45 protein-coding genes and 3 pseudogenes (1 of these 48 running past the window's edge) are annotated in these 57,671 nt (G+C 62.3%); 19 read left to right on the top strand and 29 right to left on the bottom strand.

Annotated elements, in window-relative coordinates; translation table 11 throughout:
- The 4 genes from RJ1_RS25045 to RJ1_RS25030 all read left to right on the top strand — a co-directional run.
- Positions 1–348, top strand: the 3' portion of a protein-coding gene (locus RJ1_RS25045; RefSeq protein ID WP_073364905.1) for an FAD binding domain-containing protein. 528 nt of this gene lie to the left of the window's left edge; the window shows 348 of its 876 coding nt (coding positions 529–876); its start codon lies beyond the left edge, outside the window; the stop codon is at positions 346–348.
- Positions 345–848 carry a (2Fe-2S)-binding protein gene (locus RJ1_RS25040; RefSeq protein WP_073364903.1) on the top strand — a complete coding sequence of 168 codons (504 nt, stop codon included), beginning with the start codon at positions 345–347 and terminating at the stop codon, positions 846–848. Before RJ1_RS25045 ends, RJ1_RS25040 begins: the two co-directional genes overlap by 4 nt.
- Complete coding sequence (locus RJ1_RS25035) at positions 848–3,196, top strand: xanthine dehydrogenase family protein molybdopterin-binding subunit (RefSeq protein WP_073364901.1); 2,349 nt, start codon at positions 848–850, stop codon at positions 3,194–3,196. The genes RJ1_RS25040 and RJ1_RS25035 overlap by 1 nt, the downstream gene beginning before the upstream one ends.
- A gap of 127 nt (positions 3,197–3,323) precedes the next feature.
- Positions 3,324–4,640: an MFS transporter gene (locus RJ1_RS25030; RefSeq protein WP_143048837.1), complete on the top strand. Its 1,317-nt coding sequence runs from the start codon at positions 3,324–3,326 to the stop codon at positions 4,638–4,640.
- A 362-nt stretch (positions 4,641–5,002) separates the two neighbouring features.
- Here the strand turns inward: RJ1_RS25030 and RJ1_RS25025 are convergent, their stop codons facing one another.
- The 17 genes and pseudogenes from RJ1_RS25025 to RJ1_RS24940 all read right to left on the bottom strand — a co-directional run bounded on the left by RJ1_RS25025 (position 5,003) and on the right by RJ1_RS24940 (position 21,853).
- Positions 5,003–6,127 (bottom strand): XdhC family protein, encoded by a 1,125-nt coding sequence (locus tag RJ1_RS25025; RefSeq protein WP_073364897.1) that lies wholly within the window; start codon positions 6,125–6,127, stop codon positions 5,003–5,005.
- Positions 6,120–7,217, bottom strand: coding sequence for a vWA domain-containing protein (locus tag RJ1_RS25020; protein ID WP_073364895.1), 1,098 nt, complete (start codon positions 7,215–7,217; stop codon positions 6,120–6,122). Before RJ1_RS25020 ends, RJ1_RS25025 begins: the two co-directional genes overlap by 8 nt.
- A 3-nt stretch (positions 7,218–7,220) precedes the next feature.
- On the bottom strand, positions 7,221–8,105 hold the full coding sequence (locus tag RJ1_RS25015; protein ID WP_073364893.1) for an AAA family ATPase: 885 nt from the start codon (positions 8,103–8,105) through the stop codon (positions 7,221–7,223).
- Between the two features lie 264 nt (positions 8,106–8,369).
- The gene (locus tag RJ1_RS25010) at positions 8,370–9,350 is read right to left on the bottom strand and encodes a LysR substrate-binding domain-containing protein (protein WP_073364891.1); all 981 of its coding nucleotides are present in this window, start codon (positions 9,348–9,350) and stop codon (positions 8,370–8,372) included.
- 244 nt (positions 9,351–9,594) lie between these two features.
- Positions 9,595–9,861 carry a DUF3263 domain-containing protein gene (locus RJ1_RS49335; RefSeq protein ID WP_073364889.1) on the bottom strand — a complete coding sequence of 89 codons (267 nt, stop codon included), beginning with the start codon at positions 9,859–9,861 and terminating at the stop codon, positions 9,595–9,597.
- A gap of 254 nt (positions 9,862–10,115) precedes the next feature.
- Positions 10,116–10,258 (bottom strand): annotated as a pseudogene (locus tag RJ1_RS46035) (GTP 3',8-cyclase MoaA); the annotation flags it as partial.
- 91 nt (positions 10,259–10,349) lie between these two features.
- Positions 10,350–11,270 carry an SDR family NAD(P)-dependent oxidoreductase gene (locus tag RJ1_RS25000; protein WP_073364887.1) on the bottom strand — a complete coding sequence of 307 codons (921 nt, stop codon included), beginning with the start codon at positions 11,268–11,270 and terminating at the stop codon, positions 10,350–10,352.
- Between the two features lie 456 nt (positions 11,271–11,726).
- Positions 11,727–12,929, bottom strand: a complete 1,203-nt coding sequence (locus RJ1_RS24995) for an acetyl-CoA C-acyltransferase (protein WP_073364885.1) — start codon at positions 12,927–12,929, stop codon at positions 11,727–11,729.
- 72 nt (positions 12,930–13,001) lie between these two features.
- Positions 13,002–14,297, bottom strand: a complete 1,296-nt coding sequence (locus RJ1_RS24990) for an NAD(P)/FAD-dependent oxidoreductase (protein ID WP_073364883.1) — start codon at positions 14,295–14,297, stop codon at positions 13,002–13,004.
- A 53-nt stretch (positions 14,298–14,350) separates the two neighbouring features.
- Positions 14,351–15,730: an amidase gene (locus RJ1_RS24985; protein WP_218026509.1), complete on the bottom strand. Its 1,380-nt coding sequence runs from the start codon at positions 15,728–15,730 to the stop codon at positions 14,351–14,353.
- A 34-nt stretch (positions 15,731–15,764) separates the two neighbouring features.
- A complete protein-coding gene (gene rutA / locus RJ1_RS24980; protein WP_073364879.1) occupies positions 15,765–16,865 on the bottom strand; it encodes a pyrimidine utilization protein A in 1,101 nt (366 codons plus the stop codon).
- Positions 16,866–16,987: 122 nt separating this feature from the next.
- The gene (locus RJ1_RS24975; RefSeq protein ID WP_073364877.1) at positions 16,988–17,554 is read right to left on the bottom strand and encodes an NADPH-dependent FMN reductase; all 567 of its coding nucleotides are present in this window, start codon (positions 17,552–17,554) and stop codon (positions 16,988–16,990) included.
- Positions 17,555–18,184: 630 nt separating this feature from the next.
- Positions 18,185–18,507 (bottom strand): annotated as a pseudogene (locus RJ1_RS49330) (biotin carboxylase N-terminal domain-containing protein); the annotation flags it as partial.
- Positions 18,508–18,595: 88 nt separating this feature from the next.
- On the bottom strand, positions 18,596–20,275 hold the full coding sequence (locus RJ1_RS24955) for an FAD-dependent oxidoreductase (RefSeq protein WP_073364869.1): 1,680 nt from the start codon (positions 20,273–20,275) through the stop codon (positions 18,596–18,598).
- 98 nt (positions 20,276–20,373) lie between these two features.
- Positions 20,374–20,580 (bottom strand): ferredoxin, encoded by a 207-nt coding sequence (locus RJ1_RS24950; RefSeq protein ID WP_083400368.1) that lies wholly within the window; start codon positions 20,578–20,580, stop codon positions 20,374–20,376.
- Positions 20,581–20,661: 81 nt separating this feature from the next.
- Positions 20,662–21,072 (bottom strand): carboxymuconolactone decarboxylase family protein, encoded by a 411-nt coding sequence (locus RJ1_RS24945; protein ID WP_143048833.1) that lies wholly within the window; start codon positions 21,070–21,072, stop codon positions 20,662–20,664.
- Positions 21,073–21,358: 286 nt separating this feature from the next.
- Positions 21,359–21,853 carry a VOC family protein gene (locus tag RJ1_RS24940; RefSeq protein WP_073364865.1) on the bottom strand — a complete coding sequence of 165 codons (495 nt, stop codon included), beginning with the start codon at positions 21,851–21,853 and terminating at the stop codon, positions 21,359–21,361.
- A 351-nt stretch (positions 21,854–22,204) separates the two neighbouring features.
- Between RJ1_RS24940 and RJ1_RS24935 the strand changes: the two genes are divergently transcribed.
- Both RJ1_RS24935 and RJ1_RS24930 read left to right on the top strand, forming a co-directional pair.
- Entirely contained in the window at positions 22,205–24,304 is a 2,100-nt protein-coding gene (locus RJ1_RS24935; protein ID WP_073364863.1) for an oxidoreductase, read from the top strand.
- Positions 24,305–24,528: 224 nt separating this feature from the next.
- Positions 24,529–26,850, top strand: coding sequence for an ATP-binding protein (locus RJ1_RS24930; protein ID WP_073364861.1), 2,322 nt, complete (start codon positions 24,529–24,531; stop codon positions 26,848–26,850).
- Between the two features lie 6 nt (positions 26,851–26,856).
- Here the strand turns inward: RJ1_RS24930 and RJ1_RS24925 are convergent, their stop codons facing one another.
- Both RJ1_RS24925 and RJ1_RS24920 read right to left on the bottom strand, forming a co-directional pair.
- Positions 26,857–28,401, bottom strand: coding sequence for a class I adenylate-forming enzyme family protein (locus RJ1_RS24925; protein ID WP_240319630.1), 1,545 nt, complete (start codon positions 28,399–28,401; stop codon positions 26,857–26,859).
- A gap of 75 nt (positions 28,402–28,476) precedes the next feature.
- The gene (locus RJ1_RS24920) at positions 28,477–29,250 is read right to left on the bottom strand and encodes an enoyl-CoA hydratase/isomerase family protein (RefSeq protein ID WP_073364857.1); all 774 of its coding nucleotides are present in this window, start codon (positions 29,248–29,250) and stop codon (positions 28,477–28,479) included.
- Between the two features lie 943 nt (positions 29,251–30,193).
- Between RJ1_RS24920 and RJ1_RS24915 the strand changes: the two are divergent.
- A pseudogene (locus RJ1_RS24915) lies at positions 30,194–30,807 on the top strand (superoxide dismutase).
- Between the two features lie 589 nt (positions 30,808–31,396).
- Here the strand turns inward: RJ1_RS24915 and RJ1_RS24910 are convergent.
- Positions 31,397–32,563: an acyl-CoA dehydrogenase family protein gene (locus RJ1_RS24910; protein ID WP_073364855.1), complete on the bottom strand. Its 1,167-nt coding sequence runs from the start codon at positions 32,561–32,563 to the stop codon at positions 31,397–31,399.
- A 177-nt stretch (positions 32,564–32,740) separates the two neighbouring features.
- Here RJ1_RS24910 and RJ1_RS24905 point away from each other — a divergent pair, with 177 nt between their 5' ends.
- The 4 genes from RJ1_RS24905 (at position 32,741) to RJ1_RS24890 (ending at position 36,677) form a co-directional block, all read left to right on the top strand.
- On the top strand, positions 32,741–33,892 hold the full coding sequence (locus tag RJ1_RS24905; RefSeq protein ID WP_205415342.1) for an MFS transporter: 1,152 nt from the start codon (positions 32,741–32,743) through the stop codon (positions 33,890–33,892).
- Between the two features lie 141 nt (positions 33,893–34,033).
- On the top strand, positions 34,034–34,768 hold the full coding sequence (locus RJ1_RS24900; protein ID WP_073364851.1) for an SDR family NAD(P)-dependent oxidoreductase: 735 nt from the start codon (positions 34,034–34,036) through the stop codon (positions 34,766–34,768).
- Between the two features lie 95 nt (positions 34,769–34,863).
- Positions 34,864–35,223 (top strand): RedY/HapK family protein, encoded by a 360-nt coding sequence (locus RJ1_RS24895; RefSeq protein WP_143048834.1) that lies wholly within the window; start codon positions 34,864–34,866, stop codon positions 35,221–35,223.
- Between the two features lie 239 nt (positions 35,224–35,462).
- Complete coding sequence (locus RJ1_RS24890) at positions 35,463–36,677, top strand: acyl-CoA dehydrogenase family protein (RefSeq protein ID WP_073364952.1); 1,215 nt, start codon at positions 35,463–35,465, stop codon at positions 36,675–36,677.
- 111 nt (positions 36,678–36,788) lie between these two features.
- Here the strand turns inward: RJ1_RS24890 and RJ1_RS24885 are convergent, their stop codons facing one another.
- From RJ1_RS24885 to RJ1_RS24870, 4 genes are all read right to left on the bottom strand, one after another.
- Positions 36,789–37,613 carry a mycofactocin-coupled SDR family oxidoreductase gene (locus tag RJ1_RS24885; protein WP_073364848.1) on the bottom strand — a complete coding sequence of 275 codons (825 nt, stop codon included), beginning with the start codon at positions 37,611–37,613 and terminating at the stop codon, positions 36,789–36,791.
- 46 nt (positions 37,614–37,659) lie between these two features.
- Positions 37,660–38,502, bottom strand: a complete 843-nt coding sequence (locus tag RJ1_RS24880; RefSeq protein WP_073364846.1) for an SDR family NAD(P)-dependent oxidoreductase — start codon at positions 38,500–38,502, stop codon at positions 37,660–37,662.
- Between the two features lie 139 nt (positions 38,503–38,641).
- A complete protein-coding gene (locus RJ1_RS24875) occupies positions 38,642–38,836 on the bottom strand; it encodes a ferredoxin (protein ID WP_073364845.1) in 195 nt (64 codons plus the stop codon).
- On the bottom strand, positions 38,833–40,116 hold the full coding sequence (locus RJ1_RS24870; RefSeq protein WP_240319622.1) for a cytochrome P450: 1,284 nt from the start codon (positions 40,114–40,116) through the stop codon (positions 38,833–38,835). Before RJ1_RS24870 ends, RJ1_RS24875 begins: the two co-directional genes overlap by 4 nt.
- A 348-nt stretch (positions 40,117–40,464) precedes the next feature.
- On the opposite strand from RJ1_RS24870, the gene RJ1_RS24865 reads away from it, so the two are divergent.
- The 5 genes from RJ1_RS24865 (at position 40,465) to RJ1_RS24845 (ending at position 46,111) form a co-directional block, all read left to right on the top strand.
- The gene (locus RJ1_RS24865; RefSeq protein ID WP_255284901.1) at positions 40,465–41,865 is read left to right on the top strand and encodes a bifunctional 3,4-dihydroxy-2-butanone-4-phosphate synthase/GTP cyclohydrolase II; all 1,401 of its coding nucleotides are present in this window, start codon (positions 40,465–40,467) and stop codon (positions 41,863–41,865) included.
- Positions 41,862–42,374: a flavin reductase family protein gene (locus RJ1_RS24860; protein WP_073364844.1), complete on the top strand. Its 513-nt coding sequence runs from the start codon at positions 41,862–41,864 to the stop codon at positions 42,372–42,374. The genes RJ1_RS24865 and RJ1_RS24860 overlap by 4 nt, the downstream gene beginning before the upstream one ends.
- Entirely contained in the window at positions 42,371–44,245 is a 1,875-nt protein-coding gene (locus RJ1_RS24855) for a 2-oxoacid:acceptor oxidoreductase subunit alpha (RefSeq protein ID WP_073364842.1), read from the top strand. The genes RJ1_RS24860 and RJ1_RS24855 overlap by 4 nt, the downstream gene beginning before the upstream one ends.
- A complete protein-coding gene (locus tag RJ1_RS24850) occupies positions 44,236–45,330 on the top strand; it encodes a 2-oxoacid:ferredoxin oxidoreductase subunit beta (protein ID WP_205415343.1) in 1,095 nt (364 codons plus the stop codon). The genes RJ1_RS24855 and RJ1_RS24850 overlap by 10 nt, the downstream gene beginning before the upstream one ends.
- A 124-nt stretch (positions 45,331–45,454) precedes the next feature.
- Positions 45,455–46,111, top strand: a complete 657-nt coding sequence (locus RJ1_RS24845) for a TetR/AcrR family transcriptional regulator (RefSeq protein WP_240319633.1) — start codon at positions 45,455–45,457, stop codon at positions 46,109–46,111.
- Positions 46,112–46,147: 36 nt separating this feature from the next.
- Here RJ1_RS24845 and RJ1_RS24840 read toward each other — a convergent pair whose 3' ends face one another.
- Both RJ1_RS24840 and RJ1_RS24835 read right to left on the bottom strand, forming a co-directional pair.
- On the bottom strand, positions 46,148–47,302 hold the full coding sequence (locus RJ1_RS24840) for a uroporphyrinogen-III synthase (RefSeq protein ID WP_073364946.1): 1,155 nt from the start codon (positions 47,300–47,302) through the stop codon (positions 46,148–46,150).
- Positions 47,303–47,389: 87 nt separating this feature from the next.
- Positions 47,390–48,601 (bottom strand): cytochrome P450, encoded by a 1,212-nt coding sequence (locus RJ1_RS24835; RefSeq protein ID WP_162850282.1) that lies wholly within the window; start codon positions 48,599–48,601, stop codon positions 47,390–47,392.
- A gap of 343 nt (positions 48,602–48,944) precedes the next feature.
- Here RJ1_RS24835 and fdxA point away from each other — a divergent pair, with 343 nt between their 5' ends.
- Positions 48,945–49,268 (top strand): ferredoxin, encoded by a 324-nt coding sequence (gene fdxA / locus RJ1_RS24830; RefSeq protein ID WP_073364835.1) that lies wholly within the window; start codon positions 48,945–48,947, stop codon positions 49,266–49,268.
- Positions 49,269–51,013: 1,745 nt separating this feature from the next.
- Here fdxA and RJ1_RS24820 read toward each other — a convergent pair.
- Entirely contained in the window at positions 51,014–51,382 is a 369-nt protein-coding gene (locus RJ1_RS24820) for a RedY/HapK family protein (protein WP_073364833.1), read from the bottom strand.
- Between the two features lie 210 nt (positions 51,383–51,592).
- Between RJ1_RS24820 and RJ1_RS24815 the strand changes: the two genes are divergently transcribed.
- The gene (locus RJ1_RS24815; protein WP_073364831.1) at positions 51,593–52,351 is read left to right on the top strand and encodes an SDR family oxidoreductase; all 759 of its coding nucleotides are present in this window, start codon (positions 51,593–51,595) and stop codon (positions 52,349–52,351) included.
- 733 nt (positions 52,352–53,084) lie between these two features.
- Here RJ1_RS24815 and RJ1_RS24810 read toward each other — a convergent pair.
- Positions 53,085–54,701, bottom strand: coding sequence for a hypothetical protein (locus RJ1_RS24810; protein ID WP_073364829.1), 1,617 nt, complete (start codon positions 54,699–54,701; stop codon positions 53,085–53,087).
- Positions 54,702–54,952: 251 nt separating this feature from the next.
- Between RJ1_RS24810 and RJ1_RS24805 the strand changes: the two genes are divergently transcribed.
- Complete coding sequence (locus tag RJ1_RS24805; protein WP_420820334.1) at positions 54,953–56,092, top strand: IS701 family transposase; 1,140 nt, start codon at positions 54,953–54,955, stop codon at positions 56,090–56,092.
- Between the two features lie 467 nt (positions 56,093–56,559).
- On the opposite strand, the gene RJ1_RS24800 is transcribed toward RJ1_RS24805, so the two are convergent.
- Positions 56,560–57,671, bottom strand: a 1,112-nt coding sequence (locus RJ1_RS24800) for an NAD(P)(+) transhydrogenase (Re/Si-specific) subunit beta (RefSeq protein ID WP_073364826.1), incomplete at its 5' end; no start/stop codon positions are given.

Raw genomic sequence — 57,671 nt, 5'->3', positions numbered from 1 at the left:
GCATCGGGCACCGGCGCGGCCTACGAGGAGCTATCCCGTAAGCATGTCGGCTTCGCGATGGCGGGCGTCGCCGCAGTCGTACGTCTCGACGGTGACACGGTCGCCGAGGCCCGGGTCGCGGTGTCCGGGGTGGGTACCACCCCCGTTCGGGCGAACAGGGCCGAGGCCGCCCTCGCCGGACAGGCCCCCGTCGAGAAAGCCATTGCCGACGCAGCAGCCGCCGCGCTCGAGGGCATCAGCCCCACGTCCGACCTGCACGCCTCGGCCGCCTACCGCCGCCACGTCGCCGGCGTGCTCATTCGCCGTGCCCTGACCTCCGCCACCACACACGCCCGGGAGAACCGATGACCACACGTGAGATCACAGTGACGGTGAACGGCAGAAACCGTACCGCCACCGTCGAGGCCCGGCGCACGCTCGCCGACTTTCTCCGGGAAGATCTCGGGCTGACCGGAACCCATCTCGGATGCGAACACGGCGTATGCGGCGCGTGCACCGTGATGCTCGATGGCGAGGCTGCGCGTTCCTGTTTGCAGCTCGCAGTGCAGGTCGACGGCCACGAGATCACGACAGTCGAGGGGCTGGCAAAGGACGGCGTGCTACACCCCGTGCAGCAGGCCCTGCGCGAGAGTAACGCGTTCCAATGCGGGTTCTGCACCCCCGGTTTCGTCATGTCCATTTGCTCCATGATCGCCGAGGGCACCCGTCCCGAATCCCGCGCACAGATCCGGAGGGAGCTCTCTGGTAATACGTGCCGCTGCACGGGATACCAGCAAATCATCGACGGCGTTGAGCGGGCACTGGCAGCGGGGACCGCCGCCGCTGGCGCCACGGAGACGGAACACTGATGGCTGGCGTAATCTCAGGTCTGGTCGGCGCACGGATCGGACGCAAGGAAGACGTCCGCCTCCTCACCGGGGCGGGCCGCTACGTCAGCGACGTGCAGGACCGCTCGATGCTGCATTGCTACTTCCTGCGCAGCTCGGTGGCGCACGCCCGGATCACCAGCATCGATGTCACCGCGGCGCGCGAACTCGAGGGTGTGGTGCATATCTTCACGGGCGCCGACATGAGCGCAATCACCAACGACCTCAACTTTGCGCTGCCCATCCCCGGCCTGCACTGCCCGTCCTATCCGGCGATCGCGCGTGACGTAGTCCGATTTGTCGGCGAGCCTGTCGCCCTGGTCGTGGCCGAGAACCGCTATTTGGCCGAGGACGCGGCTGGGCTGATCACGGTGGAATATGAGGTCCTCGAGCCGGTGATGAGCACGACCGCCGGGCTCGCCGATGGCGCGCCGCAGCTCTTCGATGATGTGCCGGGCAACATTATCCACTCCGACGACCAACTCTTCGGCGACATCGAGGCCGCGTTCTCCATGGCAGACCATGTGGTCACCGAGAGCTTCTCGCAGCACCGCTGGGCGCCGGTGCCGATGGAGGGGCGCGGTGGCGTCGCCACCTTCGACCGTGGAACAGGCCAGCTCACCTACGAGGCCTCCACCCAGACCAGCCACACCCTGCGGTTCGTCCTGGCGGAGTTGATCAACCACCCAATCCACCAGATCCGGGTGACCGCCAACGACATCGGCGGCTCCTTCGGCCTCAAGTTCTCGGTCTATCGTGAGGACGTCGCCCTGTGCGCTGCGGCGAAGCATCTCGGCGCGGTGCTCAAGTGGGTCGAAGACCGCCATGAGAATCTCACCGCCGCTGGCGGAGCCCGCGAGGAGCAGGTCAACATCGAGGCGGCGGTAACGTCCAACGGCACCCTGCTAGGTCTGCGCGTGGCGGTGCTGCTCGACCACGGCGCCTACCCGATCAACTTACCGAGCACCCTCTTCCCCGGACTCATGCGCATGTGCCTCCCCGGGCCGTACCGCCTGCCCGCCTATCAGTTCAGTCACAAAATCGTGGCCACCAACAAGGCGAGCTACGTCTCCCTGAGGGGACCCGGTGCCGTCGAAACGATCGTGCGCGAGCGAATGCTCGACAAGATCGCTCAGGAGGTTGGCATCTCGCCAGTGGAGGTGCGCAGGCGCAACATGCTGACGCTCGACGACCAGCCAACCAAGATGATCACCAATGTCACGCTCGAGAATTGCACGGCCGCCGAAACACTCGAAACGCTCATCGAGCGGATCGACCTGGACGCAATCGCGCGCGATCAGGAGCAAGCCCGTGCCGAAGGCAGGCTGATCGGATTCGGGCTCAGCACCCATATCAACCCCGAGCCGGGCACTCCCGACTTCTGGGCTGGCGCCGGTTTCCCCTTCTGCGCAGAGCCCGCCCGGATGCGGATCGAGATCGACGGCAAAGTTACGGTCTTCACCCCGCAGGTACCGCACGGCCAGGGCCACGAGACCACCTTCGCCCAGCTGATCGGTGACGAACTCGGTGTGGCATTCGAGGACGTCCGCGTTGTCTGGGGCGACACCGACGCAACGCCGTTTGGGATGATTGGCACCGGCGCTAGCCGCGCCGGGACCATGGCCAGCGGCGCGATCGTTCTCGCCTCCCGCGAGCTGAAACGGCGGATCCTCGACATCGCGTCAGCCATGCTCGAGGCGAACGTGGACGACCTGCAGATCGAGAACGGCATCGTCGCAGTGAAAGGCGCGCCCGGGGCTTCGGTGCCCATGGCGCAAATCGCCATGGGGTGCTACCTCGCCCCCGAACAGATGCCGCCAGGCGCGAACACGAACCTTGAGTACGTCGCCAGCTACGACGGCGAGAATGGCGGCTTCTCACAGGCCAGCCACGCATGCTGGGTGGAGATCGACCAGGAGACGGGCATGGTCGAGATCATCCGATTCCTCGTCGTCGAAGACTGCGGGCGGGTCATAAACCCGGCCGTCGTCGACGGCCAGGTCATCGGCGGTATCGCCATGGGAATCGGTGGGATGATGTACGAGCACTCCGCCTACGGCGATGACGGGCAGCACTTGTCGTCGACGTTCATGGACTACCTAATGCCCTCGGCGGCGGATGTTCCCGAGATCGAGATCGAACACCTGGAGTTCGAGACAGACAAGATGATCGGCTCTCGCGGCGTGGGCGAAGGTGGCACGGTGCTCGCTCCGGCCGCGCTGCTTTGCGCGATCGATGACGCACTCGCGCAGGTTGGACGGGGCCGGGTGGCCGAGACGCCCCTCACTCCTACGCGGATCCTGGAGCTGCTCGGAGTGCTGGACGGCTGAGTTCGCCTGCAGCGTCTCGTCCCGTGCGGCTACATGACCCGACAACAGTCGGAATCCGACATCGTCAATCGTGTTGCCACACGCGACACTAACTAAGCTAAGGACACCGATGTTTGGAAAAGACGCCATGCCCCCAGCCGCGGGCATCGCCGATACGGCACTGACAGAGCCGCAGCGCCAGTCGCCCGTCAAGGTCATCCGGGCGGCCATGGTGGGCACTGTTGTCGAGTACTATGACTTCGCCATCTACGGCTATATGGCGACCATCATCGCCTCGCTGTTCTTCGTCTCGGAGAATGACACCGCTGCACTGCTTGGCACATTCGCTACCTTCGCTGTTGCTTTCTTCCTTCGCATCCCCGGCGGTATCTTCTTCGGCCACATCGGTGACAAGTACGGCCGCAAGAACGCTCTCTCGTGGACGATCCTTCTCATGGCGCTCGCCACGGCGGCGATTGGCTTCATGCCCACATATGTCACCCTTGGCGTGTGGGCCACGTTAACAATCGTGCTCGCGCGTTGCTTGCAGGGCTTCGCTGCGGGTGGCGAGATCGGCGGCGCCAACGCATTCGTCTCTGAATCGGCGCCCGCGCGTTGGCGCGCCACCCAAACGTCGATGGTCAATTCAGGGGCCTACCTGGGTTCACTGGTGGCCTCGCTGGTCGCGCTCGCTTTGACCTCGATCTTCACCCACGAGCAGATCCTCCATTGGGCGTGGCGTGTGCCGTTCCTGTTGAGCCTGATGATGGGTGTCGTCGGTATCTGGATCCGGAACTCCATGGAGGACACTCCGCAGTTCCAGGAGTTGGCGGATAAGGGCGAGACGAAGAAGATTCCCGTGAAGGAGCTCTTGAGCACCTCTGGCATGAGCCTTCTGAAGATCGTTTTTCTCGGTGCCCTCATCGTGGGTGGGTACTACATTGCCTCGGTGTACGCGGCGACCTACCTACAGACCCAAGGGGGGTACTCCTCGTCGATGGCGTTCCTGTCCACCTCGCTGGCGCTGGTTCTGGGTGTGATCACGCTTCCGATCTCGGGTTATCTCGCGGACAAGTACGGCCGCAAGCCGGTGCTCTTCGCCGGCAGCGCGGCGTCTGTGGTGCTGGGCATTCCGATGTTCATGCTGATGGCAGGCGGCAGTGTCTGGCAGGCGGTCGTGGGCCAGTCGGTACTATTCGTCGCAGTGTCGGTCGTCAACGGCGCCACATATGTGACCTACGCCGAGATGCTTAAGGCCTCGGTGCGCTACAGCGGGCTCGCGCTCGGGAACAACATCACGACCATGTTCCTCGGCGGCACAGCACCGTTCATCGCGACCTGGCTGATCGACGCCACCGGAAACTCGCTCGCACCCGCAGGGTACTTCGTATTCTGTGCAGTCCTCACCCTCGTGACAGTCTTCTCCGTAAAGGAGACCAAAGGTATTGAGCTGCAGTCTGATTAGCAATGATCCGAATCCGGCGGTGAGGAAAGTATAACCGCGTGTCGATGAGCTGGAAATCACAGTAGTCATGTATCGCCGCGCGAGCCGCATCTCGAGGTCGCCCTGCCCAGTGACGGGGATCGCCGCTCTCCGAGTTTGGATCAATAGCATCCGGGACGCACGGCTCTGTCGCCGATCACCTCGCCTGCACCGAGGGGTCTCGGTGGCGAAGCCAGAGCCTCCCGGGGCAAACGGATTCGGTATCAGTCGCGAAACCGTCTAGCGGTACTTCACTTCCACGGCGACACCCATATTAAGTAATCTGGACGGGCCACGGCCACCACACACTGATACCAATTTGTACACAAATTGCCGGGGAACGGTCACCGTACGACCGCGCTGTCGCGGTGGATAGGGCCCTGTAGCGCGGAAAGACGCACACCCTGGCCGCCCCAGCGCAGGGAAATGATTTCCGCGGCGATCGACACCGCAGTCTCCTCAGGGGTGCGCGCGCCGAGATCGAGGCCTATGGGCGAGGACAGGCGTTCCAGCTCTGCTGAGCTGAACCCCTGCTCGCGCAGGCGATTTATCCGGTCTGCGTGAGTTTTCCGGGAACCCATCGCGCCCACGTAGCCAAGGTCGGCACGCAACGCGACGGACAACAGCGGAATGTCGAACTTCAGGTCATGGGTCAGCACCGTGACCACGGTGCGCCGATCCAACCTGCCCGCCTGGAGCTCCTTCTCCAGGTATCGGTGTGGCCAGTCGACGATCACCTCGTCCGCCTCTGGAAACCGGCTCGCGGTGGCGAACACCGGCCGTGCATCGCATACGGTCACCCGGTAGCCGAGGAACGAGCCCAGCCGCGCCAGCGCGGCTGCGAAGTCGATCGCGCCGAACACCAGCATCCGCGGTTGCGGCTCGTACGACGAGACGAACACCGTCATGCCCTCGCCGCGGCGCTGGCCGGCCGGACCATAATGCAGCGAGACGCTACGCCCGGTTGCCAGCACCCCCCGCACGTCATCGGTGACCGCCTCGTCGGCGCTCTCCGAGCCGAGGGAACCCCACCGCTCGTCCGGCCACACCAGCAGGTGAGCACCGCGCACCGCCCGATCGGGATGTTCTATCACCGTGGCCAACGCGACCGGCCGTTCGGCGGCAACCGAATCGCCGAGTAGCCGGAGCCATGGTGCATCGACGATCTTCTCCACGAACACGTCTAGGATCCCGCCGCAGGTGAGCCCGACAGAGAACGCGTCCTCGTCGGTGACACCGTAACGCTGCAGCACCGGAACCTCGTGGTTGACGACCTCGCTGGCCAGGTCGTAGACGGCACCCTCGACACATCCGCCAGAGACGCTGCCGCTCACGGTGCCATCCGCGGCGACCAGCATCGCCGCACCGGGCTCACGCGGGGCCGAGTGGAAGGTGGCCACGACGGTGGCGAGCCCGAGGGTCTCGCCGCGAGAGGTCCGACGCAGCACTTCATCCAAGAGTTCACGCATCGCGCACCTTCTTCAACAGTAGTTCCAATGTGTAAAGACTGTGCCCGGCAAGCAAGGCATGCACATGGGGCAGAGCCACGGCGATACCGGATTGCACCGGTTGGTAACCGTCGCGTCCGGAATACGGATTAACCCAGAACACCCGGTGTGCGAGGCGACTGAGCCGCGTCATTTGTTCGCCGAGCTGCGCGCAGTCACCGCGTTCCCAGCCGTCGGAGAACACCACGAGGACCGCCCGCCTGGCCATTCCTCGCTGCCCCCAGCGGTCGCAGAATAACTGGATGGCCTCGCCGATCCTGGTCCCGCCGGCCCAGTCGGGCACCGCATGCCCGGCAGCGGCGAGGGCGAGTTCGGGGTCCCTGACCCGCAGCGCCCGACTAACTCTGGTCAGCCGGGTTCCGAAGGTGAACGTCTCCGTGCTTGCCGGGGCAGCGCGGGTGAGCACATGCGCGAACCGCAACAGCGCATCCGAGTACGCGCTCATCGAGCCGGATACGTCGATCAGCAGCACCACCCTGCGCGGCTTCTGCCGTTTGTTGCGGTAGGCGAGGTGCGCCGGTTCACCGCCTGTTGCCAGCATCCGCCGCAGGGTCAGACCCGGGTCCAGCTCACCCCGCCTGTTCGGTCTCAACCTGTTGCTGCGCCGCCGGGGTGGCCGGGTGTCCAGCACTGTCAGCAGCGTCTCGAGGTGAGCCCGTTCGGTCGTGCTCAGCTCCGCAAGGTCACGGTGTCGAAGCACCTCGATGTCTTGTGCGGCGGTCTGCAGCGCGTTCTCGGTGCCCTCCTGTTGCTCAGCGTGCTCAGAGGTCAGTGCGGCGAGGTTGCTGCGGTGGGGTTGCTCATGCAAGTCAACGGGCGGCGCACTCAGCCGGGACACACCGAACCAGCTGGAGAACACCCTGTCGTACACCGAAAAGTCGTCCGGCTCCGCGCACAATGAAGCGCGGCCGGCCCAGTACAGCTGCTGCGGATCGGCGAGGTCCACGTGCTCGATGCTGGCCAGGAACGTGCGGTTGCGATGGATGTTCACCCGCAGCCCCGACGCGGCGAGTGCGCGACTGAAGCCGATCAGGCCGGGCAGCGGGTCCATGGCTCACCCGGCCAGCAGGGAGTCCAGCCCTGCGGCGATGACCCGATCGGTGTCCTCATGGAACTTCAACACCGCGCCGAGGGTGGTCGCCGCTGTCTGCGCGTCCAACACGTCCCGTTCGAGCGCGAGCAGCGCGTAGGCCCAGTCGATACTCTCCGCGACACCTGGCGGTTTGAGCAATGCCATCTTCCGCAGCTTGGCCACCGCCTGGGACACCTGGTGCGCCAGCGACTCGCTCAGCTCCGGGACGCGACTGCGCAGGATCGCGATCTCCCGTTCCATATCGGGATGTTCCAGCCAGTGGTAGAGGCAGCGGCGCTTGAGCGCGTCGTGCACGTCGCGGGTCCGGTTGGAGGTGAGCACCACCAGAGGTGCGGTGCTCGCCCTAACCTCGCCCAACTCCGGGATGGTCACCGCGAATTCGTCGAGGATCTGCAGCAGGAACGCCTCGAACTCGTCGTCCGCGCGGTCGATCTCGTCGACCAGCAACACGCACGGCGCCGAACGAAGCGCCCGCAGCAAAGGTCGATCGAGCAGGAATCGCTCATCGTACAAGGACTTCTCGGCTTCGTCGGCGTCGAGCTGGCTCGTGTTCGCCGCCTCGAGGGCACGCAGGTGCAGCAGCTGACGGCCGAAGTCCCAGTCGTACAGCGCTTGGGAGATGTCGATCCCCTCGTGACACTGCAACCGTATGAGCTCCAGATCGAGCGCCTCAGCGAGCGCCTTTGCCAGAGCAGTCTTTCCAGTTCCCGGCTCGCCCTCACAGAACAGCGGTTTGTGCATCTTGCACGCAAGGAAGAGCGCGGTGCCAAGGCCTGGGTCGGCGAGGTAGCCTGTGCCAGCCAGTCGCTCAGTGAGGTCTTGCGCGGAGACGTTCAGTTGGTCCACAGGCCCACCCTAACGTACGTAAGTTCGTTTTGTGTTGCATTTAACAAGTTCGCCCTGCGGCAGCGCGTCGACCAGCTGGGTCGCGCGGATCGCCTCGTAACAACACAGCCTCGTAGCAACACAGATGTCGAGCTCGACGGGAAGGACGGCGGTGCGACCGGAAAGATGCACCAACCCGCGATCAATCCGGAAGGACCGCAACCGTCAGAGAAGAAAGCCCACTATACAATCATGATCTCCGCCCAATCCAAAGTAGCGTCAACGCTATGTTGAAGCCGGAGCTTGTTGCGCCTGCGGGACATCCGCTAAGGGAGCGCACGGGACGGGCTCCGCTCCAAGTCTCGTCTCAGCCAATGCCGCGGCGAGCCGCCGGTACTGCTCACTGCGACCGCTCGAACTCCGGAAGACGAGCCCGACGGTCCGACTTGGCGCGGGCGAGGCGAATCTCGCGGCCGCCACGGCGACGTTCTGCGTTTCGATCTCGGCGACCGACTCAGGCACCAAGGCAGCCCCGTGGCCGCCAAACACACACTGCACGACCGTCGCTAGCGAGCAGAACCTGGAGTCTGCTGCCACACCGAACGCACCGACCGAGCGGCACAGATCCAGCGTACTGTTGCGCAAGCAACTCCCCTCCTCCAGCAGGAGCAGCTTCAGATCACGCAGTGTGGACAACGGTAGGCCCAACTCCCCGGCGATCGGGTCACCCTGCGGGACAATCAAGATGAGATCCTCAGAATAGAGCTCGATCTCGACACAGCCGCTGCAAGCCATCTCCTGCAAAGCCAACACGGCCACGTCCAGAATGCCGGCTCCTAGCGCCTCCAGTAGCCCAGCCCTCTGGTCCTCGACTATAGAGAGACGCAGGCCCGGAAACCTCTTGCGCAACGCGGGCAACATTGCCGGAAGCAAATAGGGCGCGACGGTCGGGATCAAACCGATCCGGATTGGCTCGAACCATTGGCCCTCCTCATCTGAGGCAGCCGCAACGAACATGTTGGCGCACTCCAGTGTCCGCACCGCCGCCGGTAGGAGACGCATACCGGCGCCGGTAACAGTCACCCGACGGGTGCTGCGATCAATCAGCTGCACCCCGAGCCCAGCCTCAAGTACTGCCAGTCCCTGCGAGAGTGCGGGCTGACTAATTCCGAGATACGCTGCAGCACCGCCAAAGTGCCGGTGGTCGGCTACTGCAGCGAAGGCACGGAGCTGCGCCAACGTGGGGTGAAAGTGGTGATCACTCATTGCCATCAATTGAGTAAACGGGAAGTCCCGCCACAGTCATGAGGCTCTCCCGATCCGGGTGGAATGTCGACGCGGGGGTTTCTTAACGACGAATCGGCGAAGTCTCAGCCCAGCACCGTGCGACTTCGCATCCGCATGCGGGTGAGGCCACCCTACCTGCATGGGCGGACGTGTCGGTCGGAACGGTCTCAGCACCCTAGCTGCTGCCACCCACCCGACGAGGTATGTTGGCACCAGTGTCGATCTACGGTGCACTGCGTGATGATTCAGCATTTATTCTGGGCGGTTTCCTCGGCGCGGTCGACTTGGAATGGGCGTTGAGGCGATCAAGGAACCGCCTCTCCTCGGGCGACAGCAGCGCTACTCCGGCCTCCTCGACAATTCGCGTGAGGTGCCCGTAGAAACGGGACGGTGTCATGCCGAACTTCACCAGGATGTCCCCGCGACATGGCCCACCATAGGGTATCCACAGACGCGCGAAGTCGAATATGTCCTTGTCGTCCGGATTCATTGATTCCTCGCAATCATGATGTCATTCCGCGGTGGTGGTGGTGATACCACAACGTTCCACACCGGCACGTGCCGGTCTCGGGTGAGCTCGTCATCATGCACAACGGCTGCGACTGCCAGGACCCGCTCCATCTGTGGGCCGTGCAGCGCACCTAGCGCGTCCTAGAGCTCTCCGAGCCTCACACCTTCTCGTGTCTGCACGGCCCCGTCGTTGCGCCGAGGGGACTCCGCCGCAGCCGCGTAGTACCGGACCACTCAGCCACCGATCGCCCCCATGGTGCGCTTCTGCGACTCGAATCCGTCCGAGTCGATAGCGTGGCCGGCGTTTTGTCCCACATCGCTTCGCGCCACAACTGTGCTACCTCCTCATCACTCGCACCGCGACGGAGGGCGGCTCTCGGTAGCCCCGGCGAGACGTCTCCAGCGAAACGGATGGATACGGGGCAACACCCTATTCTGATCTGCGGCGCCGGTATTTGCGCCTAGCACTTACAGTGCGCGCGCGACTTCAGCGACCTCAGCAAATATGTTTTCGGGTTCGATATACGGCTCCGCCACTCTGATCTCGGATAGATGCTCGGAGATCGTTGACGGTGAAACGAGGTCGACGTCGGGCGCCGTCCACCCCCGCCCGATTCCCACGAACACCCGAGCGTAGCGTCCTGCGCACGCGGAGAATACTTCGCCGGAGAGGCTGCACTCGGGACTGCCGAGATAGGCAACCAACGGTGCAACGGAATCCACCGTGCGACGCTCCGCCAGTCTGCCGTCATAGGAACCGCCGTATCGTTCCCGTTGCACGCTGATGCCCGGGATGGGATTGCTGGCGCTGATCGTGGTCGAGGCAAAGGGAAGTACCAGATTCACGCCAATTCCGTGATCAGCTCCCTCGACAGCAAGTGCCCGGGTCAGCCCGAAGACTCCTCCCTTGGCCGCACAGTAGTTGCTGTTGGCGCCCTGCCCGAACATTCCGGCGCTCGAACCGGTCATCACCACACGGCCATAGCCATTGCTCTTCATCACACGCCACGCCGGCTGTGTCACGAAGAAGGCCGCCTTGAGGTGGACGTCGATGATTTCCTCGATGTTGGCCACCGTTAGGTCCTCGAACAGCGCCGGCCGCAGGAAGCCAGCGTTGTTAACCACGACATCCACGGTGCCATACCGGCTCAGAGCGAGGTCGACAATGGCCGCACCGCCCTCGGCGGTCGCAACCGAGTCGTAGCTGGCAACCGCTCGGCCTCCGAGTTTCGCAATCTCGCTGACCACAGCATCGGCATGCTCTACCGCCACATCGTTGACTACGACACGAGAACCAAGACGGGCAAACGCAAGCGCCTCAGCCCGGCCGATTCCCTGTCCCGCCCCCGTCACGATCACGACCTGCCCTCCGGGCGAAGCTTGATTCACTTCGGATTCCTCTCTGTGTTGTGCGGCGACCTTGCCGTAGTCGGCAGCCCTTGCCCGACAATGTGCTTCGATCCCAATACCTGCGGGCCACGCCCAATGCCCGAAGACCAGCTGCCGCTAGGTCGGGGACGGCTTCGCCTACCCGATCGAACCCCGTTCGACGCGTATTCCCGTATATGTAGCGGGCGTGGATTCCGGCAATGACAGCCAGCTTGAAGTAACCGAGCACGAGATAGAAGTCCAGGTTGCCCGGATCCCGAGAGGAGGCCGTGGCGTAACGCTGTGCCATTTCCGGAATCGAAGGCAAATGATCGCTGGTGGAAGCCGCGAACCCGTCCGGGATTGGGTCGAAGGCAGGATCGCGATAGACCAGGTGCAACGCGAGATCGGCCAGTAGTCACCGATCGTGGCCATCTCTCAGTCGACCAGAGCACTCGACATTGCCACCGCCGGTCGTCACTCGGTGACCTCGAACAGGCCGGCGGCACCCATGCCACCGCCGACACACATCGTGATTACCACGTACCGTTCACCACGACGCTTGGCTTCGATCAACGCGTGGCCCACCAGCCGGGCACCGGTCATCCCGTACGGGTGCCCGACCGAGATGCCGCCACCGTTCACGTTGAACCGCTCTGGATTGATACCGAGCTCGTCTCGGCAGTACACCGCCTGCGACGCGAACGCCTCGTTGAGCTCCCACAGGCCGATGTCATCGATCGTGAGGTCATGCGCCTTCAGCAGTTTCGGAACTGCGAACACCGGACCGATGCCCATCTCATCCGGCTCACACCCGGCCACCGCAATACCCCGATACAGGCCGAGCGGCGTCAATCCACGCCGCTGCGCCTCCCCCGCCTCCATCAGTACCGACGCCGACGCACCATCCGACAATTGCGACGAGTTGCCCGCCGTCACGGTCGATACCGTGCTGACCTGGCCGTCCGGCAGCACCGCGCGCAGACCCTGCAAACCCTCGAGAGTGGTCGACGCACGGTTGCCCTCGTCCCTGGTCAGCGTCACCCGCTCCCTGCGCACCTCCCCCGTCTCCCGGTCAATGACCGTCTTGATACTGGGCAACGCGACGATCTCACGATCGAACCGGCCCGCGTCCTGCGCCGCCGCGGTGCGCTGCTGCGACAACAGGGCGTACTCGTCCTGCCGGTCCCGGCTCACTCCATATCGCTCGGCAACAATCTCGGCGGTCTCCAACATCGGCCGGTAAATGGACGGTTTGTGCTCGACCAGCCAGGGATCGGCGGCGCGATAGTTGTTGGCGTGATCATTCTGGACCAGCGAAATCGACTCCACACCACCGCCGACCGCGATCGACATTCCGTCGCTGATGATCTGCTTTGCCGCCGTCGCGATCGCCATTAACCCCGACGAACATTGACGGTCGATCGTCATGCCCGACACGGTCTCCGGCAAACCCGCACGTAGCGCCGCCTGCCGGGCAACGTTTCCACCCGAGGAACCCTGCTGCAGTGCGCACCCGAGGATCACGTCGTCGATCTCACCGCCGTCGAGTCCGGCGCGCTGAACGGCGTGCGAGATCGCATGGGCCGCGAGCTCCTGGGCCTGAGTGTCGTTGAACGCCCCGCGGTTCGCCTTGCCGATCGGCGTCCGCGCCGTGGAGACGATCACAGCTTCTCTCATTTGATACTCAGCTCTTCCTGTGTTGTGCGAAGGGATGGCGTTCGCCGATCATGTGCTTGCGGATATCGACCCTTACGGGTCGAGGCTGGGACTACCACTGGAGCGCATAGGCGCCCGGTTGGAGTTCGCCCGATCCAATCGAGGCTTGGGGTTCACCAGCGAGGCGATCTTCTCGCGTATCTCCCCGACCGACACAGCGCCACCGTCACTGAGCGCGCGACGACACTCCACCAGAGCACGCACCCAATTGACGGCAACCACACCCCGCAGGGCCCGGTCGCTATCGCCGTACAACACTGCAAACGACCGACCCGGCTCCGGACCCGTCACCACACAATGCTCGAAGTCCCCACCAGTACGCCCCGCGATCTGAACCTTCCAGTCGTACTGATCGCTCCAGACGTACTCCAACGGCGCATGCGTACGCGGTCGCTCCGGATGAGTAATGTTGTGCGCCACACACGCCGCCTGTTCGACAGCATTCGTCCAATGCTCGACACGCACCAGCGTCGCATACGTCGGGTGATACCAGCGCGCAACATCACCAACCGCGTACACCCGGGGAGCTCCGACCGCCCGACTGTACTCATCGCATACCAGCCCGTCGTCGACCCGCAAACCGGACGAACTCAGCCACCCGTCATTCGGGATGGCACCGATGCCTATCACCACTGTGGCCGCATCCAGGACCGATCCGTCCGACAGGTGAACCCGCAACGCTCCCCGAACGCCGTCGATCCCCTCCACACCGACACCGAACCTGGTCCGGACCCCGTTACGTTCATGCAACTCCGTGAACAACCGGCCGATCTCCGGGTTGAGAACACGGCTCATCGGGACAGCCTGGGGGTCGACCACCGTCACCTCGAGGCCCAGGCCGCGAGCCGTCGAGGCGACTTCGGATCCGATGAACCCGCCGCCGATCACCACCAGGTGGCCACCCCGCGCAAGGTCGGCGCGCAACGCGGAGGCATCCGCCAACGAGCGCAACACATGCACACCGTCGGGGCGCCCCCACGGCGAAGGGCGCGCCCGGGCACCCGTCGCGATCACCACGTCATCGAAGGCCAGCCGCTCACCACCGGCGAGCACAACCTCACGACCCGGCACATCCAGATGAACGGCGCACCTGCCCAGAACCAATTCGATGCCCGCGGCGTCGGCTTCCTCGGCCGACAACAACGACAATTTGGGCGCACGCTCACCGCCGGCCAACAGCCCCTTGGACAACGGCGGCTTGTCATAGGGCAACTCGAGTTCTTCACCGACGAGGACAACCTCACCGGTGTACTCACACGTACGCAACGATTGCGCTACTCGAACGCCTGCAACCGACGATCCGACAATCACCACTCGCGGGGTCCGCATCGACCGGCTCCCTTCTTCGACGTGCTGCGGCGAGTCAATACCTCCTGACACAGCTATCCCCTTACCGGCATGCTCTGGTCGACAAGCGCACCACGTTGTGCCGCCGCACTTTCGCGGCGTTTATCCGCGTCGAGCCTCCAGCCTCCTTTGGCGACGAACAGGTCGGTTACTTCCGCGGAGATTGCGAGGAGTTGCCGGTCGGTGTAGCGCGGCGACACCAAGGAGAGTCCGACCGGCAGGCCGTTCGGACCGGAAAACCCCGGAATGTTGACGACCGGTGTGTGCAACACGGTCCACATCGAGTTGAAGACCGGATCTCCGGTGCGGTCGATTCCGGGTGGTGCCTCGCCCGGCACGCTAGGCGTCAGCACGGCGTCGAAAGCGCCTGCTCTTTCGTCGAAGATCCGTCGAAGTGATGCGACCTTGTCATACGCATCGACGAGGTCCCGTCGCGACACCGTGTTCCGGTCATCGACGAAGGCCATAAACTCGTCGCGAAGAATATCGGGGTGCATGAGCGCTTCGTGCAGAAAGCTCGTTCGAGCCTCCCCGGCCAAAATGATCCCAAACTGGGTCAGCACGTCGTCGAAGGCTGACGGCAAGGTCAGCTCGTCGACATGGGCGCCCGCATCACGAAGCAGGGCGGCGCCGAGGTTCATGGCCGCTCGAGTGGCGTCCTCTGCCCGGTCCCAGGCGGGACCCTGATAGAGGCCAACGCGAGCATCGGACAATTCGATTCGCTTGGTGGGCACACAGTCCTCGAGCTGGAAGACGTCCGCAAGCAGTTCGAGATCCTGGATTGAGCGTGCACAAAACCCGAGAGTGTCGGTGGACGGGACGAAGATCTTGAGACCTTCTCTGTTGATCGCATTCCAGGTGGGCTTCAGGGCTGAAATACCGTTGTAGGAAGCTGGACGGATGGTCGAGCCGCCCGTCTGCGTCGCAAGCGTGATCGGGACGTGAAAGTCGGCCACCGCAGCGCCGGATCCGCTCGAGGAACCGCCCGGCGTCCGCGCGAGGTCATGCGGGTTTCTAGTCGGCCCGCCCGACGCAGTTGCCGCGAACTCGGTAGTCACCGTCTTACCGAAGATGAGGGCACCCGCAGCCCGCAGCGTCTGGATGCACGCGGCATCGATCCTCGGAGAATCGTCTGCATAGATTGGTGAATTCTGTTGTGTTGGCATGTTCTTGGTGAGGATCACGTCCTTCACGCCAATCGGGATGCCGTGCAGGGGCCCCTTCCGCTCTTCGCGGTCGAGGCGCCGAGCTTCGGCCAGTACCGCGTCTGGATCGAGGTATGACCAGGCCCGCACGCTGAAGTCTCGCTCCGCGACGCGCTTCAGGCAGGACCTCGCCAGTCCTTCCACTGTGAGCTGGCCCGTTCGAAGAAGAGGGAGGGCTTCCGAACCGGTCAGCATGTGGGGTTCGATCACAGCTCAGCCCTTCCCACCTCAGCGCGCCACATCATCACGATCCGGTCGCCGACAGAGACTCACCGATTTCGGAGCGGCTCTTCATCAACGGCTGGATGTACTGGCCGAACTGTTCGATCCCGACGAGATAATCGTCGAAGATCAGCATTACGCCCGAGACACCGGGAATAGCTGCGACGTCATCGAGTGAACGTGCGACCGTTTCGTATGAACCGCAGATGACGTGAGGAACGGCAACTTTCGCCTTCAGTGCGTTGTTGATGGTCGAACTGGTCGTCACTCCACTCGACACAGTCGGATCGGCGGCGCTGATCAATCCCATCGCGGCCATTGCCTCGGCGTCTGCGCCCTGGTTGTACGTCTCCCACTTCTTCATTGCTTCTTCATCCGTCTCGGCAGCAATTACCAATTGCAAAACATAGCAGCCGATTTCGTTGCTGGATTCACCCTTGGCGACGTTGAGCCGCTCCACGGTCGGCGCGATGTCCTTGGGGACATTTACTCCATTGTCGACCACGAAACCGTAGTCGCAGTAGTCCGCCACAAACTTCATGCCCCGATCGCTCTGACCCGCGGACACGACCTTGATGGGCTGCGAGGGGCGTGGCAGCAGATGGCAGTCGTCCATCTGGAAATGCTCCCCCTTGAAGTTCGAGCGCCCTGTCTCCCACAGCTCCCGCATGATTTGCATGTACTCGGAGGAGTAATCGTAGCGATAGCCGAAGTACTCGTCGCCGGGCCAGATGCCCATCTGATCGTATTCGGCCTTCGCCCAACCAGAAACGATGTTCACACCAAACCGTCCGGGCGCGATGGAATCGATGGTCACAGCCATGCGGGCAACGACGGCCGGCGGCATCGTGAGAACTGCGATCGATGCGTACAGATCGATCTTCTCCGTCACGGCAGCCAGACCCGCCATCAGAGTGAAGGACTCCAAGCCGTAATCCCAGTACTCGGTCTCGCCCCCGTATCCGCGCCATTTGATCATCGAGAGCAAGAAGTCCAGATCGTAGTGCTCGGCGCGCCGAGCAATTTCTTTGTTCAGTTCGAAAGTAGGCATGTACTGCGGGGACGTGGATGACAGCAGCCAACCGTTGTTGTTGATAGGGATAAAAACACCGATCTTGGTCATGGATGCTCCTCGAAGAATCGGTCCGGACCACGGAAGACAGAGTGGCCGGTACTGCGATATGAATGTGTACGTCGATTTGTGAGTGGGCATTTGATCGATCAATGCCACGCGCCTCGAAGGCGCTACCGAGACATTGCCGCCAGTGGGCGCGGACGGACCACGATGTTCTCCAGATGTTGCGTGAACGCCCGAGTCGTGTCGGCGAAGGACTGGACGTCCGCCAGAGCCGTTTCCTTGAGTTCCCCGTTTTCGAACGATTGCCCGCTCAGGTACAGGCTCGTCGGAAGTGCCACGGCACCAAACCACGAACCGATCCGTCTGATCTCATTGTCGACCGCAAGGTAGTGGTGAGCCGTCGCGCCCATCGACACCAGTCCAAGGGCCTTGCTTTCCAGAGCCTCCACGGGCACAAGATCCAGAAAATTCTTGAGTGCGCCGGGCATCGATGCTCGGTATACCGGCGAGAAGAGCACGACGGCGTCCGAAGTAGAAACGACGTCTACTGCATGCTGCGTTGCCACCGACAGCTCGGCCAATGGGCGACCATCTGCCCAATCAACCGGCGCCTCATGCAGATTGACGACGTTGTCATTTGACAGCTGCTGGCCCACCGCGGCCGAAAAGGATTCAAGAACGCTCCACAAGCGGCCCGGCCGGCTCGCAGTTCCGTAGACAAGGGCAATATTCATGTCAGCCTCGCCCGCACTCGCCGAGCGGGTTGGCTGGACGCTGTTGGATCACTTTTACCTCCGTCGCCTGAATACAGCCCCGCAGAATGAGCGGCTGCCACCTTCAGTGTTGCTCGTTACTAACGATCGATCGTACGCACGACTCTGGGTGCGGTCAAGGGTTGCTAGGGTCGACCTGCGTGGGCCCCCACTCCCCTACGACCAGGAGATCTCCGGGACCTGCGACACCCGGGGGATTGGCGACGCGGGTGACCGTGCCGGAGCGCGGAGCGTGCTCGGGGTTGGCCTTGTCCGCCCTCTCCGTGGTCGACACTTCGCTGGCGATCGGCCGGTCGCGCACCCTGGACCGGCGCAACTGCCCGTTCAGGATGCACATGACCCTACGCATGCCGCGTTCGTCCGGCTCAGAGATGGCCCGAGCCTGATCAGCAGCTGGACCCCGGAGGGCGAGCTGAACGTTATGCCCCTCGCCGCTCTGGAGACCGTCGAAGAACTGGTTACTCCAGAGCAGCGAGGTGTGACAGTACTGTTCGCTGTGGTTCTCGTAGGACCCGGGTCGGGCTGGGGAACAGCAGTCGGTTCAGCGTGGCGCGCGTCTTGGCAGGGCCGGCCGCACGCGTCTGGGGTGGACGGGCCGATGAAGGTGATGCCCCCGTCCGCGCACGCGGCGGGAAGAACCGGGTTCTCCGACAGGAAGCCGTACCCCGGATAGACGGCGTCCGACGGGCCGCGCGTCAACCGAGAGATAGGTGCACACAGGGCGACTCGGTTCACCGAGCCGGTAAGCCTCGTCGGCCTTCAACCGAAGTCCCGGAGCTGTGATCCTTGTATTGGAACATCGCAACCGTCCCGGCACCTAGTTCAGACGCGGCCCGGGACGCGCGAACAGCGATCTCGCCACGATTGGCGACCGAAACCTGCGTGACATGCGCGCAGACTCCCTCCTGGTACACCGTTGATTCGGTGGATGCTGTACTAGGGCTTGCTCGAATCACGTTCGCGCGTTGGATCAACCATCCGCTAGCCGTGGCTATCGGACCTTTACGAACGGACGACGGCAAGCATGCTCTCGACATCGACAAGCTTGACCCGAGTACGGCCCCGCGAATCACCGCTTGCAATCTCCGCCTGGTCGATTCGCGTCCAGCCAGCGAAGTCGACGACATCCGGATTACGTTCTGCAACCAGTCTTTCCAATTCGTGCGCACCGGACTTGGGAGCGGTGAGTTTGCCGTTCTCGAAGTCGTCGATCAGCCGCTCGACGGTGTCCGCCGCACACTTCTTGTTCGTTCCGATCACGCCGGAGGGGCCCCTCTTGATCCAGCCGGCGGTATAGACGCCCGGCACGGGCGCACCCGTCGACGGCTCCAGGACCCGGCCTTCGTCGTTGGGAATCACGCCCCGCACTTCGTCGAACGGCACATCCACCGTCGAGCTACCGCGGTATCCGATCGAACGCAGCACCAACCCCGCCTCGATCAGCTCGGTCTGGTCACCTGGTGTTGCGAGAAGGGATCCGTCCGGCCCTTCATTGAGGACGTTGCGCACGATCGTCAGACCCGTGACCTGTTGTTCGTCGCCAACCACCTCGACGGGAGATTCCAGATAGCGAAACACGATTCGTTTGGCAGCGCCCGTCGCCTGCGTGCCCGCAACTCTCTCCGCGAGTTCCGCCTTTATCCGCACGGACGGCTCGACGGCACCGGACTCGATAAGGCGGATGCTGTGCTCATCGAGCTCAGCTTCCGCGGGATCGATGACAACATCGACGTCAGCGAGGTTGGTGAGGGCGAGGAACTCGGGGTTCGTGTACGCGGCCTGAGCGGGACCTCGGCGGCCGAGCACCACTACCTCACGTATGTTGCTCTTTCTCAGGGCAGCAATCGCATGGTCTGCCATGTCGGTCTTTTCGAGCTCGTCGGGGTCTGTCACCAGGATCCGTGCGACATCGAGCGCGACATTTCCGTTGCCGACAATGACTGCGCGTTCACAGGACAGATCGAACCGGCGGTCCACGAAGTCGGGGTGACCGTTGTACCACGCCACGAACTCGGTCGCGGCATGAGAACCCGGAAGGTCCTCACCCGGAACGCCCAATCGCCGATCTCCTGGCGCTCCCACCGCGTAGATCACGGCGTGATTGTGCGCGAGCAACTCCTCATGGCTGAGATGCTTGCCAACCTCGACGCCGAGGTGCAGTCGAAACCCGGGCTCGCTGCCCAGTGACTGGAAGACGTCGGTCACGGCCTTGGTGCCGGGATGATCAGGCGCAACTCCGAACCGTATGAGGCCGTATGGCGTCAGCAGCCGTTCGAACATGTCGACCTGCACCCCTGGCCGGGCCAACAGCTCCAACGCGGCATAACTGGCGGCGGGCCCGGACCCGACGACGGCAACGCGCAACGACGAATAGTCGAAGTCCCTTTTGGCGGAGCGCCGAGGCACAGCCGTACCGGGTTCGATGGGGTACTTCTCGTAGTATGCGGCGTTGATCTCCAAAAACGGCATCATCGCATCGTCGAGATCATCGTCGGGACGAATAGCGTCGACCGGGCATGCGTACACACATTGGGAACAGTCGATGCACGTGTCGGGATCGATGTAGAGCATCTCCGTTCTCATGAACGGCGCCTCGTCGGGAGTGGGGTGAATGCAGTCCACCGGGCACACACTGACACACGACGCATCATTGCAACATGCTTGCGTTATTACGTAGGTCATTCTCTACTCGCTTAATCCCTAAATCCGACACGAACAACGCCGCCGGCCGGAGCAACCATCGCACATCGCATCGCAGACAACATCGCGAAGATCACGAGCTACTCCGAGGGGATGGCGATGGCCGCGCTCGGGCAGTTGTCTCGCAGATCCCGCGCGAGCGACAGCGGCACCGTGGCGCCGGTTGTATGGGCAATTCCATCGTCATCTCGCTCGGTGGCGGCCGGCGCCAGCATCTCACAGATGCCCATCCCGAAACACTTGCCGGCGTCGATTTCGATCGCCACGGGATGGTGCTCATCGCTCATTCCGTTGCCACCTCTCGCGGAGTGAAGTTGAATGGCACACAGGGGACGATTCGTTCAACCCGTTCCCGGGCGAGCACGGGCTCACACCGGTTGCTCGTCGCGCAACGGGATCGCGTCGGGCTCTCCGAGCTCCGCAAGCGTCCGTTGCGCAATCGCAAAGGAAGTGTTTGCCGCCGCGGCGCCGCCGTACAGACCTGCGTGTAGAAGCGCTTCCGCGATCTCCTCGACCGATAGGCCGTTTCGCCGAGCCAGTCGTACGTGAACGGCAAGTTCGTGCTCCTGCCGTGTCACAGCCATCATCGCGAGCGTCATCAGACTCCGCTCGCGTAGGCTCAGCCCAGGCCGACCCCAAATCTCGCCCCACGCTACCCGCGTGATGTATTCCTGAAACGGCCTACTGAATGGGGTGATACTTGAATTTGCTCGGTCGACATGCTCATCGCCGAGAATATCGCGGCGGATTTGCATCGCCCTTTCTTGGAAATCGCTCAACGTGACCCTCCTCGGATCAATACATCGCCCTTCACGGGCTCGCGGTATCTGGCAAAGATCAACCACTTGGTCGACGCGTGTCGGCTCGGATTCAGGCGATCAATGGCAACCAGTCGTCGTGCGGCCGATCACCAACGGTGGTTGGTGGGGATCCCAATGCGAGCGGCTTGACCACCGGATCAAGCCGCCCACCGTGGGGACCCAGCCGTTCCTTCTCGCCCCAAACCCAGCAGAGTGAGGCGAAACTAGTTGCTTTACTGGCTAACTCAGTCCATGTACGAGACTACTACCTGGGGAGTCCAATTGTCGGCTGCCATGTTCCGTTGACCGACAGGTACGCGTTGGCAACTTCGATGAGAACGCCATGCCCCGGGCCCTGGTGGATGAATCCCCATTCCTGCCACGGCATGGTCGGGTCCATCACGAGCTCTCCGTCGTTCTTCATGCGAATATTCTTGTCCTTCAACTCCTGCGTAACCTCTCGCACATTGCTGGACGTGAAGCAGATGTGGTGCACGCCCTCGCCCGCCTTGTCCAGACGGGTGTACAGCGGCGTCTTCGGCGTCAGCGGCTGCATGAACTGAATCTCGCATTCCGTCGACGGGAACGTAGCGAAACTGAGACGCTCCTCCCCCACTCCGAAGTCTTTGTAGAAGACCAGCTCATTGTCGAGCTGCTTCGGGTCGAGAACCGAGAGGATCTCACGGTAATCGGCCACCGCTTTGTCGATATCTTCGACAAGCATGCAGACGTGTGCAAGCTTGTGATTGTTGACCGCCATGGGGTTCTCCTTTGTATCGGCGACACTAACGAGCGATCGTATGGCGATCGGTGCGGACTGTCAACACTTCGGCCCCGTCTAGGTCGGCAAAGCCCTCGAGCCCTGCGTCATCAATGACAGCGAGATCGCTCCTGCCGACTTCATTGCTCGGTTAATCTTGTTGGTGCCCAGATTAATTTGCGACTAGTGCTGAGTGGATTCGCGCACTACTTCAACATGCCCATGACTTCAAGTGCCGCTGCCCAGCCTTCAGTCACCGATACCGGACTGTCGAAATCTTGACCAGCAATCGTCGACACGCGTACGATCGATTGTTAGTCTTAACTTCCATGAATGAACTAGGAGCTGGTAGTGGATCTCGTTCGTCAGCCCATCGACCTCGGCGCCATCCGTGTCAAGAACAGAATCGTGCTTACCCCGCACGTATCGTTCCTGGCCGAGAACCATCTACCTTCGCAGCGCCTCATTGACTACCTCGAGGAGCGCGCAAAGGGCGGAGTAGGTCTCATCACGGTGGAGGCCAGCTCTGTTCACCCGTCGAATGTCCCATATGAGGGCGTTCTCTACGCGTTCGACCCCAAGTCGGTTGAGGGGTATAGCCGTATCGTCAAAGCGGTCACCGCGCACGGTGCACGATGCGTACTGGAACTGTCCCACAAAGGCGCCGCGGCGAAGTCCGGAATCCTCAGCGGTCGGCCCCTGCTCGGCCCCTCCGGCATTCCCGAGGCATCGAGCCTCGAGGTCCCCCGCGCGATGTCACTCCAGGACATCGCCGACGTGCGGGCCGGCTTCGCGCTCGCGGCGAAGCACGCGGTCATGGCTGGGTTCGACGGTGTCGAGGTGCATTCCACCCACGGCTACCTGCCGCAGCAGTTCCTGTCACCGCTCTTCAACCGGCGAACCGACCAGTACGGCGGTTCTCTCGTGAATCGCATGAGGTTCCTGACCGAGATCCTCGATGCGGTTCGGTCGGAGCTGGGGTCGGAGAAGGCTCTCGGTGTCCGACTCGCCGGCCATGAACTCACTCCAGGTGGACTTGAGACCCAACACTTCGCAGAGATTGCGGTGCGCCTGGTCGACGCCGGACTTGTCGACTACATCAGCGTTACCGCAAGCACCCACTTCAGCTACAACAAGATCATCCCAACGGTTCACGCACCCGCTGGGACGTTCGTAGCGTACGCGCACGCGATTCGCTCAGCCATTCAAGAACGTGTGCCCGTTATCGTGGCGGGGAAGATAACTACCTTGGCCGAAGCCGAGGCCGTCATCTCCTCCGGCAAGGCCGACCTGGTTGGCATGACGAGGGCAAACATCGCCGATCCGCATCTGGTCCGCAAGACCCTGTCAGGCGAGGTCGACGATGTGCGGCCCTGCGTGGGTGCGAATATCTGCATCTCACACAGCGTCGATCGCCGGCCGTTGTCCTGCGGACACAACCCTACTGTCAGTCGAGAACGCGAATCGAAGAAGCGAGAGGATAACATCCGCGTCGCGCTCGAGAAGACCAGCATGACTCCGCGGATCGCGGTGATCGGTGGCGGGATAGCAGGGCTGAAAGCCGCCGAGACCGCGGCGCGAGTGGGCGCGCAGGTCACGCTCTTCGAACGCGAACGCGAACTCGGCGGCGCGCTTCGATACATCACCGTCGGAAGCGTCGAGCGCGCTCCGCTGCTCGGCATCGCCCAGTGGCTGGCAGATCGAGTGGCCAAGTTGGGAGTGACACTCCGGCTCGGGGAATCAGCTCCCGGTGGACAGTCTGCAGAATTCGACGCCTGGATCGTGGCCACCGGCTCGACCGCCGACCGCACCGGGTTCAGCACGCTCATGCCAGACGAGCCGATTCTACCGGGCATTGACGGGAAGAACGTGGTATTTCCCGATGAAGTTCTGCACTCCGGGTATGAGCGCGACTCGCAGATCACGCCTCTCAGCCTCAGTGACGGACGATCACGAGAGGTGCTCGTCATCGATGACGACAGCGGCTGGATTGGTTACTCGGTCGCGAGTTACTTTGCCGAGGCCCGTCATCCAACAACCCTTGTAACCGCTCAACCAAAGTTCGGCCATCGTATCCTGGGCACTCAAGAGGTCCCCGACCTTCACGAGCAACTCCGCAGGCGCGGTGTCAGGATTGTCAGCCATCACTTGGTCGGTCGTATCGACGACCTCGAGGCCACGGCGATCGACCTCGACAACGGTGAAGCTGTCTCCTTGGGTGAATTCGGCGTGGTTTGCGTGTCCCGGTCCAGGAAAGCCCATGTGCCGACGGCAAACCAGGCCTTCCTGGATGATCCACGAACGCTCGTCATCGGTGACGCTGCGGCTCCGCGGGGCATCTTCGAAGCCGTGAACGAGGGATACTGGTCAACATTGACACTATTGGAGAACGTCCTGGATATCCGTCCAGACTCATCTTCTCGGGAAGCGAATCTCGTCGACCAAGCCTGAAAGCTGATCCAACTACCACTGGATACCCGCGTCCCTGATGGTGTGGCTGCGCCGACGTCACGCCAGGTTGAGGTAGGCTCGCTATGTGCCCTTGGCCCGAGGCGGCCTGCGGCAACGTGGAGGCGCCCGAGTTGAACGGATCAAGCAACATCCCCCCAGATGAGTGCCGGACCACCTCATCCGGTTGGGAATTTTCCGCAACACGTGGGGCAACCGAGGACCGTTTGCCGGCCGATCTGACCACCTTCGTCGGCCGGCGGAGCGAGCTCGCCGCAGCGAGGAAGCTGCTCAGTGATGCCCGTCTCGTCACACTCACCGGTGTTGGAGGCGTCGGCAAGACCCGCTTGGCTACGCAGTTGGCACGTTCGCTACGTCGCGCATTCGCCGACGGCGTCTGGATAGTCGAGCTGGCGACACTTCGAGATGAGACGGTGCTGGCTCAGACCGTGATCGATGCTCTCGACATCACCGAAGGTTCCACACGCTCCCGCTTAGAAGTCCTCAGGGACTTTGTCCGCCACCGCGAAATACTTATCGTGATGGACAACTGCGAGCATCTGCTCACCGCAGCCGCTACCCTCATCGACTCCTTGCTCCGTCGGGCGCCAGGACTCCGAGTACTGGCCACCAGTCGCCAGGCTCTGGGGGTTCCGGGTGAGCATCTGATGCCGATTCGGCCCTTACCTATTCCCATTCCTGGCAAGATGCCCGAATCTGGCATGTCCTCGGAGTTTGCAGCAGTCACCCTGTTCGTCGAGCGTGCTGCGGCAGTTGTTCCGGATTTCGTCGTCACATCGGAAAACGAACCTCAGATCGTGCAGATCTGCCAGCAGCTCGAAGGCCTACCGCTTGCGATCGAACTCGCCGCAGCGCGGTTACGCGTACTGGCGGTCGGCGAACTGTACGCCAGCCTAAGTCATCGCTTCACGTTGCTTACAGGCGGAAGCCGCACAGTCGCCGAACGTCACCAGACGCTGCGGGCGACAGTCGATTGGAGTTTCGATCTGTGCACCGGCGCGGAACAAAAACTCTGGGCCCGGGCCTCGGCGTTCGCCGGCACCTTCGATCTCGAGGGCGCTCTAGCCGTTTGCGGCGATACCACATCCACCGCCGAGTCCATCCTCGAGACGATCACGGGATTGGTGGACAAGTCAATCCTGGCTCGTGAGGAAGACACCGGGCGTGTTCGCTTCCGGATGCTCGAAACGATCCGCGAGTACGGCGAATCGAAGCTTGACCCTCACAGCCGGGGTACCGAGGTGCGCCAACGCCACCTTGCCTGGTGCGTGGGCTTAGTCGAACGCGCTGCACAAGACTGGTTCGGGCCGGCGCAGGAACGCTGGTGCATACGACTACGCACGGAATACCCCAACCTTCGCGTAGCGCTCGAGTACTGCCTCACCGAATTGCGAGACCATGAGACCGGCTTGCGGTTGGCTAGCCCATACTTCCTGTGGATGGCGTGCGGGTCCTTGGCCGAGGGGAGGTACTGGCTCGACCGAGCGCTTGCGCTCTCGCCGACTCCCAGCATCGTGCGTGGCAATGCGCTCTGGACCAACGCGTTCATCGCAAACACGCAGGGTGAATTGGATGCTGCCGAAGCGATGGCCGAGGAGTGCCGATCATTAGGCGGGAAGCTCAACGATCAAGCGATCGTTGCGGCGGGAAATCACATGCTCGGATGCGCGGGACTCTTCCGCGGCGAGCTCGCTGCGGCCTGTGAACTCATGGAGAGCGCCTTGGAGGACTATCTGGCCCTCGGCATCCGCACCGACCCGGAGGTAAACCTCCGGTTCGAACTCGGCCTCGCTTACCTGTTCACCGGGCGGCCGGACCTCGCCTTCGAGCAGTACGACTACTGCCGAAGGGTGTGCGACGAGCACCAGGCGCCGTGGCTGCTTTCCTACGCCTTATGGGGGATTGGCCTGATCGAATTCACGCGCGGCGAACTCCATTCTGCCGCAACACACGTCCGTGAAGGACTACTACTCAAACGAGTATTCCGCGACACCCTCGGCCTCGCAGTCGTCCTGGACACTCTGGCGTGGATAACGGCAGCCGATGGCGACGCGCTGCGTGCCGCAACCTTACTAGGCGCCGCAGCTCAACAGTGGAAGACATTCAGCCGTCAACAATTGTTCGGATACAAAGACTTTGTCGCACAGCGAGAACGATGTGAGACACAGGCACGCCGACAGCTCGGAGATAAAGAGTTTGCGGATGGATTCAGCCGAGGAGCAAAGATGTCCATCGACGACCTGCTCACGTACGCACTCGGCGACCGGGCCGTCCCGAAAAGGCCGCAGCCACCGGTCCAGGATGGAGCGAGCACAAGCCTCACCCGCAGGCAACGAGAGATTTGTCAACTAATCGGGGATGGGTTGACCAACAAGGAAATTGCAGCCAAATTGGTGATTTCGCTACGGACCGCGGAGAGTCACGTTCAGCATATCCTTACCAAGTTGGGTTTCACCTCGCGCGCCCAGGTTGCGGCTCTCGTGGCTCAGCAGCGAACGGTATCGTCCAACCCGCTCGACGGCAGGTGACGATACCTACGCGTCGACCGCTGCTTCGGCGCGTGCAAGGTCACGTAGTTCACGACGGAGGATCTTCCTGTTTGCCGTCATCGGCAACTCCGCCTCCTCGAGAAATACCACTGAACGCGGGGCCTTGTACTTGGCCAGCCTTTCACGACAGAAAGAAATGACGGCGCTATCGTCGAGAACTGTGTTGTCACCGCAGACGACGTACGCCCTGGGAAGCTCTCCGTACTTGTAGTCGGGGACACCAACTACTGCCGCATGCAGAATTCCTGGATGCTCCATGAGCACCTGCTCGACCTCTGCGGGATAAATATTCGCTCCACCCGTGATGATGACGTCCTTCTTCCGGTCGACTACATAGAGGAATGCATCCTCATCGAGATATCCGAGATCGCCCGTGTGTAGCCAGCCTGACCGCCAGAGCTCCTCGGACAGATCAGGAAGATTCAAGTATCCGCGGGTGCACATGGAGCTTTGGACGACAATCTCCCCCACTTCACCGTGCGGTAGAACCTCATCCTGCTCGTTGACGATGCGAATCGTCGTACCGCCGGCGGGCAGGCCTGCAGCGCCAGCCCGACGCTGCCCATAGACGGGGGTGACCGCAACGGGTCCCGTTTCAGTTTGGCCGTAGACCTCCCCGATCCGGCAACCAAGCTCAGCCTCGAAAGCAGCAATCAGGTCATCTGGCATCTTGGCCCCAGACACGCCACACGTACGCAGAGACGAGACATCGAAGTCGGCCGTTTCCGATCGATGCTCGGCCAGCAGCGAAACGAACATCGTCGGCGAGCCACAGAAATAGTTTGCGTGATAGCGTTCGATATCGCCGAGTATCCGCTTCGCATCGAAAGTTTCATGCAGAATAACCGTGCCGCCGACCTGCATGATCGGTTGAAGAATAAACCATGGGCTGAATGCAGCATATATCGGCATCGACGTAACTGCTACGTCAGTGCGCCTGAACCCGAACGACAGAACATAGTTTTGCGTTATGTCGAAGAGCGACCCGTAACTCGTGACAGCACCCTTCATCCGACCTTCGGTGCCGGATGTGTAAAAGCACTGCGCCACATCGTCTTCAGCACAGTCCACAACGGAAAATGGATCGCCGTTTCCAGCTTCCAGAACAGCCTCCCAGCTTCGATAACCAGGAGCTGTTCCTCGGCAAGCAACTATGGCCTCGACCGTCCGCAGCTCCGGCACGCTCGCCTCCAGGCTTGCCCGGACATTCGGTACGCCCACGTCAGCCACCAAAACCTTGGTACCGGCGTCGTTCAGTACGTGGACCACCTCCCTCGGGCGCAGCATGACGTTCAGAGGCACCAGCACGGCACCCATTTTGACGCACGCCCAGTACGTGACAAGAGCCTCGAATCGATTACTCATGTAGTAACTGACCCGATCACCCTTGGTTACGCCAAGGTCTGCAAGTCCCCAGCAGAACCGATCGACGGCAGCACCGAACTCGGCATATGAATAGGTGCAATCATCCAAGACGAATAGCGGATTCCCGGGGTTACGTCGCAGACCCCGCTCGAAAACATCCCACATCAAGTTCACGGTGGCTCCATTCCCTACAGGTTGTATGCTGACCGGTAAACCGGAAGCAAAGAGATCGCTCGCGAATCATTTATTCCGACTGCGGTCGAGGAACCGATCGATTCTCGACTCGACATCGGGCGTGCAGAAGACCGAACCAACTGTCCGGCGAGCATGCTGTAATTCTTCACCAGTATCGCCGGCCGAAAGGTATTCCAGGCTTGTCTGGATAGCCATAAGCGAGGCCTGCGCGATCTTCTCCGCGAGTTCCAACGCGACGGGAACAACCTCATTGGGCGGCACCACACGATTCACAAGGCCAATGTCGGCCGCACGCTGTGCACTGAGCCGCTCACCCAGCAGAACAATTTCGTTCGCGTGCTTTCTCGCAATCTGCCGCTGGATACGAGAAACCGCATATCCCGCGGGTACGCCAAGAACCATGGGCTCAGGTAAGCCAAAAACCGCCTCTGACGAGGCGACTGCCAGATGACTGGACAGGACGATCTCCATACCACCGGCCAGCGCAAATCCATTCACCGCACAGATGACTGGCTTTGCACATTTCTCAATAGCCCTGAAGAGCCCGAACAGTTCGGTCAGTAGGCTGTCGATCGCCCGCGGATCGTTCCGCACCGCGAGGAAATCGTTGCGGAAGTCGCCGCCGGCACAAAAAGCTGGCCCCGATCCTGTGAGAACTATTGCATTCACGTCATCGTCCGACAACGCTGCGTCAAGTCCTTGCAGTACTCCGTTTCGAATATCCGGTCCGAGCGCATTGCGTCGCGCTCCGTCGTTGAGGGTTATGAGCGCGGCATTGCCCACGATCTCGAACTTGACTTTCCCGGACTCGATCGACACGAAAATTCACCTCTCCATGGGCAGACTTGGCGCACGCGATTGCCGCGGTTGGCGGCGCGTGCCAGCATCAGGTCCAAGACCAGATTGGGGACTAACTAACGACTGTGAGTATCGTCCATCGATCTTGCCGCTGTCAAGCGGTTGAGCGGAATACGGCAGGAGCGGGCCGCGTCGGTTCCAGCCTCGAATTTTGGTGAGTTGACGCGTCGGCCCGATCAGTTTCCGACTGGTGTTCCTCGGTCGTCGTAGCGGGTTCGGAGCGTGGCCGTCCGCCCGAGTCGCCGGTGGCGGCCTGGCCCACGGTCCGGCCGTGACGGTCCGTTCGGGTCGGTTTGACAGCGGTTCTGTTGGGCGGGGCGCCGGCAATGCGGCGAGGCCGCGAGTGCGGTGGTGAGCAGGTCCGTGAACGGTGCGTGCGCTGACAGCCGCGATGGGTGCGGCTGGCGATAGGCCGGGCGATGGGCAGCAGCCGCAGTCGCAGTCGCAGTCGTTTAGCTCCCATCGGCAAGCCCGACGCTCGGGGAGGTGAGCATATGGGTCCATGCGATCACTTCGCTGGCGAGTTGGACGATGGCGAGCCAGATCCAGTTCTGGGCCAACTGGTGCGAAGATCCCGCGACCCGGCCTGTTTCGCGACACGGACGCGGTCCTCGCACCGGCGAGGTGTACGTCACAATGGACTGCCTCGCCGACGGCAAGACGGCATCGAAAGGGCCTTGACGCCAAAGCGGTTGAGCGCGCACGCTAACCGAGACTGGTTGGCGTTGTTCGGCCTCTCGAGCTCGCGGATGACGGCACGCACCACCCGGTTGCGGCCCGCAGTAATTCCCGCGACGGCAAGAAGGGCTGCGGAGCGGAACCCATATCGACGCGGAACGAGCTGGACGCTTCAACCAACATCCACTATCAGGGCGTCCGAACGCCTACAAAGGACAGACAACTCGTGGCTGAATACACGCTTCCCGACCTCCCCTACGACTACGGCGCTCTCGCGCCTCACATCTCCGGCGAGATTATGGAACTGCACCACTCGAAGCACCACGCGACCTACGTCAAGGGCGCAAACGACGCGCTCGAGCAGCTGGCAGCGGCTCGAGAGGACGGCACTATCGCCGGCAAGGCGCTCTCACTGTCGAAGAACCTCGCCTTTCACCTGGGTGGTCACACCAACCACTCGATCTTCTGGAAGACCCTCGCCCCAAACGGCGGCGATAAGCCGACCGGTGACCTGGCCGGGGCGATCGACAACAATTTCGGTTCGTTCGACAAGTTCCAGGCGCACTTCACGGCAGCCGCCATGACCCTGCAGGGTTCGGCTGAGCGATCCTGGCGTACGACACGATCGGCGAGCAGTTGGTCATCCAGCAGCTGACCGACCAGCAGGGCAACACCCCGGTCGGCATCATCCCCGTGGCCATGCTCGATATGTGGGAGCACGCGTTCTACCTGCAGTACAAGAACGTCAAACCGGACTACATCAAGGCCTGGTGGAACGTCGTCAATTGGGCGGACGCCGCCGAGCGCTTCGACACGGCCCGCACCCTAGTGCCGAACTGATCGTCTCCGCCTGATTACAGGTAAGCCGCCGCCCCGGACCGTCTGCACGGTCCGGGGTGGCAGCTTTTGCGGGTGCCGCGCTGTATCCGGGCAGGGTCCGGCCAATGACTGAGTTGCTGTCTCCGAGGATGGCCGGCGACGCACGAATCTGAGCTGAGGGCGCTCTGGACCGTCGCACTCGATCACACGGTTGAAGCTACTCCGGGCCAGTCCAGCATGAGCAGAGTGCCATCCGCCTCGGGAATTGACCAAGTGGCGGAGCGGAATCCAGACGGAAGTCAGACTCCTCCCGTACCTGAGTTGACATCGGTGGCCGCCCAGCCTGATCGTGGGATGCTGTCAATTCGACGCCGAGCATGACCTCGGTGGACATCGCCAGAAGGGTGACCAAACACGATTCCGGGCACGAACACAGATTGGCCATGCGCAGGATCAACCACGGTCGGCACCCCATCCCGAACGTCGGCTCCTTGTCGCGGAATTTCGGCTGGCCCCTCGCGGTCCCTTCGCGCGCATCCGTGACTCGAGGCAACCGAGGTTCGTGTACCGGCGCTGTGCGCCAGCCAGGCGGTGTTGCATGAGACGGCGGTCAAGAGAACGACCTTGGCAGTCCAAGACCTTCGGCGATGCTGTTACGGGCCATCTCGTTTGTCACCGGCCCGATCCGGTACAAGCGTGCGTCGCGCCAGTAACGCTGCATATCCGTCTCGGCCGAGTAACCCATACCCCCGAGAATCTGCAACCCCAGGTCCGCGGCGCGGCTGCCCAATTCCGAGGCGACGACCTTGGCCATGTTGGTTTCCTGCCCGCACGGCCGACCGCGTGACTGCAACCACGCCGCTCGATATACCATGAGCTCCGCTTGGTCACGCCACATCAGGATGTTGGCGATGTGATGCTGCAGCGACTGGAAGCGCGCGATCGGCCCGCCGAATGCCTCACGGTCCTGTACAAATCGCAACGCATCTTCCAGGACCCCGTCCATGATCCCCACACAGAACGACGACAGCATGATGCGCTCGTTGTTCAGTGTGGGCAGCAGCATGTACCAGGCGCGGTTGGGCTCCCCCAAAAGGTTCTCGTCCGCGACGAAGACATTGTCCAGATAGACATCACATGATCCCAGCGATCGCATACCGAGCTTGGGGATCTCGCATGTCGTCACACCCTCGCTCTTGGCGGGAAGGATGAACAGTGACACACCCTGGTGCCGCTTCTCGGTGTACTCATCGGAGCGCGCCAGGAGGAGAATGTAGTCCGCTACGTGCGCCATCGAACTCCAGGTCTTGTGTCCATTGAGCACCCATCCGCCGTCGATCTTCGTCGCCTTCGTGCGCATTGCGCCGAGTAGGTCAGTACCGCCCCCTGGCTCGGTGAACGCGATTGCCCACTTTTCGCGACCCTCGGCGATGGCGGGCAGGTGCCTTAGCTTCTGCTGTTCGGTGCCGTACAACCCGACCGACTTACCTCCCGCAAACGAAGTGATTCCCCACACCCAAGTCAGTCCGGCCAATGACCGCGCGAGTTCCCGCGCCAGGATCATCTGGGTCATGATGTCCCCGCCCTGACCCCCGTACTGCTCGGCCACACCGATGCCGTGGAATCCTGCTGCGGTGAACTTGTCCCACAATGCGTGAGGAAAAGTGTGTTCATCCTTCTCCAGCTCGCGCGCCCACGGCTTGGGCGCCTCCCGGTCTACCCACCGCCGGACGCTGTCCCGGAATAGCTGCTGCTCCTCATTCAGGTCGAACTCCACTCTGATTCCTCGCATTTCGTAGTCTCTGGTGACGGTGACGGTGACGGTGACGGCGCAGCTGCGCGGGATCCACCACCCGATCGCCGTGGTTGTTGATTGTGTAACGCTTACGTACACTCGTTAGTATCACGATGACGGGTGGGAGCGGGAATGCCGGTTAAGCCTCCGCGACGGTGGTTGATTCTCATTCTCGGGCTTCTCGCTCAAGCCGCCAACTGCGTCTTTGCCTTCGGGATCCCGTTTCTGGTCCCAACTTTACTTGCTTCCGAGGGGCTTTCGCTTACGCAGGCAGGAATGATCGTGGCAGCGCCGAGCGTCGGGTTCGTAGCGACACTGATTCTGTGGGGCGCTGCGGCCGACGCCTTCGGTGAGCGGCTGATCATGGCGCTCGGCCTTGGCAGTTCGGGCGTGGTGATTGGATTCGCCGCGTTCGCGACCCGTGACCTGGCGGCACAGTTTGTCCTGTTTCTGCTTGCGGGAGCGTGCGCAAGTTCGGTCAATGCAGCCAGCGGTCGAGTAGTGATGGGTTGGTTCGACGCGACCGAGCGGGGGTTTGCCATGGGTGTTCGGCAGACCGCCCAGCCGCTCGGTATGGGGCTTGCGGGGCTTACCCTGCCGCCGATTGCCGATGAGTGGGGCCTACGGGCTGCGTTATGGTTTCCAGCGGGCCTCGCACTCGTGGTCGCAGGAATGGTCGCCGTGCTCGTCATCGATCCGCCGAGAGAGAACGCGGGCGACACGGATACTACCCCGGCCGTTTCGCCCTATCGTGGTTCGACCCTCTGGCGGCTACACGGAGCGAGCGCACTGTTGGTGGTCCCGCAGTTCGCGGTGTCTGCGTTTGCACCCGTATATCTGGTGACAGTCCAGCACTGGGATGCGGTGCGCGCTGGTTGGTTCCTCGCCGGCGTGCAGGTGTTCGGCGCGTTGGGCAGGGTCGGCGCTGGTTACTGGTCGGATCGGGTGGGTAGCCGCTTCCGCCCGATTCGTCAGATCGCCTGCGCCAGTGCGGCGGTGATGCTTCTGGTGGCGTTGGGTGATGCGAGTTGGCCGTGGTTGGTGGTCGTCGGGCTCACGCTTGCGGCAGTGATCACCGTGAGCCCCAACGGACTTGGCTTCACCGCTGCCGCGGAACTGGCCGGCAAGGCATGGTCCGGCCGAGCCATGGGAGTGCAGAACACAATCCAGACCCTGACGTCCGCGACTACACCGCCTGTTCTGGGCCTTGTCATCGTCAGCGGCGGCGGCTACGCCGCAGCGTTCTGCGTCGCGGCGGTCTTTCCTGCCGTGGCGGTGGTACTCGTTCCGGCAAGTACATCCCGTGGGTGATTTTCGTGCGGACGCCCCTCTTCCTCGGACTTGCACACGCCAGTTTCGACGGGGATGCGGTTGACACTTTATCGCCATTGGCTACACTAACGGTTGATCGTTAGTGTAGCCAGAGATTCGAGGGAGACGACCGACGTGAGAATGCGCGGCAAGGTGGCGTTGGTTACCGGAGGCAGTCGCGGAATGGGCAAGGCCATGATCGAGGCCTTCGCGTCGGAGGGCGCCGATGTGATCATTGCGAGCCGCAAGATCGACAACTGCGAGAAGTTGGCCGCAACAGTGCGTGAGCGGTACGACCGGAAAGCACTCCCCGTGGCATGCAACGTGAGCGACTGGGCGCAATGCGATGCACTGGTCCAATCGGCATACGCCGAGTTCGGCCGCGTTGATGTGTTGGTAAACAATGCTGGTCTCTCACCCCTATACCCCAGTCTCGACCAAGTCAGCGAATCTCTATTCGACAAGGTGATCGGCGTCAACCTGAAGGGCCCTTTCCGACTGGCGTCAGCGATCGGATCACGGATGGCAGCGGCAGACGGCGGATCTGTCATCAACATCAGTTCGGTCGAGGCAAGCCTCCCCGATCCACAGGCACTCCCCTATGCAGCGGCCAAAGCCGGCCTCAACACGCTCACCGCCGGACTTGCACAGGCATTCGGTCCGACGGTCCGGGTGAACACGATCCAGTGTGGACCCTTTCTCACCGATATTGCCGAGGCGTGGACACCGGATATGCGCGCCCATTTCACGACGAGCAGTGCACTAGGACGGCCCGGCAACCCCGATGAAATCATCGGTGCAGCCCTCTACTTCGCCACGGATGCCTCATCCTTCTGCACCGGATCGATCCTCAAACTCGACGGCGGTTACAGATAACCGCACGATCCGATCAGCAACGCGGTCGACAGGCCGCTGAGGGCAGCCGCCCTAAAACCCCACTATTGGCAGGGATATCCTGCGGGAAGGCAGCGATGACTGCGAAACGTCTCATGCTACTTGCTACGTATAACATCTCGAAGGACAGGACCGAGGAGGAGTACGACGAGTTCTGTCGCGAAGTCGATACGCCGTTTTACAACAGCATCCCAGGCGTAGTCCGATATTCCAATTGGAAGGTCGTTGAGGAGAACTTAGGATCGGTCGGATTCAAGTACATCGATTTCATTGTCGTAGAGGGCGATGAACCCTTCAAGATGTTCGAAGACAATCAGAAGATCAAGGACTTCATTGTCAAATGGGAAGAGCAGTGGGCTGAATTCGGCACTGACGAACAGTATTTGGGCAAGAACTATCAGATTGTTAAGCTGGAAGAGGTCGCGGCGCCGGACTAGCGGCTGACGATGGGCCGCGACCTTTGGTGGACTTGATCCCGGTCTATCAGCGATATGTCCACTCCACCATGGCGCGCGGCCCTGCGACCCTGCGGCAGCTGCCACGGATCGATACTCCGGAGTTCGACGAACGTGTCTCGTACGGTACCGCGAATTCCCCAATGCATCTTGACGATCCGGGACGCCTACCGCTGCATGTACCTTCCACCGCCCTGATCGACGGACCGCAAAGGACTCCGATGGACTTCGAATTCGACAGCACCACCGTCTCTCTCATGGCGCGCCTGCAGGCATTTCTCGATGAGCATGTGTTTCCGGCCGAGGAGGTCCTCGAGAAACAGCTCACAGCACGGAATCCCGAGGACTGGTCGGTTCCGCCGATCATCGGCGATCTACGCAGGCTCGCGCGCGAGCAAGGTCTATGGAATCTGTTCCTGCCGGGCGACCGGGGTGCTGGACTGACCAATCTGCAATATGCACCATTGGCCGAGCTAATGGGTCGCAGCCACAGACTCGCCCCGGTCGCATTCAACTGCCAGGCTCCCGACACCGGAAACATGGAAGTACTCAACGAGTTCGGTACTCCACAACAGAAGTCCCGTTGGTTGGAGCCGCTGCTGCACGGCCAGATCCGATCGACCTTCTGCATGACCGAACCCGCAGTCGCATCCTCGGATGCCGCCAATATCGAAACCGAGATCACCCGCGTCGGCGACGAATACGTCATCAACGGCCGCAAGTGGTGGTCCACGGGTGCGATGAACCCGAATTCCGAGATCTTCATCGTGATGGGGAAGTCCGATCCCAGCGCCGATCGGCACCGCCAGCAATCGATGATCCTGGTCCCGCGTGACACCCCAGGTGTGACTGTGCTGCGGGCACTGACGGTCTTCGGCTACGAGGACCGCGACCACGGTGGCCACGCGGAGGTGGTGTTCGACAACGTGCGGGTGCCGGCGGAAAACCTCATCAAAGGTGAGGGCGAGGGGTTTGCGATCGCCCAAGCTCGTCTCGGTCCCGGTCGCATCCACCACTGCATGCGGTCGCTGGGCGTGGCCGAGCGAGCGCTGGAACTCATGGTAAGGCGGGCCACCAGCCGGACGGCGTTCGGCCGTCCACTGTCCGACCAGGGCGTCGTGCGCGAGAAGATCGCCAGAGCCCGGATCGCAATCGAACAGAATCGGCTCCTGACACTCAAGACGGCCTGGCTGATGGACACAGTTGGTAATCAGGGAGCACACACCGAAATCCAGGCAATCAAGATCTCGGTGCCCGCTACCGTCCAACAGATCCTCGACGACGCAATCCAGATCTTCGGTGGTGCGGGCGTCTCACAGGATACGCCCTTAGCCGAGTTTCATTCGGCGCTACGCACCCTCCGTCTGGCGGATGGACCCGACGAGGTGCACATCAACTCCCTCGCCAAGAGGGAGATCGGAAAAACCCGGGTGTGACAGTTCCGATCCGAATCGCCGACGCAGAGTCTCGTCGCCGCGTCGGCGACGAGGTCACGTGCGAACGGGTTGGCATGATTCGGCGACCACAGACGGAGCGTGGTCGCCGAATCATCTAGTGGTGAATCCGGCGTCGATGGGAATCGACGCGCCAGTCACGTAGCGTCCTGCCTCCGACACCAACCAGAGGACCGCGTTGCTCACGTCAACCGGTTCCACCATGTCGACGGGAAGCAGGTTCTCCAGGCCGATCTTGTCCGAACGGTCAGAGATCTGTGCCATGAACGATCTCGTCATCGAGTTCTCCACCATCGGGGTTCGCACACCGGTGGGGTGCACGGTATTGACGCGGATTCGATGCGGAGCCAACTCTTGGGCGAACGTTTTCATCAGGCCGACGACGCCGTGCTTTGTTGCCGAGTAGTCGGCGATATGGGGCATTCCTTTGAGGCCGGCGGTCGACGATGTGATCACGATGGCACCGCCGGTGCCCTGATCGATCATCGGTGGGAGGGCTGCCTTGAGGGTGTGCCAAACCCCGGTCAGGTTGATATCGATGACGTCGCGCCAGCGTTCGGCGGGGATGTCTCGCCCCGTTATGTCGGCTTTCTGAATCACGATACCCGCATTGGCACATACGATGTCGAGGTGACCAAGCTCCGTGACGCCCGCCTGCACCGCAGCCGTCAAGGCCTCGAAGTCGCGTACGTCCGCTTGCCGGGCGACGATTCGTCGGCCCAGTTTCTCGACCAGCCGAATGGTCTGATCGAGGTCCTCCGACGATGCCATTGGGTAGGGAACCGAGTCGATCGGCTTACAGATATCGATGGCGATGATGTCGGCGCCTTCCTCTGCCAAACGGAGAGCATGCGACCTTCCCTGGCCCCGTCCCGCACCGGTGATCAGAGCGACCTTGCCGTCCAGCGTCCCGGTCATGCGATCCTCCTCGTGAGCTCTGTTCCCTTCCCTCATGATCCGGTCCTCACTTGGCCGCCTGCCCACCGTCGACGTAGAGCACGTGGCCGGTGATCTGATCGGCGTTGTCCGAGGCCAGGAACAACACGGCATCGGTGACGTGCCCGGTGTCGGTGCGCCACTTCTCGCCTGGCATGTTTCCCTTGTCGGAGAACATCTCAAAGGCATCCTCGAGGCTCATCCCGAGCTCGTTCGCGAGCCCCACAACCATTCCCGAGCCTTGACCGTCGCCGGGCCTGATCGTGGCAGGACCAACCCCGTTCACATTGATGCCGAACTCGGAAAGCTCGAACGCCCACGCCGAGGTCAATCCGTTGATCGCATGCTTGGCCGCGACATAGTGCGAGACCATCGCCAACCCTGCGCCGGTGACACCGGACGAGATGTTGACGATCTTCCCGGCTTTGCGGCCGATCATGGTGGGTACGACATACTTGGCCACGTACATGTGGCCCTTGACGATCGTGTCGAACACGGCATCGAGGACATGACCACGCATATCTTGGATGCTGTCCAAGGCGGCAACCCCGGCGTTGTTTACCAGAATGTCGATGCGCCCGTCAAAGAAGTCCAGCGCCTGGCTCACCGCCGCCTCGACCTGGCCTTCGTCGCGAATGTCGCACGGCAATGGAATGCAGCGGCGACCCTTCTCGTTTATCGCCACGACCGTGTCGTCGAGCATCTGCTTGGTGGCTAGTGGATAGATGTCGGCGATCGGTGCCGCGATGTCGATCGCGGCGATGTCGGCACCGGCCTCAGCGAATGCCAGGGCATTGCTGAAGCCCACACCCTTGGCAGCGCCGGTGATCAGGACGTTTTTACCCTCGAGTCCGCGGAGTACCGCTGGCATTGACCTTACCTCCGATGTCGGCGTGCGGACACGCCGGCAAGTAGTAGTGGATTGTCGTGAATCTCGTAAAGCATTGGTATTCAGCAAGCCAGGCGATAGCCGCCCCGCTCGGCCTGCTCACCGAGCGGGGCGGCGGCTGTCACTCCTCGATCTCGATAGCGCGTTCCGGGCAACTGTGCGCCCCCAGAACGGCCGACGCCTCCTGCCCCGGCGCGACATCGACCGTTCTGTTGATATCGACGTTGTATCCGTTGTCATCTAGTTCGTAGACATCGTCGGCAAGTTCGAAGCAACGCGCGTGTCCCGTACAAAGACCGTTGACCGTGAATTTCATAGGTCTGCACCAATCGGGGAGCCGGGTTCGAAAATCAGTCGGAGCCCTTGGATCTCCCGGGTTACCGACGTCTGGTAGGTGGGCTCGCAGCCGGGTGCGAGAGCAAAGTCGGGGAGCCTGTCCAGCAGGACTCGCAGAGTCACCTTGGCGAGAAGTCGGGCCAGGTGCGAGCCGATGCACCGGTGCGGGCCGAAGCCGAACGCCGCGTTCACCGGAAGATTGCGGTCGATGTCGAGCTTCGTCGGGTTCTCGTACATCTCCGGGTCCCTGCATGCGGCGGGGTAGAGCAGCAGGACGCGGTCGCCGTCCTGGAATGTCTGGCCGGCGATCTCGACCTCCCCCCGTACGGTCCGCGACATTGCCACCACGGACGCGTACGCCCGAACGAACTCCTCGACGGCCTTGTCGTGCAATTCCTCGTTCTCGGCGAGCCGTGCGCGATCCTCGGGATGGGTCGCCAGGTGGTGCGCCATACCGGCGAGCAGGAGGGTGGCGGTACCGAGACCACCGGCGGTCAGGTTGGCCAGCGCCGCAACCTTGTGTTCCCACGGGCATGGGGCGCCGAGCTCGAACTCGAACCCGGGGCCCAGTTCGGGGTTCACTCCATCGTCCAGGTCGACGCCTTTCAATACAGCGCCTGTCAGGTCGTTCCGTGGTGGCTCCTTCTCGCGCTCCTTGAGATGGGCGTCGAGATAGCCGACGAGCTCGGCCCATCCGTCTGCCCGACCCTCGATCGGGCCTACCAATGCATGCTCGATGGCTGTCATGAGTGGGGGTAGGTCCTCCAACGGCCGTCCCAGGAAGCTGTTGAACCACGCTCGACCGGGCAGAGCCGCGGCGAATCCTGCAATGAAGTCACACTCGCCGTCTGCGATGAACTCATCGATCAGGAAGTTCGCGTGCTGCGTCACCGCCGCTTCATAGGATCGCACGACCCTGGGGCTGAGGTGGTAGTCGAGAGCCCTGCGCCACCGCGTCTGATAGGGAGGGTCGCATTCGTCCGGGTAGATCGGGGCCATATCCTTCGGCCGATTGGGCTGGTATCCCTCCGCACTGCTGAAGTGCTCCCAGTCCTGGGACGCGCGTCGCACGTCGGCGTAACGGCTAAGGACGTGATAGCCGCGCCCGACATTGCTGTGTGCCACCGGGCACTTGCTCACCAGCTCATCGAGAACTTCGGTGTAGTGCTCGTTGAATTCTGGGGAGTCCAGGTCGAAGTCGTTGAAATGGTCTCGGCCGAATTTCTCGGTCGAGGTGTCAGGGTTCTCGATTGCGGTCACGGAAAGACGCCTCCAAGTAGATTGGGCATCCGAGGTGGATACGACCGATGGCGCTCAACGCCCATGTCGCACATCACCTGTTGATGCGTCAAACTTTGCCACCAGCACGTAGGTCGTGTTGTACAGGCACCAGATGTAGCTAACGATCGATCGTACGCACGCCCGTCGGGTGGGTCAAGACCTGGGCCACGCGTGAGATCCGCTAGTCGCGGTGACTCAAAGGTTGACCGGCGGGCAGTTTCGTCGGCGATTCCGCCATCCGGTTGACCGGAGAGGCCCCTCAATCTAAGGTGCTAACGAACGACCGTCAGTAAATCGGACGCTCCCGAGATCACCGAGGTTGACACCATGACAGAGTCACATCCGGCGACGCGCCACCTCGCCGCCAACATGGGCCTCGACGGTCCGACTGAGGATCAGCGCTCGGCCCTTGGCGACAGAGGTCTTCTCGATCCCGACGAAGCACGGTCGTATCGCGCTGTCGAGACCGCCCTGTCCGAGTTGCGTGGCGGACGGATGGTGCTGGTGGTAGACGATGCGGACCGGGAGAATGAGGGCGACCTCATCATGGCCGCCGAACTGGCCACTCCCGGAACGATCGCCTTCATGATTCGACACACCAGCGGCTTGCTGTGTGTCGGAATTCCCAACGCCCGGGCTGATGAGTTGCGCCTGCCACTCATGGTGACCGACAGTGACGATCCTCGGGGCACGGCTTTCACTGTCTCGGTTGATTTGAAGGCCTGCACCACGACCGGTGTGTCCGCCGCCGACCGGACTTTGACCATTCGCGCGCTCGTCGACCCCGCGACACAACCGGAGCACTTTTCTCGGCCCGGCCACGTCTTCCCGCTACGCGCTCGCGAAGGCGGTGTTCTGCGGCGGGCCGGGCACACCGAAAGCGCAGTCGACCTGTGCAGGATCGCCGGCCTGCAACCCGTCGGAGTCCTTTCCGAGGTCACCAACGATGACGGCACAATGGCTCGTCGCCCCGAACTCGCACAGTTCGCATTGGAACACGGACTCGCGACAATCGAGGTTGCCGACATCGTCCGGTACCGACTGAGGACCGAGACACTCGTCCGCAGAGAGGCGCAGGGACGCGTACCCAGTGACCACGGCGAGTTCACGGCGATCACCTACCGCTCGCTCAACGACGACGGCGAGCATGTCGCTCTGGTACTGGGTGACGTCGACCAGAGCAAGTCGAGTGCAGATTCCGGCCCGGTACCGGTCCGCGTGCACTCCGAGTGTCTCACCGGCGATGTCTTCGACTCCCTCCGGTGTGACTGCGGTGAACAACTCTCTCTCGCCATGAACAAGATCCGTGAAGCAGGTCGCGGAGTAGTCGTCTACCTCCGCGGACACGAAGGTCGTGGGATCGGATTGAGCCACAAGTTACGGGCCTACAACCTGCAGGATGCAGGACTCGACACCGTGGATGCCAACTTGGCTCAAGGGCTCCCGGTGGATAGTCGGCACTACGGAATCGGCGCCCAGATCCTCCGCGATATCGGAGTGCGAACAATCCGATTGATGACCAACAATCCGGCGAAGTATCGAGGTCTGACCGGTTACGGCGTCCACATCGCCGCCCGCGAGCCGCTTGTAGTCGCCCCAAATCCAGAAAACATCAGTTACCTGACCACCAAACGCACCAGGTTGGACCACCAACTCGGCGGGGAATTCCCAGTCGAAGACGAGGTGGGATCACCCGCGCCCCTACACGACGGGAATTACGCCTTATGAATGACACGCGACCGACACCTGTGCCCGACCAAGCACAACTGTTCCGTGACGCAATGGCGTCCTTCCCCAGCGGCGTTACCATCGTGACCACCGTCGACGATGCGGGGCGCCGATGGGGGTTCACTGCAACATCGTTCTGCGTGGTCTCGATGGATCCCCCACTCGTGCTCGTCTGCCTCTCTGACAGCGCCGAATGCCACCCAGTCTTCGCGAAGGCCGACCGCTGGATCATCCACGTCATCCACCCCGAGCACGCCGATTTGGCCCGACGATTTGCTACTCGTGGAGCCGATAAATTCGCCGATGCCGGATTTGTCTCCGACGAGCGCGGACTACCCATACTCCCGACGGCATCCCTACGCCTGGATTGCACCTCCCATGCTCGCCAACCAAGTGGAGACCACACCATCTTGGTGGGCAAAGTGGCCGACATCGACATGACTGACAGGCTGCCGGCGATCTACTTCCGTCGGCAGTTCCACACACTCGCCGAAGGCGTCACCGCGTGACACCGGAGACCACCACTACAACCAACGTGCGCACGGTACATCGAGTGGTCATCCGGCTAGCCGGTGACTCAGGCGACGGGATGCAACTCGTCGGAGACCGATTCACTTCCGAAACCGCATTGTTCGGGAACGATCTGGCCACAATGCCAAACTTCCCAGCAGAGATTCGGGCACCAGCTGGCACATTGCCCGGTGTTTCGAGCTTTCAGCTCCACTTCGCAGACTACGACATCCTCACGGCGGGCGACCGACCCGATGTCTTGGTTGCGATGAACCCAGCCGCCCTCAAGGCCAACATCGACGACCTCCCAGCTGGCGGTGTCCTTATCGCCAACACCGACGAGTTCACCAAGCGAAATCTGACCAAGATCGGTTACAACACGAACCCGCTCGAAGACGACTCGCTGGACGGCTACACGGTGCACCCAGTTGCCATGTCGACACTCACACGCGGCGCGGTCGAGGAAACGGGTGTCCCCAAGAAGGACGCCGAGCGCGCCAAGAACTTTTTCGCGCTCGGCCTCCTCTGTTGGATGTACCACCGACCGATCGAGAGCACCGAACGATTCCTCAACGAGAAGTTCGCCCGCCGACCCGAGCTGGCGCAGGCGAACATTCTCGCGTTCCGGGCCGGGCATGCCTACGGCGAGACGACCGAAACGTTCGCTGTCACCTACGAGGTGGCCCCGGCCAGGCTGGCGCCCGGCACCTACCGACAGGTCACCGGCAACACCGCACTGTCCTATGGAATCATCACCGCAGGCGAAATCAGTGGCCTCCCGGTATTCCTCGGCTCGTACCCCATCACCCCGGCCAGCGACATACTGCACGAGTTGAGCAAGCGGAAAGCCTTCAACGTCACTACCTTCCAAGCCGAGGATGAAATATCCGGGATCGGAGCCGCGCTCGGTGCAGCGTTCGGCGGCGCGCTCGGCGTCACAACGACATCCGGGCCCGGAATCGCACTGAAGTCCGAGGCCATTGGTCTCGCAGTCGCCCTTGAGCTGCCCCTACTCGTGATCGATGTGCAACGAGGCGGACCCTCTACCGGACTTCCCACCAAGACCGAACAGTCCGATCTTCTCCAGGCGATGTTTGGGCGCAACGGGGAATCGCCGGTGCCGATAGTTGCGCCACGCTCGCCCGCGGACTGCTTCGCCGCCGCACTGGAAGCAACCCGAATCGCGGTAACCTACCGCACTCCCGTCCTCATTCTGTCCGACGGAGCGCTCGCCAATGGTTCCGAGCCGTGGCGCGTGCCGGAAGTTTCTGCACTCCCCCGACTGGACCCCGACTTTGCCACGGCACCGAACTCCCCCGACGGGTCCGGGGAGTTCTGGCCATACCTCCGCCACCACGACACCCTCGCCAGGCCGTGGGCGGTGCCAGGCACTCCGGGACTGGAGCACCGGATCGGCGGACTCGAGAAGGCCGACGGCAGGGGCTCGATCTCCTACGACCCCGAGAACCATGATCGCATGGTCCGATTGCGCGCCGCGAAGATTGACGGCATCGACGTACCCGACATAGTGGTCGACGATCCGGACGGCGACGCCGACGTGCTCGTCCTCGGATGGGGCTCGACCTATGGCCCCATCGGCGCGGGATGCCGACGGGTCCGCGACATGGGATTCGCGGTTGCTCAGGCACACCTGAGGCATCTCAACCCGCTTCCGGCCAACCTCGAGTCGGTCCTCAGGCGCTATCGCACCGTACTGGTGCCCGAAATGAATCTCGGCCAGCTGGCCCTGCTACTCCGGGCCCGTTACCTCGTCGACGTCCAACCACACACCTGCGTTTCCGGGCTTCCATTCAAAGCTGAGGAGATGCAGAACCTCATCATCGAGGCCATCAAGGGAGGATCTGCGTGACCGCTATCAACATCGGACTGCCAACCCTCGGCGGACTCGACAAGGTGCCGGCGACCGACTTGAAACAGACCGCCAAGGATTTCACCAGCGACCAAGAGGTCAGATGGTGTCCTGGATGTGGTGATTATGCCGTCCTCGCCGCCGTCCGCGGCTTTCTTCCCGAACTGGGAATCCGCCGGGAGAACATGGTGTTCGTTTCGGGAATCGGCTGCTCATCCCGATTCCCGTACTACCTCAATACCTACGGCATGCACTCCATCCACGGCCGTGCACCCACTATCGCGACCGGGCTCGCGATTACTCGCCCCGATTTGTCTGTCTGGGTGGTGACCGGCGACGGTGACGCCTTGTCGATCGGGGGCAACCATCTGATCCACACGCTGCGCCGCAACGTCAACCTCAAGATCCTACTTTTCAACAATCGCATTTACGGCTTAACCAAGGGTCAGTACTCCCCCACGTCCGAGACAGGGAAGGTCACCAAGTCCACACCCACAGGCAGCGTCGATCATCCGCTGAACCCAGTCAGCCTCGCACTCGGAGCGGAGGCGACCTTCGTCGCACGCGCGCTCGACTCCGACCGGGCTCAGCTGACGTCCGTTCTGCGTGCCGCCGCTGCGCACCGCGGCACGGCGCTGGTGGAGATCTTCCAGGACTGCCCCATATTCAATGACGGTGCGTTCGACGTCATCCGCCGCGGTTCCGCCGACGCAGCGCAGCGCCTCATCCCGCTGACCCACGGACGCCCGATCCGATTTGGTACCGACGGCGAGTTCGCAGTCGTGCGAGAAGCTTTCGGGCTCGGCGTCGCGAGGACCTCCGACGTAGCCGAGTCCGACATCGTCGTCCACAATGAGACCGACCACACGTTAGCCTTTGCCCTGTCTCGACTGTCCACGCAAGACCTCGAGCACGTGGTTACCGGCGTATTCCGCCGAGTCGACCGCACCTGCTACGACGATGCGGTCCGTCACGAGGCCGATACGGCCCGTACCCAACACAAGGGGGATCTGCAGTTGCTTCTGTCCGGACGCGATACCTGGACCATTGCCGATCCGGCAGCCATGCAAGGCAATCGGAAGTAGTCACGATCATTCCCGATGACCACCGCCGCACCCCCAGGACACGTGTGCGCTTTGACTCCCGACCAAGCGACCCATATAGTACTAACGAACGTAGGTTACTAGGAGAGGTGCGCCGGTGGTCAACATGGCTCGCGAACAGGCGACGGCATCGAGTGAACCCCGGCCTAGGTCCACCTCGGACGTTATCGTCGAAACGGGCTTGAAGCTCTTTTCCGAAATAGGGTACGACGGCGTGGGCATGCGGCAAATCGCGTCCATTGTCGGCATAAAGGCCGCGAGCCTGTACAACCACTACGCCTCAAAAGAAGAGCTCCTGTGGTCCATCGTCGAGGACGCACTCGGGAAGATTCGCGGCTATCAGCGCAGGGCGTTCACCGAAGAGGAAACGACCGCCAACAGGTTGCGAGCATTCGTCCGCTTGCACGTCCGGTTCCATGCCGAGCAGAGCCAGATGGCGAGGGTCGTCAACAACAACATGGAAAGCCTTGCGCCCGCACACTACTCGATTACTGCGCAGCGTCGCGAAGAATTCGAGCACGGGCTACGTCAGGTCCTCCAGTTCGGGTGCGATGAAGAAATCTTTCTTATCCGCAACGTTCGGCTCACCTCGCACGCCATCCTCGACATGGGCATCGGCATTTCGAGTTGGTACCTTCCCGATGGACCCGACTCCCTCTCCGACATCATGGCCGCGTACGAGGAGATCGCTCTTCGCATGGTCGGCTATACCGGGACCCTCACACCCCTACAGACAGAATCCGACTTCGTACTGGACAGTTGAGAAATAGGTGCTCGGCGGGGCTCGATGACATCGGCTTCATACCGTCCCATCTCGGCACATATCCACATACTCGACTGGGTCGAGTGCGAGTCGGTAGCCCCGTTTGTACACGGTCTGCACTGCATCTGGGGCCCTCAGCGAGGCCCGAAGCCGTGCGACTGCCACCTCGACCGCGTGAGCGTCGCCGCCGCGCGGCAATGCAGACATCAGCTCCTCACGCGGAACCACACGGCCCGGCTGTGCGCCCAGGACGCGAATCAACGTCATGGCAGCGGGCGGTAGTCGGCGCACTTCGCCATCAACCAGGACACAACTGCCGCGGATGCTGAATTCCCGTCCCCCGACCTGAATAGTGATGGCACGGCGCGGAAGTTCATCCGCGATGTGCCACACCAGTTCACCGAGCCGGGGACATTCGGGACCTGTGGTCGGAACCTCGAGTTCGATGAACGGCACCGAGGTCACCGGACCTATGCACGCGGCCAGTACGTCGTTCCGGAAGGCGTGCAGGATCGGCTCGAGCGTCCCCGTCACCTTCGCGCGAGCCAGCAGCGCCCCGACTGCGGGCGCGCTGGTGAAGCTCACCGCATCGAGGGCTCGCGTGGCGATCAAATCAATCATCCGGTCTATCGGCGCCGGATCCTCGGGAGGCATCCACCGATACACGGGGACCGCGGTCACGTCGGCCCCCGCGCAACCAAGGAGGTCGCAGAGGTCGCCAACCACCTTCCCCTCGGTGGGTGCACCGTCCAACTGGACGGCAATTCGTTTGCCGTCGATCCCCTGGGCAACTAGATGGTCGAGCACTTCCGCCATGGTCTCCGAGACCGGGGACCATTCTTCGCATAGCTCAGCTGCCCGGACGGCACCCTTGGCTTTTGTTCCGCGTGCGAGCAGCCGGGTAGACGCCAACGCCTGCTTGAACGCGTTGCGCTCGCCCCATCCAGCTGCTGCTTCCATCCATCCGCGAAATCCTATTCCGGTGGTGACGACCACGAACTCTGGTGGTTTGTCTATGATCTGACGCGTCACCCGCCTGAGTTCCGTGTCGTCGGACAGTGGGATGATGCGGATCGCCGGTGCATGAATTACCGTCGCGCCCCGCCGCGTCAGGAAGGTCGCGAACTCATCGGCCCGCCGGGAGGCGGTGACCCCAATGGTGAAACCGGTCAGGGGCTTCGCGTCGTCCACCACGCGCCGACTAGCTTCGTTCGTGAACCCGACCTGTCGTGCAAGGTAAGCAAGCTCAACCACTCTGCTCTCCTGAACTTGGATGACTTAGCTGCTGCGGGTGAAGGCGAGCCGTAGTTCCTTCAAGCCACGGAACTGCGCGCTCGCGACATGACTGAAGTCTTGTCCTTCAGCAAGCCGGATATCACTCAATCGCGCCAGGAGACGCTCGAACGCGATCTTTATCTCCAGCCGCGCCAACGGCGCACCCAGGCAGAAGTGGTTGCCGGCGCCAAAGGCCATGTGCGGCACAGCATTTTTTCGATCTGCATCGAACCTAGTCGGGTCGGAAAACTCGCGCTCATCACGATTGGCCGCGCCCACCATGATCAACACTCTCGATCCAGCAGGAATATGCTGGCCGCCCAGCTCGGTGTCTATTGTCACCCGGCGTGGCACCCATTGCGTGGGAGACTCGATCCGTAGCGATTCCTCGGCGACGGCGGCGATCCGACGGTTGTCCGCCCGAACACGTTGCATTTCCGCCGGATTCTGCAGCAGTAGCAACATTATTGTCGCGATGGTGTGGGCTGTGGTGATCACGCCGCCGCGAATGAGTGTCACCGTATTGTCGAGGATGTAGTCGAGATCGAACTGTCCGTCACGTTCGATGTGCCGTTGGATCATGTCGCTGAGTTCGTCTCCAGTAGGAGCGTCGCGGCGCGCCTCGATCGCGTCGATGAGATGCTCCGTCGCACGACTGGCAGCCACCTTCGACCGTTCCTGCACATCCTTCGGCAGGAAGCTCAACCCGCTGTTGTCCACCCGCGACCAGCCGTTGAGCCAGTCGAAATCCGACTCGGTGAACCCCAGCATCCTGGCGATCACCCGCGGTGGAATGTGCTCCGCAAATTCTCCGACCAGATCCACCTCCCCCTTGTCGATGAAATCGTCGATGAGCGAATCGCAGATCACCGTGATCGTGGAGACCTGTGCGGCTAGTTTCTTCGGCTTGAACGCCTCAGCGCAGAGGTTTCGCTTGTCCCGGTGACTCGGGGGATCCGCCTCCACAAGACTTTGGGTCTCCTTACTCATGCCCGTCTCGCTGAATGGGTTGTGTGCGGTGCGGCTGCCTACGCTGGAGAACACCTTCCAATCGCGGGTGACTTGTGCAGCGTCCTCGTATCTCGTGACGAGGAAGTCGGTAGTTCCCGGAATTCGGTATACGGGCTGGTCCTCGCGCAGCCATTCATACTGCGGATAGGGGCACTCGGCACCCTCCAAAGACGGATAGTTGATCTGCACTGGCGTCTCGGTCATGTCGGGTCTCCCACCGCAGGCGATCTCATCGACGCTGTTGAACCTGTCTCGGCGCGTCGATACGAATTTCATAAGGACTGAACTAACAATCGATCGTACGCATTTTTAGGGATCTCGGTCAAGCTTTCCTTCTCCTGCAATCCCGTAGGGGGCACCCGCCCGATCCTCGGCCACTCGCTCACCTGGATCGACAATCAAGGCCCCCGCCTGCCCGCCGGCGACACCGCGCGAAGCACAGCATTGACTCAGCCAACCCAAAGGCATACGATCGATCGTTAGTTGCTCCCGTGCGGCATTCGCGCCGGCAACCCAGCTACCAGTCTCATACCCTCGGAGATCACTCATGACCTACGTCGTCGCCTTACCCTGCGTGGACATCAAAGACAGAGCCTGCATCGAGGAGTGCCCCGTCGACTGCATCTACGAAGGCGATCGCATGCTGTACATCCATCCCGACGAATGTGTCGACTGTGGGGCTTGTGAACCCGTATGCCCGGTCGAGGCTATCCACTACGAGGACGATCTCCCCGAGCAATGGGCCGGCTTCACTGCCGCCAATGCCGAGTTCTTTACCGAACTAGGCTCACCAGGCAGCGCGGCCAAGACCGAACGAATGCCTGATCCGGAATTCGTAGCCAGACTGCCGGCTACAGAATTGAAGGGCTAGACCACACCGTCCACGATGACAAGTTGCTTCGGTTCGGAAGTCGAAGCGTCGGCATTGGTGGGTTCGGGAAGCGAATGGTGCGAAGAGTCGCTAGGGGTGGCAGTCGACCGCTCGTGACGATAGCGCCACTCCCCAAGCGTCCTCCCCTGCGTGACGGGAGTACCGTGTCACGCACCAAGCTGCCGGTACTTTCTGTCACAGAGCTTCAATCATCCTCGAGGCTGCGGCGCCACTCGCCGATGCTTGCCCGGCATGCTTGAACGATCTGGTGGCCAGCCAAAGTGTTTGGCGGATTTCCACACCCCGAACAAAACGCCGAGACCATACCGCTCGATTCGTCTACTTCGATCGACATTGTGTCCTCAAATCGAGAACAGCAGTGCCCGGCGGTGAGTGCTGCATGGCCAGGCCAGCCAACACATTGGTGGACCCAAAGCTCATGGAGCCGACACGTAAGCCGATTGTGCGGCGAGATTCCTCCAAGCTCCTCCACAACATTTTCTCGCGCCAGCACGCGGGCGAGATGCCAGACGTTCGCGGTGCGACCGTACCTGGAAGCACCCACGTCGCTGGCAATCGCGGTCCACGACATTGTCATCGCCTCGTCTCAGTTCGTTCAGCCTGCATTGCTTCTTCGATCGTGACTCAGATCACTCGTAAGCACAGCAGTGGAACTACTGGTTTGACTACTGACGCGGGGGCACTCGAGACCTGCTCGTGTCCGCGCAGGACAATCGTGCTTCGTTGACAACGACAATTGACATGAACCGAACATCCAGCGCAGGGCCCGCGAAGTCGACCACCGCCCGACAGGCCGTACCGGGACCGAGATCGAAGCGACCGATACCATTATCTATCGACGACATTGATGATAAGTGGGCCTGTGATGCCGCACCCGCTCCGCGATCACCTCATCCGATCCACGACCAGAGTCGACGCCTGGGCTCATGTCCTCCCCACGACTCATCAGTCTCGTGCGTAAGCAATGTGGCGTGCAGGGGCCGCGGTGTGCGGTCATATTGAAGAGTTCGCCAGCGAGCATCGCCCCGATATCCTCTCTCGGAGTCCGCGCTCTGGGCGAGCCTGATCGGCAGTTTCAGGGTCTCCCGGCGTGATCCGCTACTTCGGAGGGCCAAGATAGATACCGTCGCCGTCAGCGCCAACCCACAGTTGGATCGGAGGCGAAGACTGCGTGCAGGTGCAACCTCCGGCCCAATTGGGATGCGCGTGGCGCTTTATCCGTTCCTGCGTGCTCTTCGTCAAAGGCATCGGCTTGACCGCCTTCTCGTGATGGTCGCCGACTGCAAGCCGCATTGATGAGAGGTCAGAACTATAAGCCTGCGCATCAGATTCGTGGTCATTGGTGGCCAATTCGGGCCGTATCAATAACGATCTCGGTATCGAAGCAAATGCGTGCAGCCCTTCTCACCTAATGTCGGCAACCGCGTACACGGTTGCCCCGGACATGGTGTTCACGGTGCCGGGTGCAACCCCTGCGATCACATGCCGCGAGTCGTCAGGCCGGACTCTGTACGCTGGTCGGTGGCCACAGTGGTTGCTGGGCAAGTACTCCGGAATCACCGAGCCGCTGCCATCACCCGGCGGTCCGGCGCCGCCGACTCCTCGTGAGCTGAGCGAGCACATTGCACGCCGACCGCCCGTCCTGGCTGGTGATCAGCCGTATCGTGTCGATCTGCTACCGCGTCCGGCGAGGAGCTGCCGGATCCCTCTCACCCTGCGACTCGTCATGTATAGGGGTCCTCGACACCAGCAATGCCTTCAAGAACAACTACCTGAGAATTGATCCCCCAGAACTCAGCACCGACGCCGAACTCTCCCCACTCCTCGTCCCATCGGTCCTTGAAGGCCGCAACTTCGGGCGTGTCGAAAATCGCCACAGGGTTGTCGTCGCCTTCAACAACAATGAGATCGATATACTTGAATCCGACAGAACCGGCACAATTCTGTACAATCTTCCAGTTTGCATAGCTAATTACGCCTGGCACGCTACCGATGAACGGGTTGTCCACCTCCCGAAGGAACTTGTCATACGCATCCGCATTGCTACCTTCCTTAATGTTATAGGTGACGAGCAACGTGTGTCGCTTTGCCATGGATTTCCTCTCATCTTCAATGTGGGGAATGCTGATACTTCAAGATACCGGCTGGCAATCCACAAGGTCTAACAATAATCTCTCCATGATTAACCGGTTGAACGGAAGTATGGCCAAATCTCTTCCTTCACTGGCTGATTGCGACCTCCTTGCGAAATTACGTGACACTTGCCCTAGCCGACAGCGCATCATTCATGCTACTTCTTACTAGTGAACTTAGGTATTCAAGGAAAGCGCGCCCTCGTCATCGGCGGAACGTCCGGACTCGGTCTAGCTTGCTGCCAGTCCCTAGCAGCCGAGGGCGTCGATCTCGCAATATTCGCGCGCAACAGCGAGACGCTTAAGCGGACCCGGTCGGACTTGACCGATGAATTCGCGGTGCGAGTGGACACTTACTCGGGCGACGTGACGAACCGCGCCGACATCGTCTCGACGGTCGAGCTGCTGCGTGACGGTGGCGGAATTGACATCCTCGTACTCAATACACCCCGACCGCCCAGTCCCATGCGCGACTTCCTCGCCGAGGACGACGACTCTCGATGGGAGCAGGCCTACCGCGACCAATTGCATGCAGCACTAAACGTGTTGCGGGAAGCCACCCCCCTGCTGACCACAAACGGTTGGGGCCGGATCATTGGCATCACCTCGGCCAGCGTCAAGGAGCCCCTCCCCCGCCACGCCATCTCATCGGTGTTCCGCGCCGGTGTCCAAGCAGCGTTGAAGCACTTGGCCTCAGAGATCGCTCAGTTCGGCGTCACCGTCAACTCTGTGGCACCGGCCACTATCGCGACTCCTACTTTCGAGCAGTTCCACGACCTCGAGTCCCGGGTTCGTCTAACTCCCCTGGGCCGCCCCGGAACACCCGAGGAGTTAGGCGCTACGGTGGCCTTCCTAGCCTCCTATCAGGCTGGATTTATCACGGGCCAGTTGATCCAACTTGACGGTGGCAGGACAGCTTCCCTCGTATGATCACCTAACTCGAAGGTGTTGTCACCCCACCGGTCATGTGGACACTCGCAACTGGATGCGCGCCACAGGATGAGTCGCCTAAAACTACTATGTAGCAACAGTTCTACGTACTCGTCCCCGCCGTGCAAGAGTCTTAGTCGGGTCCGCCGTGATCGGGAACCCCGGCAAGGGTTCACTCAAGATGATGCTCGGGCCAGGCGCCGCGGACGGCAGCGGTGGCGTGGGGTCGTGACCCGGGCGTTGGCGTTCAATCGGTTCCGCGCCGCCGACGGCGCCTCCTCGTAACGGAACTCAGTCCCTCGTCGGGTGAACGGGGCTTTTTCCAGTATGTCGCTGACCAACGGCGTGACCTTCGTGGTCATCACCAGCGATGTCGGCGTTCCCCATTGGCGGGTCACTTGATCACGGCCCATGGTGTGATCAGTTTTTATACATGCCGCACCATGCGGACACCATAGACACTGCGGTTGCGGACGACACCAAGTTTTCGTCGGGAACGGGCTCGGCCACCGACCTGACCGACGTGTACGCGCCGGTCAGGTCGGTGGCCGAGCCCCGTCCCCACTGCTTCGCCTGATAGGAAGTGGACGGGGCAGTGCTGACACAGCGCTCGGTGAGCACGGCGCAAATCGGGTCGACGCCGAACTGCCTCGCCCTAGGTAGCTAGAAGCGGCGTAGCCGGGTTTTGGGGTCAAGTTTGTGGTGTGTGGGTCACGTTCGACTGCTTGATATTTCAGGCTGCGAGTTGCGCTGTGGCGGTGAGGGTATCGACGGCGGTGCGGTAGGCGGTGGCAGCTGATCGCAGGCGGCCGGGAGTGGTTGTCGGAGCGGCGAGTTCGGCCAGGCCGGTGCGCAGGACCCGATCGTGGATACAGGTGAGGAACTTCGCGGTGTCGAGTCCGAGGTCGGTGACCTGGTACCGGTGGGTGCCCTCGATCCGGGCGATGAGGCTGCGGGTTTTCAGCCGGCGCAGGTCGTAGGTCATCTGCCCGGCGGACACTTTGTCCGGGTCGAGTCCACGCAGCTCGCCGGTGAGGGTGCGCAGGTCCTTGTTGGTGAAGCCGTTCGGGTGCAGCCGGAAGACCAGAAGTGCGGAGAGCAGGGCGTGGCTGCGCTGGTCGGCGAACCGTAGTCCCGGGACACGGGTGCCGGTGGTGGTGGTGACGGGGGCGGTGATGGCGGCGAGGGCGTCGGCGCCGGTGATCGGGTCGTGGCTGAGTCGTTGGACGCGCAGTAGGCGGCGGTTGGCGTGGAAGCCGATCTCCCGCAGGGCGGGCAGATGTGTCAGTCGCTTCCCGAGGTGGAAATCGCGGGTGTCGTTGATGGTGGTTTCGGTGCGCAGGGCGCGTCCCTCCTTGTGGTACTGCTTGATGGTGGTGTGTTTGTAATCGACGTGCAGGCTGGGGGTGACGCCCTCGGTGATCACCCGGGTGCGGAATCGCCCGGGGGTGGCACGGGGGCCGCGGCGCATCAACCGCCGGTCGAAGACCAACGTGACCTGGTCGGGGCGGCCGAGATCGAGATTGTCGCGGATGACCTGTTCGAAGAAGACCCGACCGGAAACCGGGGCGTCGAGCATCTGGGTCAGGGAGAACTCGGCCTGCAACACCGACAGGTCGTAGCGGTAGCCGGCGTCCCGATCGGCGTCGGTGAACGGATCCGGCAGAATCGCCAGCCATTTCCGGAGGAGGGCGTCGATCCGTGGACCGGTCAGCCGATCGCAGATCGCCTGCAACGCGTCGGGGTCATCGACGGCGGCGAAGGCGTTGTCGAGCGCGGTGAACCCGAGCCCGGCCCTCGCGGCCTGACGCTGGGCCCAGTGGTGGCCGTTGATACAGAGTTTGGCGTTGTAGGGGAAGTACGAGCAGAACTTGAGGAAGAACGGGCCGAAGTCGGCGTCGACGCAGTAGAAGTAGTAATGGTTGACCACGCCGGTGGACTTGACGATCCACGGATAACTCTTGCCGTCGGCGTCGCGTCGTTTCTCCGTGCGGAACAGTGGTGTCCTCTCCTGCGCCCGGCCAATGAACACCACCCCCTCGGGTGCGGTGAACTGCTCGAGGTACTCGTGCATCACGTCGTCCTTGCGCTGGCCCTTCGCGAAGTCCACCCACGGGATGTGCCCGGTGTCGGCGAAGCGGTGCACCGCCGCAGCGAAGCGGTCGGTGATCCTGGACAGCGGTGCGGTGGAGGCGACCGGCAATCCCAGTTGCCGATGCACGTAGGCGACGAGGCCGGGAGCGTACTGCAGGCCGGGAACGTAGACGTTGAGGTACATCCGGTCTATGCACTCGACGTCGAAGAGCGTGTGCGTGGTGAGCACGTCGGCGACGCTGCGCGGTATGGTCATGATGAGCTCCGGACGATCGGGCGGCCGGCAGGCCAACCAACCGCTACGACGGTTCATACACCCGATCGACGTCGTCGACCAGGGTCATCACCCCGACCGGCCGGGGCCCCGGAGCGCAGCCGCCACCACACGACTCGTCGGGCTGGGGCGCAGCCCCGGTAGTACTACAGTCGCGTTTATTTTGATCTTGTCGGTGTGTCGGCGCAGGTTCCGAGAGTCGCAGGATGCATGGTCCGTGTGTGAGCGATGATGTGTGCGTGGCTGAGGTGCGGGTGTGGGCGGAGGGGCTGGCGGAGATCGATGCCTTGATCGGGCATCGTTTCGCCAGGTCCGAGCCCCGCAAGCATGCGGTGGAATACGTGCAGGGGTTGCTCTCGGGCGAGGAACGGAAGAATTCGTGGACCCTGTCCGAACGCGCGGGCGATCGGTTGCCGGACGGTATGCAGCGACTGCTCTCGACCGCGGACTGGGATCCCGACGCGGTCCGCGACGACGCACGCGATTACGCGGTCGGTCATCTTGCGGATCCGTCCGGTGTGTTGATTCTCGACGAGACCGGGTTCTTGAAGAAGGGCACCCGCTCGGCCGGGGTGGCCCGCCAGTACTCGGGGACCGCGGGCCGGGTCGAGAACTGCCAGATCGGGGTGTTCTTGACCTATGCCACTGCGGCGGGTCGAACGCTGATCGACCGAGAGCTGTACCTGCCCAAAGCCTGGACCGACGACCGTGACCGGTGCGCGCAGGCCGGGATCCCCGCCGAGCGCGAGTTCGCGACCAAACCCGAGCTGGCGATCGCGATGCTCGAACGCGCCGTCGCCGCCGGTGTGCCGGCACGATGGGTCACCGGAGATGCCGTATACGGGCAGGTGCACCGGCTCCGTGCCCGTTGCGAGGAACTCGGATTGTCCTACGTGCTAGCTACTTCGGTGAACCAACACGTCATCACCGTCGACGGCGCCGAGCTCCGTGCCGACGAGGCGATCGCGGCGTTGCCTGCCCAGGCGTGGCGGACCCGCTCGGCCGGTGACGGCGCGAAAGGCGAGCGACTCTACGACTGGGCGCGCACACCGGTGCGCGGGCTGAACTGGCCGACGACGGTGTACTGGCTCCTGGCCCGTCGCAGTCGCACCGACCCGGAGGATCTGGCGTACTACCTGTGCCACTGCCCGGCGCGCACCACCTTGACCGAATTGGTCACCGTCGCCGGAACTCGTTGGGCGATAGAGGAAACCTTCCAGACTGCGAAGGGCCAGACGGGCCTCGACCACTACCAGGTTCGGCAGTACGCGGGCTGGTACCGGCACATCACCCTCTCGATGCTCGCGCACACCTTCCTCACCGTCACCCGGTCAGAAAGGGGGCCCGAGAACCCGGCGACGACAGCGAGTTGATCGCACTGAGCGTGCCCGAGATCCGACGGCTGCTCTGCCACCTGATCTGGACGTATCTACCCGACCCCCGCCACGTCCTCGCACGCTCCCACTGGCGCCGCCGCCATCAACACCGAGCCCGACAATGCCACTACCGAGCCCGAGGACACCTGCCCTAAACGCGACTGTAGTACTAGGAGTTGGCGCCTGTGGCTCAGCAGTGGCGCGCGGTGGCGACCAGGGTGCAGATTCTGCGTGGCGTGGCGGAGAATTTCGACAAGTCGGGATTCGGGGGCGCCAGGCTCAGTGAGATCACCGAGCGTCCGGAACAACGAAGGGCGCCTGTACTTCCCCTTCTGTTTCAAAGACGGAGTTCGCCCGGTCCATCATCGGTCTCGATCCGGTCCGGACGAGGCGATCCCTCGACCACATCGAAGTCAGTAGTGCTCGTGAACGCCCGCCTCATCATCGACTGGTGGTGGAGCCGCCTACAGGGCCTTGAGTTCCTCGGTGACGTCGGCGACCGACTTCTTCGCGTCCCCGAAGAGCATGGAGGTGGTGTCGGCGAAGAACAGCGGGTTGTCGATGCCGGCGAACCCGGAGTTCATCGACCGCTTCAGCACGATCACCGACTTCGACTGATCCACATTCAGGATCGGCATCCCGTGGATCGGCGACGACGGATCGTTGCGGGCGGCGGGGTTGGTGACATCGTTCGCACCGATCACCAGGGTGACATCGGTGCGCGCGAACTCGTCGTTGATGTCGTCCATCTCCTTCATCGCGTCGTACTCCACGTCCGCCTCGGCGAGCAGCACGTTCATGTGCCCGGGCATCCGGCCCGCGACCGGGTGGATGGCGTACTTGACCTCCACGCCCTTCGACTCGAGCATCTTGGCCATGTCCTTGACCGCATGCTGCGCCTGCGCGACGGCCAACCCGTACCCGGGGACCACGATCACCTGATTCGCGTACGCCATCTGGATCGCCGCATCAGCCGCGGAGGTGGACTTCGCCGTCCGGGCGGTGCCGTCCCCCACCGCCGCCGCGGTACCGCCGCCACCGAACCCGCCGGCCACGATCGCCGGGATGGACCGGTTCATCGCCTTCGCCATCAGGTTGGTCAGGATCGAACCCGACGCCCCGACGATCATCCCGGCCACGATCATCGCCTGATTATTGAGTGCCAGACCCGCCGCCGCCGCGGACAGACCCGTCAACGCGTTCAGCAGGGAGATGACGACGGGCATGTCGGCGCCGCCGATCGGCAGCACCACCATCAACCCCAGCACCGCCGCCAACACCAGCACCCCGACGATCCACCACTGTGACGTGGGTGCGGTCGGGTCGATGGCCTTGACCCCGATGATCACCGCGAGCGCGACGGCACCGATCAGCAGCACCGCGTTCAGCGGCTGCTGCAACCGGCCGATGCCGATCGGGCGGCCGGGCAGGGTTTCCTGCAGCTTCAAGAACGCGATCACCGAACCCCAGAAGGAGATCGACCCGATGATCGCCGCGAACAGCGACGCGATGACGATGTGCACCGTCGGCGACTCACCATGCGCAAAGGCGGTGAACCCGTCCGAGTCCAAAAACT

It is taken from the genome of Rhodococcus jostii NBRC 16295 (genome assembly GCF_001894825.1).
Classification (GTDB): domain Bacteria; phylum Actinomycetota; class Actinomycetes; order Mycobacteriales; family Mycobacteriaceae; genus Rhodococcus_F; species Rhodococcus_F jostii.
The sequence above is the reverse complement of the archived record's forward strand: the minus strand, read 5'-3'. Positions and strand labels throughout refer to the sequence as shown.

What these genes read in the sequence shown, in the direction of transcription:
- RJ1_RS24810 (WP_073364829.1), bottom strand. Translation starts at nt 54,701, where the DNA reads ATGACCATACCGCGCAGCGTCGCCGACGTGCTCACCACGCACACGCTC.
- RJ1_RS24940 (WP_073364865.1), bottom strand. Translation starts at nt 21,853, where the DNA reads ATGGCGGTCAACAATCACAAGCTTGCACACGTCTGCATGCTTGTCGAA.
- fdxA (WP_073364835.1), top strand. Translation starts at nt 48,945, where the DNA reads ATGACCTACGTCGTCGCCTTACCCTGCGTGGACATCAAAGACAGAGCC.
- RJ1_RS24835 (WP_162850282.1), bottom strand. Translation starts at nt 48,601, where the DNA reads ATGACCGAGACGCCAGTGCAGATCAACTATCCGTCTTTGGAGGGTGCC.
- RJ1_RS25010 (WP_073364891.1), bottom strand. Translation starts at nt 9,350, where the DNA reads ATGAGTGATCACCACTTTCACCCCACGTTGGCGCAGCTCCGTGCCTTC.
- RJ1_RS24880 (WP_073364846.1), bottom strand. Translation starts at nt 38,502, where the DNA reads ATGCCAGCGGTACTCCGCGGACTCGAGGGTAAAAACGTCCTGATCACC.
- RJ1_RS24895 (WP_143048834.1), top strand. Translation starts at nt 34,864, where the DNA reads ATGACTGCGAAACGTCTCATGCTACTTGCTACGTATAACATCTCGAAG.
- RJ1_RS24925 (WP_240319630.1), bottom strand. Translation starts at nt 28,401, where the DNA reads ATGTGGGATGTTTTCGAGCGGGGTCTGCGACGTAACCCCGGGAATCCG.
- RJ1_RS25040 (WP_073364903.1), top strand. Translation starts at nt 345, where the DNA reads ATGACCACACGTGAGATCACAGTGACGGTGAACGGCAGAAACCGTACC.
- RJ1_RS24975 (WP_073364877.1), bottom strand. Translation starts at nt 17,554, where the DNA reads ATGAATATTGCCCTTGTCTACGGAACTGCGAGCCGGCCGGGCCGCTTG.
- RJ1_RS24860 (WP_073364844.1), top strand. Translation starts at nt 41,862, where the DNA reads ATGAATGACACGCGACCGACACCTGTGCCCGACCAAGCACAACTGTTC.
- RJ1_RS24955 (WP_073364869.1), bottom strand. Translation starts at nt 20,275, where the DNA reads ATGACCTACGTAATAACGCAAGCATGTTGCAATGATGCGTCGTGTGTC.
- RJ1_RS25020 (WP_073364895.1), bottom strand. Translation starts at nt 7,217, where the DNA reads ATGGACCCGCTGCCCGGCCTGATCGGCTTCAGTCGCGCACTCGCCGCG.
- rutA (WP_073364879.1), bottom strand. Translation starts at nt 16,865, where the DNA reads ATGACCAAGATCGGTGTTTTTATCCCTATCAACAACAACGGTTGGCTG.
- RJ1_RS25025 (WP_073364897.1), bottom strand. Translation starts at nt 6,127, where the DNA reads ATGCGTGAACTCTTGGATGAAGTGCTGCGTCGGACCTCTCGCGGCGAG.
- RJ1_RS24950 (WP_083400368.1), bottom strand. Translation starts at nt 20,580, where the DNA reads ATGAGCGATGAGCACCATCCCGTGGCGATCGAAATCGACGCCGGCAAG.
- RJ1_RS24865 (WP_255284901.1), top strand. Translation starts at nt 40,465, where the DNA reads ATGACAGAGTCACATCCGGCGACGCGCCACCTCGCCGCCAACATGGGC.
- RJ1_RS25030 (WP_143048837.1), top strand. Translation starts at nt 3,324, where the DNA reads ATGCCCCCAGCCGCGGGCATCGCCGATACGGCACTGACAGAGCCGCAG.
- RJ1_RS24890 (WP_073364952.1), top strand. Translation starts at nt 35,463, where the DNA reads ATGGACTTCGAATTCGACAGCACCACCGTCTCTCTCATGGCGCGCCTG.
- RJ1_RS24820 (WP_073364833.1), bottom strand. Translation starts at nt 51,382, where the DNA reads ATGGCAAAGCGACACACGTTGCTCGTCACCTATAACATTAAGGAAGGT.
- RJ1_RS24885 (WP_073364848.1), bottom strand. Translation starts at nt 37,613, where the DNA reads ATGACCGGGACGCTGGACGGCAAGGTCGCTCTGATCACCGGTGCGGGA.
- RJ1_RS24845 (WP_240319633.1), top strand. Translation starts at nt 45,455, where the DNA reads ATGGCTCGCGAACAGGCGACGGCATCGAGTGAACCCCGGCCTAGGTCC.
- RJ1_RS25035 (WP_073364901.1), top strand. Translation starts at nt 848, where the DNA reads ATGGCTGGCGTAATCTCAGGTCTGGTCGGCGCACGGATCGGACGCAAG.
- RJ1_RS24990 (WP_073364883.1), bottom strand. Translation starts at nt 14,297, where the DNA reads ATGCGGACCCCGCGAGTGGTGATTGTCGGATCGTCGGTTGCAGGCGTT.
- RJ1_RS24900 (WP_073364851.1), top strand. Translation starts at nt 34,034, where the DNA reads ATGCGCGGCAAGGTGGCGTTGGTTACCGGAGGCAGTCGCGGAATGGGC.
- RJ1_RS24875 (WP_073364845.1), bottom strand. Translation starts at nt 38,836, where the DNA reads ATGAAATTCACGGTCAACGGTCTTTGTACGGGACACGCGCGTTGCTTC.
- RJ1_RS49335 (WP_073364889.1), bottom strand. Translation starts at nt 9,861, where the DNA reads ATGAATCCGGACGACAAGGACATATTCGACTTCGCGCGTCTGTGGATA.
- RJ1_RS24995 (WP_073364885.1), bottom strand. Translation starts at nt 12,929, where the DNA reads ATGAGAGAAGCTGTGATCGTCTCCACGGCGCGGACGCCGATCGGCAAG.